The organism is Aeromonas sp. 601039, from assembly GCF_049174415.1.
Lineage (GTDB): Bacteria > Pseudomonadota > Gammaproteobacteria > Enterobacterales > Aeromonadaceae > Aeromonas > Aeromonas veronii_A.
On the sequence record NZ_JAAKTL010000004.1, the window covers coordinates 173014 to 229621 of the forward strand.

Sequence of the window (56608 nt, forward strand, 5' to 3'; positions counted from 1 at the left end):
CCGCGCCGAGCTGACCGACGAGATCTATCTGCGTGGCGGCTTCGCCATTCAGGATGCGGAGCAGGTCAAGGCGGATGCGGATCTGCAGGGCAAGCGCCCGATGAACGTCTCCCGCCAGAATGGCCAGTTCTATCTCGGCTACAAGAGTGGCGAGCAGGGCTGGTTCGGTGAAACCGGCGTGACGGCGGTGGGCGATCGCTTCGCCGACAACGCCAACACCACCACACTGCCCGGTTACGCCCGCTTCGATGCGCGCGCCGGTTATCGCTGGCAGCAGTGGGAAGCCGAGCTGAGCGCCGAAAACCTGACCGACCACGAGTACTTCGTCAGCGCCACCAGTGCCACCCAGATCATGCCGGGTACGCCCCGTCAGCTGAGCCTGACCGGAACCTACCGCTTCTGATCTCTGTGACAACCACCCCGACTGGCCAGCCCTTGCTGGCCAGTTTTTTATGAAGCAACCACGATGAAACGCAGAAGAGTTCCCCTTCACAACAACAAATGGGTACGCCGCCTCCATGCCTGGGCCGGTTTTTTTACCCTCGCCCTGATGCTGATGTACGGCATCACCGGTCTCTGGCTGCAACACCGTACCGTGTTGCCCATCCCCGGCCCCCACACCGATAAATCGAGTGAAGAGATAGTGCTGGAGACGCCGCTCGCCAGCCCGGAGCAGCTGAAAAGCCTGCTGCAACAGCGCTATCCCGATACCTTTGCCGACGGGCGAACCATGATCACCCCGGCCCAGACCCTGCCCACCCCGAACGGCCCGCTCACCCTGCCCGCCAAGTGGGAGATGCGCGGCGTCACCCTCAGCCAGAGCGTGGCCGCCAGCTATGTTGAGGGTACCCTGCTGGTACGTACCGACCTGCAGCAAGCCAACTTTGCCGCCAGCCTCAACCGGCTGCACCGCGGCATGGGTACCGGCCTCGGCTGGCAGCTGTTTGGCGATATCGCCGCCCTGGCCCTGCTACTGCTCGCCCTCACCAGCCTGTTTATGTGGACCAAGCTGCACGGCACTCCCAGAGCCATCATCGTGCTGACACTCGCTGGCAGCCTCGGTACCCTGCTGTTTGCCCTGCTGGGATAACGCAGCAACCATGACCTGATGCAGCAAGGTTTGGAAAGAAAACCGCGATAGAAACAAGCCGCTGGCGGTGATGTCGGCGGCCACATCAAGAAAAGGAAATAACGGAGAGCAGGAAAAGAGAAGGGATACCAAGAGGTAACGGGAAGTACTGCCAGCTCAACAGTAACGCCCCAAAAGCGTAGAAACGCAAAAAAACAAAAGGCCATCATTGCTGATGGCCTTTTGTCATGAATTTGATGGTGCCCGGGGTCGGACTCGAACCGACACGGTTATTCACCGGCGGATTTTGAATCCGCTGCGTCTACCGATTTCGCCACCCGGGCAACTGCGAGGGATTATACGAATGGCGCGATGCCATGCAAGGTGTTTTTCGATTGAACACTCCCGTTTGTTCATTTATTCAACGCCTTGCCGATGCGGGGCCAGTTACATAGAATGCCGCCATCATCTTAATGGAATAAAAACGATGGCCAAGCCTAAAAAAGTCCAACAAAAATCCCCCTCTACCGCCACTCAGCCATACCCGTCAGCGGGTCTGCTGCGTCGCCTCGGCGCCCTGATCTATGATGCGCTGGTGGTGACTTCGCTGCTGATCATCGCCGGCTTTATCGGCATGGGTGTCGCCAAGCTGCTGCTGGTTACCGGCATGGCCAGCGTACCGGCGGGTGAAGATACCGTCTGGTTGCTTACCCGCCACCACCTGAGCCTGATCTACACCCTGTGGCTCGCCTTCGTCATCTGTGGTTTCTACACCTGGTTCTGGACCCGTGCTGGCCAGACCGTCGGCATGCGCGCCTGGCGGCTGCGCATTCAGAACGAGGATGGCAGCCACATCCGCGTTACCCAGGCGCTGATCCGTCTCGCCACCGCCGCCTTTGGTCTGGGCAACCTGATGTGCCTGTTCAACCGCCAACGTCCGCGGGCGTTTCAGGATATCTGGGCCGAGTGCGAAGTGATTGTGCTGAGCAAGCAGGAAAATCTGGAATTGCTGAACAAGTAATACCGGGTCAATGCAGCAACGAAAGAGGGCACCAACAGGTGCCCTCTTTGCATTTCCTCATAACCTCGTGCGGATTACTGCTTGCGGCTGAGGATGTAGAAGGAGATGCCGCCAAACAGCAAGCTGGGCGCGATAGCCGCCAGAATCGGCGGTACCGCATAGACCAGACTGATGGGGCCGAACACCCGATCACTCACATAGACGGCGAAGCCGGTCATGATCCCCATCAGCATCCGCGCCCCCATGCTCACCGAACGCAACGGGCCGAAGATGAAAGAAGAGGCCAGCAGGATCATCGCCACCACCGAGAGCGGTGACAGCAGTTTGCGCCACATCTCCAGCTTGTAGCGACCGGCATCCTGCTTGTTGGCGTCTAGGTAACCGATGTAGTCGAGCAGACCGGAGACCGAGAGATTCTCGGGGTCGATACTCACCACCCCCAGCTGCTTGGGCGTCAGCTCCGAGCTCCACTCCATCTTGTCGTGCTCTTCACTGCGGATCTGAGCCGGGTCGTCGAAGCGGGTAACCTGCGTCTGCTTGAGCAGCCAGTGATGCCTTTCAAATACCCCCTCCCGTGCCTGCACCACGTCGATCAGCTTGCGCTCGGGGGTGAAACGATAGAGGGTGATGCCGGTCAGGGCACCATCGTTGCGCACCCCGTTGATATTAACGAAGTTGTTGCCATCCCGTGCCCACACCCCGTAGGCCGAGACGGTAAGCCGCCCTTCCGACATGGCACCGGCACGGATATCATCCGCCATCCGTTTGGCGACAGGGGCCACATACTCCCCCATCAGTCCTACCAGGATCATCAGCGGGATCGCCGTCTTGAGCGCCGCCATCACGATACTGATCTTGGAGCGGCCCGCCGCCTGCATCACCACCAGCTCGGAGCTGGTCGCCAGCTGGCCCAGACCGATCAGACCGCCCAGCAGTGCCGCCAGCGGGAAGAAGAGCACCGCCTCCTTGGGCATGGAGAGCAACACATAGTAGAGAGCATTGAGCATGTCGTAGTTGCCCTCTCCGACAGACTTGAGCTGTTCCACATACTTGATGAGCGCAGCAAGACCAACGAGCGTGAGCTCACACAGCAGGATCGACATAAAAATGACCCTGCCGATATATCTATCGAGAATGCCAAACATCAGCGGTAGTTCCTATGTGGCTTCATCATTTTGATTTGTTTATGAAATATTTGCTCTTTACCCCGTTCCACCAGCTGGTGCCCTGCAAATTGAGGGGCAGGCCAATAAACAGCAGATAACCGAGCGGAACCAGGAACATCCCCGGCCAGTAGGGCAACCGGCCACTGTCGATAGCCGAGCGGGCAGCACTGAGCAGCAGGAAGTAGGAGAGATAGAGCATGATGGCCGGCAACAGCTTGGCGTAGCGCCCCTGACGGGGGTTGACCCGCGCCAGCGGAACTACCAGCAGGGTGAGCACCGGAATGGAGAGGGGCAGCGAGATACGCCATTGCAATTCACCCATCATGTCGTTTTCCTGGGTACCCAGCAGCTCCATGGTGGGTTTGGCCGCCGCCTTGCGGTTGGAGCGCTCCATCTCCTGCTGACGGATCACCAGACCATACTCGCGAAAATCGGAGATCTGGAACTGCTTGCCGGAGAAGTTGCCTTCATAGCGGGAACCATCCTTCAGAGTCAGCCACTGCAGACCATTCTCATCGATCGTCACCACCCCTTCGCTGGCCACCACCACCGAAGGGGGGTTGCTGCCTTCGGCCCGCTGCAAGATGAAGATCTTCTGCAGCTTCGAGCCGTTGTCGTTCAAATCCTGGATATAGGCAACCAGACGCCCCTTGTCGAGCTCCATAAAGCGGCCCGCCTGAAGGAAGGAGATACCCGGATCCGACTTGAACTCGTCGATCACCTGATACTCGCGCTCCTTGGCTTGCGGGGCGATCCAGCCGGTGTTGAACGCCGCGACCACCGCCGTCAGCAAGGCCAGCAACATGGCACTGCGCATCACGAAACGGTGGCTGAAGCCGACCGCATGCATCACCGTCATCTCGCTTTCGGCGTAGAGGCGACCATGGGCAAACAAAATGGCTAAAAAGAGACTGATAGGCAGCATCAACAACGCCATATTGGGCAAGTTGAGCAGCAGCAGGGTGGAGACCAGACGTGTCGGCACCTCGCCATCGGCGGCATCACCGATGATCTTGATAAATTGTTGGCTGACAAAGATAAGCAGCAATACGAATAACACTGCCAGCTGGGTTTTCAGGGTTTCCCTGAACAAATATCGGAAAACGATCACAGTCATTCCCAAGTAAACTTGTGTTTTTAGTCGAATGCCTGAAAAATAGGGCCGTATATTGGATTTTTACCAGTTTGAACTGCGGAGCCTGTGGCTGTTCGCTCCGCCTCTGATACCCCAACAAGCACCGCATTATTCAATAAAAGGTGCCTTTTGTCTTTAGGATGTAGGAGATTCCATGGAGTTCAGTGTAAAGAGTGGCAGTCCAGAGAAGCAACGTAGCGCCTGCGTCGTAGTCGGCGTATTTGAGCCTCGTCGCCTCTCTCCGGTTGCCGAACAACTGGACAAGATCAGCGATGGCTATATCAGTTCGCTGCTGCGCCGTGGCGACCTGGAAGGGAAACCAGGCCAGATGCTGCTGCTGCATCAAGTACCGGGCGTGCTCAGCGAGCGCGTACTGCTGGTCGGATGCGGCAAGGAGCGGGAACTCGACGAACGCCAGTACAAGCAGATCATCAACAAGACCATCACCACCCTCAACGAAACCGGCTCCATGGAAGCGGTCTGCTTCCTCACCGAGCTGCACGTCAAGGGTCGGGATACCTATTGGAAGGTGCGCCAGGCGGTAGAAACCACCAAGGCGGGCCTCTACAGCTTTGATCAGTTCAAGACCAACAAGGCCGAGCCACGTCGCCCGCTGCGCAAGCTGGTATTCAACGTGCCGACGCGTCGGGAACTGACCATTGGTGAAAAAGCCATCGCTCACGGTCTAGCCGTGGCCAAGGGTGTGCGGGTCTGCCGCGACGTGGCGAACATGCCGCCCAACGTCTGCAACCCGGCCTATCTGGCCTCCCAGGCCCGTCGTCTGGCCGATGCCTACGACAACATCACCACCAAGGTGGTGGGCGAGCAGGAGATGGCCGAGCTCGGCATGAACTCCTACCTGGCGGTGGCCCGCGGCTCCGATAACGAAGCCATGATGGCCATCATCGAATACAAGGGTCATCCGGATGCCAAGCCCATCGTGCTGGTCGGCAAGGGTCTGACCTTTGACTCCGGCGGCATCTCCATCAAGCCGGCCGACGGCATGGACGAGATGAAGTACGACATGGGTGGCGCCGCCTCCGTGCTCGGTACCATGCATGCGCTGGCCCAGCTGCAACTGCCGATCAACGTCATCGGCGTGCTGGCAGGCTGCGAAAACATGCCGGGTGGCAACGCCTATCGCCCAGGTGACATCCTCACCTCCATGTCCGGCCAGACCATCGAAGTGCTCAACACCGATGCGGAAGGTCGTCTGGTACTGTGTGATGCGCTGACCTATGTGGACCGCTTCGATCCGGAAACCGTGATCGACGTGGCGACCCTGACCGGTGCCTGCGTCATCGCGCTGGGCCACCACACCTCGGGTCTGCTGGCCAACCACAACCCGCTGGCCCACGAGCTGCTCAACGCCTCCGAGCAGGCGGGTGATCGCGCCTGGCGTCTGCCGCTGTTCGACGAGTATCAGGAGCAGATCGACAGCCCGTTCGCCGACATGGCCAACATCGGCGGTCGTCCTGCCGGTACCATCACCGCGGCGGCCTTCCTGTCACGCTTCACCAAGAAGTACAACTGGGCCCACCTGGATATCGCCGGGACCGCCTGGAAGAGTGGCAAGGATAAAGGCTCCACCGGTCGTCCGGTGCCCCTGCTGACCCAGTTCCTGCTGAACCGGGCTGGCGTGGATATCGAAGAGAAAGAGTAACTCTCCCACCCTGTCTGATGCGTGCATCAACGGGGTTGGCGTTACCCTGAATCACAAGGAAGAGGCCCGCCTCTTCCTTGTTTCATTCTTGAATCAGTGAGTTGCGAGCGGAGAAACACCCCGCGAGCCTCATGAGGCGGTCAATAGTCCGTCACTGCAACACGGGATCAACCTGATGAGCCAAGTGACCTTTTACCTGATGAGCAAACAGGATGACACGCAGGCGTCGGCCATCGAACGGCTCGCCTGCCAGCTCGTTGCCGATAGCTGGGGTGCGGGCCATATCTACCTGTTCTGCGACGATGAGGCTCAGGCTCTGCGCCTCGACGAACTGCTGTGGCAACTGCCACCGGAGCGCTTCGTGCCGCACCAGCTGCAAGGCGAAAGCGGTCAGGCACCGGTGGAGATCGGCCACCAGCCGCCACGCCGACGCTACGCCCGCCTCATCAATCTGGCCAAACAGACACCTTTGTTTGCAGGACACTTCGCTCAAGTGGTAGATTTTGTCCCCACTGACGAAACACAAAAGCAGCAAGCTCGCGAGCGCTACAAGCACTATCGCCAGGCAGGCCATGCCCTCGAAATGAGGGATCAGCCCGTCCTTGCCGCACCGGATCCGGCGCAGCCCTGACTGCAACCAATTGATCCATAAAGAATCAACACCAGACTCCATCCATCCAGATTACGGCGAGACCATGGAAAAGACTTTTAATCACAACGCCATCGAACAGGCGCTCTATCAGCATTGGGAAGCACAGGGTTACTTCAAGCCCCACGGCGACACCAGAAAAGACTCCTTCTGCATCATGATCCCGCCGCCGAACGTCACCGGCAGCCTGCACATGGGTCACGCCTTCCAGCAAACCCTGATGGATACCCTGATCCGCTACAACCGCATGCAGGGCAAAAACACCCTGTGGCAGGCAGGTACCGACCATGCCGGTATCGCCACCCAGATGGTGGTTGAGCGCAAGATCGCGGCAGAAGAGGGCAAGACTCGCCACGATTACGGCCGTGATGCCTTCATCGACAAGATTTGGCAGTGGAAAGAAGAGTCCGGTGGCACCATCACCCGCCAGATGCGCCGTCTGGGCGACTCCGTGGATTGGGAGCGCGAGCGCTTCACCATGGATGAGGGGCTCTCCGCCGCCGTGCAGGAAGTGTTCGTTCGTCTCTACGAAGATGGCCTGATGTACCGCGGCAAGCGTCTGGTGAACTGGGATCCGAAACTCAACACCGCCATCTCCGATCTGGAAGTGGAGAACCGCGAGATCAAGGGCCACATGTGGCACCTGCGCTATCCGCTGGCCAACGGCGCCAAGACTGCCGAAGGCAAGGATTACCTGATTGTCGCCACCACCCGTCCGGAGACCATGCTGGGCGATACCGCCGTGGCCGTGAACCCGGAAGACCCGCGCTACAAGGCGCTGATCGGCCAGCACATCCTGCTGCCGCTGGTGAACCGTCTGATCCCCATCGTCGCCGACGAACACGCCGACATGGAGAAGGGCACCGGTTGCGTGAAGATCACCCCGGCCCACGACTTCAACGATAACGAAGTGGGCAAGCGCCACAGCCTGCCGATGATCAACATCTTCACCCTGGACGCTCACGTGCGTGCCGAGGCCGAAGTGGTCGATACCAACGGCAACCCGAGCACCGCCTACGATGCCGCCCTGCCGGCCGAGTTCGCCGGTCTGGAGCGCTTCGCCGCCCGTAAAGCGATTCTGGCCAAGCTGGAAGAGCTGGGTCTGCTGGACGAGATCAAGGATCACGTGCTGCAACAGCCTTACGGCGATCGCGGTGGCGTGCCCATCGAGCCGATGCTGACCGACCAGTGGTACGTACGCGTGGCACCGATGGCCAAGACCGCCATCGAGGCGGTGGAAGATGGCCGCATCCAGTTCGTGCCAAAGCAGTACGAAAACATGTACTTCTCCTGGATGCGCGACATTCAGGACTGGTGCGTCTCCCGTCAGCTGTGGTGGGGTCACCGCATCCCTGCATGGTATGACGACGCCGGCAACGTCTACGTGGGCCGCAGCGAAGATGAAGTGCGCGCAAAGCACAGCATCCCGTCCGTGACTACCCTGCGTCAGGACGAAGATGTGCTCGACACCTGGTTCAGCTCCGCCCTGTGGACCTTCTCCACCCTGGGCTGGCCGAACAACACAGAGGCGCTCAAGACCTTCCACCCGACCGACGTGCTGATGAGCGGCTTCGACATCATCTTCTTCTGGATTGCCCGGATGATCATGATGACCATGCACTTCATCAAGGACGAAAACGGCCAGCCACAAGTCCCGTTCAAGACCGTCTACATCACCGGCCTAATCCGTGACGAAGAGGGCCAGAAGATGTCCAAGTCCAAGGGCAACGTGCTGGACCCCCTCGACATGATCGATGGCATCTCGCTGGAAGATCTGCTGGAGAAGCGCACCGGCAACATGATGCAGCCGCAGATGGCCGAGAAGATCGCCAAGCGTACCGCCAAGCAATTCCCGGAAGGGATCGATGCCCACGGTACCGACGCCCTGCGCTTCACGCTGGCAGCGCTGGCCTCTACCGGTCGTGACATCAACTGGGACATGAAGCGCCTGGATGGCTACAACAACTTCTGCAACAAGCTGTGGAACGCCTCCCGCTATGTGCTGATGAACACCGAAGATCAGGACTGCGGTTTTGCCGGTGGCGAAATGCAGTTCAGTCTGGCGGATCGCTGGATCCAGTCTCAGCTGCAAGTGGCCATCCGTGACTTCCGTACCGCCCTCGATACCTACCGCTTCGACATCGCGGCTGGCGTGCTGTACGAATTTATCTGGAACCAGTTCTGTGACTGGTATCTGGAGCTGACCAAGCCGGTACTGACCAAGGGTTCCGAGGCCGAGCAGCGCGCTGCCCGCCACACCCTCGTGACCGTGCTGGAAACCCTGCTGCGTCTGGCACACCCGATCATTCCGTTCATCACCGAGACCATCTGGAAATCGGTCGCCCCGCTGGCTGGCGTACACGCCGACACCATCATGATTCAGGCCTTCCCGGAATTCGACGCCGCCAAGGTGGACGAAGCCGCGATGGCGGATCAGGAGTGGGTGAAGGAGTTCATCGTCAGCATCCGCAACATCCGCGCCGAGATGAACGTGGCACCGAGCGTGCCCCTCAACGTGCTGCTCCAGTGCGATGCAAAGGATGCCCAGCGCGCCGCTGACAACGAGGCCTTCCTCAAGTCGCTGGCCCGTCTGGAGTCCATCCGCGTACTGGCGGACGGTGAAACCGCCCCGCTGTCAGTGAAGAAGCTGATCGGTGCGACCGAACTGATGATCCCGATGGCCGGTCTCATCGACAAGGACGCCGAACTGGCCCGTCTGGCCAAAGAGGTTGCCCGTCTGGTTGGCGAGTGCGGCCGTATCGAAGGCAAGCTCGGCAACGAAGCCTTCGTCGCCAAGGCGCCGGAAGCGGTCATCGCCAAAGAGCGCGAGAAGCTGGAAGATTACCGTCTCCAGCTGAGCAAGCTGGAAGCCCAGCAGGCCGAGATCGCCGCGCTGTAAGCACCGCCCCAACCGATACAACAAAGCCCCCTGCCAAGGGGGCTTTTTCATATCCGCGCTTCCCGCTTCAGCTCACCAGCAACCAGCCGCAGAAGCCGAGATAAAGCAAGCCCACCAGTGCCAACCGCCCGGCGGTCATCACCCCCTTTCTGAAGCCCCACCAGAGCAACCCGACCGCCAGCAGCGTCACCAGCGAGGAGGCCATCATTGCGCTATCCAGCAGCCAGGGGGTGAATAGCAGACAGAACGCCTTGGGGATAGTGCCCTGGATCATCATGGCCCCGGAGATATTGGCCAGCGCCAGCCGGTTCTTGCCCTGCCGCACCCAGATCAGCACGTTCATCAGCTCCGGCATCTCGGTCGCCACCGGGCTCAGCAGCAGGGCCGCTAGCACCGGCGAGAGGCCAAACAGCTCGCCCATGCTCTCCAGCTGATGGACAAACAGCTGGGCCGCCAGCGCTACCACCACCAGTGCAGCCAGCGTCTGCAGCAGCACCTTGCCAAGAGGCGGGATCCCGGCATTTGGAGCCAGCTTGAGAGGCTCAGGCAACTCGACCTCATGGCTGTCGCTCTGCTTCAGCTCGCGCCTTACATAGACGAGGTAGACCAGCAGGAAGAGCGGGGCCAGCCAGCTCTTGCCGGTAAAGGCGACCAGACCCAGTACAGTGGCCACCAGAAAGATTCCCATAAACCAGCGCTGATCCCGGCCAATCTCGCGCTGTACCTCGCCATCGATGGCCCGTTCGGTACGCCCCATGCAAAGCAGCAGGGTGAGGCCGACCGCCGCGTAGCCGATGGTAGCCAGCACCAGCGGCCCGCCGAGGGCGGCACCGATGCCAATCTCTTGCTGGGCGGTCGTGTTACCCATCAGCAGGACGGTGAGGGTGACAATGCATTCGGGCAGCGCCGTACCCAGTGCAGCCAGCAGCGAACCAGTGGCACTTTGCGAGAGTTTGAAGTGGTGTCCGGTCCATTCGATGCCGTTAACGAAGTATTCGCAGGCAAGGTAGATGGTGACCGCAGAGACGAGAAATAACAGCAGGGTAATCAACATAATAGATACCGCCAGGCGAGCAGAATAACCGATGGACCCGACATGGCTCGCCCGGCTGGCGTGCATATCGAGGCCAAAGGTCTTGCAGAGCGATAGTGCCTATCGCCGCCCATGCCATGGATGCGAGGATCCAAGAGTGTTGACATGGGCCCGGCCCGGAATACGGGCGGGTTGCTACTCCCCAATGACTGAGGGGACGTTTTACCAACTCGAGCGTCACCTCACAAGGCAAATTACTGATAACTCATTCAATAAGTTGTAAGGAAATGTATCGCCAGCCTCCCCTCCCCGGCGCCATTACGCTGTTGGCACACCGATTGCTGTAGGTAGTTCACTATCCACAACAGTTTGGGAAGGATGAACAATGAAACGGTGGATCCAACATTTCTATCAACTCAGCCGCCTCAATTGGCTAATGGTCTGGTTGTTGCTCTGTTGCAGCATCATTTTGCTGTTTCCGGCCGGGCTGATGAAAGGGGCCGTCAGCCAGTGGGCTGCGGATCATGCGGCCTGGCTGGGGGTCGGCATGCTGATCGCCATCTCCTACTTCTGCAGTCAGGGCTTCCTGATCGCCTGGGAGTGGGCTTGCGAAGAGTGGCAGGCGCGCCGTCAGCAGGACCAGCTGGCCCAGATGATCGGCTTCCTCGACTTCAACGAAAAGGCGGTGCTGCGCGAGTTCGTGCTACAGCGTAAAAGCGTCATAAACTTGCCGATCACCGAGCCCGCCGTCAAAAACCTGATGGATGCCGGCGTCCTCACCTATGCCTACGGCAAGCCGACCCGAGATAAGGATGACGAGAACCAGATCCGCGCCCTGATGATCGCCCTGCCCGCCCGACCGCTGCTCACCTACAAGGTGCTGGGGCTGTCGCGTGGCAAGATGAGCGACGAACAGGTGGAGCAGATCATGAACGCCCGCCCCAAGTTCGCCCAGAAGGGGTTCCAGCGCTAACCGCCGCCCAACCGCCAGATGCAAAAGAGCCGGACACTGTCCGGCTCTCTAATTTCTGCGCGATGCTCTGTACCATCCCTTACGTCTTGTTGTGCCCTAACCCTTTAGGCTGGAGCAAAAGCTCACATCCGCAACCTTGGTCACCGGATCGAAGCTGTGATAGAGCTCGAAACAGGGTCGATCATCAAATTCGAAACCGGCCGCTACCACCTCACCGATATGTTGCTGCCAGAGTGCGGGGTACTGGGCCGGGTCGATCACGGTAAAACGTGACTGGCCATAGCGGCCGCCCGCCAGCTGCTGGATCTCCACATTGCCGCGGCCTTTGGTCCCCGCCGGCACGGTGACGCAAATATCGGTGCGGCACTGCTGGGGAGCCGTCACTTCGGGGTTGTCGTGGTAGATGAAGATCCACTCCCCTTCGGCCAAGCCCAACCCGACAGCCCATTGATAGAGCTGGTCACACACCGGCTCATAGCCTATGCCGTAAGGGCCGGTGACCCGGATATAGGCCAGAGTGCGCGCAGCCATCTGTTCGGTTTTCATCTGTAGCCTCCTTTCACTGGAACGGCCTTCAACATAATCAGAGACCCGGGCAGCCGCGTGTCCATTCTTGCTCAGTTGCAAGAGTGACGGCTGGCGGCGCAACATCCCCGGTGCCATGGCAAACTGCTTGCGAAACGCCTTGGCAAAGGCCTGTGAGCTGGCAAAACCGGCCGAGAAGGCAATCTCGGTGATCGGGTCGCGACTGTAGCAGAGAGAGCGAGCAGCCCGCTCCAACCGCAGGCGGCGCTGCATCTCGGCCGGGGTTTCACCGGTGACGGCGGTAAAGACCCGATGAAAGTGATAGCTGGAGAGTGAGGCGAGGCTGGCCGCCTCGCTGAGACAGAGCTCGGGATTCTGCTCCAGCGCCCGGATCACCGGGCGCAATCTGGCCTGATAATCGACCATGCCGTTAGCGACTGACGCCCCCCGCAACTCTGGCCATATAGAACACATCCACATAGCGCCCTTGCCGGAAGGCATAGTCACGAGCCAGCCCCTCCTGCGTGAAACCGAACTTGCGATAGAGCGCCTGTGCGGCCTCATTGTCGGTATAGACGGTCAGCTCAATCCGGTGCAGGTTGAGCCAGTTATCGGCCAGATCCAGCGCCGCAGCCATCAGGGCAGAGCCCACCCCCTTGCCTGCCCAGTCATCCCGTACCCCCATACCGATACAGGCCACATGCTTGCGTCTCGGATTGGGCTCAACCAGCAGCGAGAGCTGGCCTACCAGCAAGCCGTCAACATCGGCGACCAGTGCCACCACGCTGTCACTCTCCAACCGCTTCTGCCACTGGCTAAGGGGAGACATAGGCAAGTGCAAAGTGCCCGCCTGGGCATTGGGCATGGCATAGAGATCCCGCAAGGCGGGGGCATCGGCGGATTCGGCATGACGGATGGTAATCTGCATATGAGGCTCCTTCTCGAAACGTCCATCATGCATCATCCATCGCATCAGTCCATACAACCGGCACGGTCAGAGTGATTTATTGTCGGCAGACAGGGCTGCACACTGAGCCATTCAGCCAGTTTCATAGGTGAAAAAAAACGGAGCAAACGCTCCGTTTTTCAATGCTTTATCAATCCCGGACGGAACGCGCTTCGCGCTCTTGCCGCTCCCTTGCCAACAGGCGTTTGTACCACCAGCTACTGCGACGACGTTGTGCATTGGAAGAGCGACGAGCCATTTCTTAGGTTCCAGCCAAGAGTAGAAAGGAGCTGCATTATGCGACAGGGATCACGTCCATGTCTTTAGCTGGATCAAGAAAAGCCTCACTGGCCCCCTGAAATCCTCTTCTGGTTTTGCTGCCATGTGGCCACTGGCAGCACCATCGCAGGGGAACGCCAGACTCTCAGGCCCACTCCAGCAATCAACCCGGCCCCGAGTTTACTTGACGGATAATCATACAGCCTGCTGGCATTGTGGAACCAATATGGTAGCCTGCCAGCGCCTGCAGGCAGTCTCTCGCTGCCACGCGCAAACTCCCGGTGAATTTGTCACGTCCTGACAAAATATAACCTTATTTATCAAATCGTTATTTGGATCTTATCCCAATGCGTATCATGCCGTTGCTCAAGGCTGCCTGCCTGAGCCTGATGTTGTCCGCCTGCGTTGCCCCATTGCTAATGATGAGCCCCACCAGCCAGCTGATGTGGGCCCTGCTCAAGCCGCTGGTCGGCTTTGACCCGAACGAGGTCAATCTGTTCGAACAACCCCTGATCAAGGATCGGATGACCGCCATCCTTGGCCCCAATTACGACAGCACCATGCAGTTGCTCAAGACTGCCGACAAGTTACAGCAGGAGGGGCCGCTTTTCTATGTGGTCTCCGAGTATGCGCCCGTGCCGGATATCGCCAAGCAGGCGGGGATGGTGTGGAACTCGCAAACCAACCAGATGTCTGTATTGCTGCAAAAAGGGGATGGCACCACCCTGACCTTCGGCGAAAATCTGGCGGGCACGGCACCGACATGGCCAACCGCCATGCAGGGCTGGCAGACCCCCACCAGCCAGCTCACCCCGGCGGCCAATGCCCTGACCGGTACGGCAACCAGTCAGAGTGGCGCCTCCCCCTTCTCCCTTGGCAGCGCGCTGGGCACAGTGACTCGCGGCGTCACCGGCTCGCTGACCAACAGCGCCAGCCAGGCCATCAGCGGCGCAGCCGCCAACGCCACAGGGCAGGCCACCCAAGCGGTAAGCCAAAGCGCGACCGATCTGACCCGTAGTGCAACCACCGCAGTCACTGCACCCGCCAAACAGGCGGTGAGCAGCACCGCTGCGACCGCAACGCAAGAAGCCACCAAGGCAGTTGCCGCTCCTGCCAAGCAGGCCGTCAGCAGCGCAGCTGCGACCGCGACGCAGGAAGCCACCAAGGCCGTTGCCGTTCCTGCCAAACAAGCCGTCAGCAGCGCAGCTGCGACCGCGACGCAAGAAGCCACCAAGGCCGTTGCCGCTCCTGCCAAGCAAGCCGTCAGCAGCGCCGCTGCGACCGCGACGCAAGAGGCCACCAAGGCTGTTGTCGTTCCTGCCAAACAGGCAGTCAGCATCGCCGCAGCTACTGTGACACAGGAAGCCACCAAGGCTGTTGCCGCGCCAGCCAAACAGGCCGTCAGTGCCGCCCCCCATACGGCCGGAGAGAGCGCCACCGATGCCGCCATAGCAGCAGAAGCCGAGGCTCGCGCCAAGGCAGAGGCGGAGATGGAGGCCCTGCTAAAATAAACCGACAGGTCACCGCAAGGTGGCCTGTCGCGGTATCCGCGACCCGACTATGAACTTCCGGCCAAGGACACATAGACTGATAGGTAATTCCCTGCACAAGGAGTGCGCCATGCGATCCCTGCTCGCGGCCCTTATCGCCCTGCTCCTGCTGACCAGCTTCCCCGCACGGTCCGCCTTTATCTATTACTCGGAGCAGAACATGCCCCTCAACGGGCTGGACAAGGAGGGCAAGCCCATCGGGCTGGCAGTTGAGCTGCTGCGGCTGATGTGGCGCGAGCTGGGGGAGCCGGAGCAACCGATCCAATTTCTGCCATGGGCCCGCGGTTGGTATCTGCTGACCCAGCAACCGGAGGCCGTTCTTTTTACCACCGCCAGAACCAAAGAGCGTGATCCCCATTTCCTATGGGTTTGCCCCATCAGCCACTCGCGAGTGACGCTGGTCGGACGAAAACAGGATGCCCCCAGAGTGACCGGCAAGGGGGATCTGGCCAAACTGCAGGTAGGGGTAATGCAGGCTGACGTGGGGGAGCAGTTACTGCTCAACCGCGGCATCAGCCCGGGCAACATGATGGCGGTGGAGCGCATGGAGCAGGTGGTACGCCAGCTCATCATGGCCCGTACAGATCTGGTAGCAGGCAACGAGGTGATGTTATTCCATCAACTGAAAGCTCTGGGATTTGCCGCGGAAGATTTCATCTCTGTCGCAGTGCTGGAGGAACAGGACAACTGCTTTGCTTTCAACCCGCGGGCGGATCGGCAGCAGGTCGCCCGGTTGCAACAAGCCCTCGATCAGGTTCGTCTCGGTAGCGAATACCGGCAGTTGATGGAACGCTACCAGCGACTCAGTAACCTTCCCCAAAGCGATAAGCCGCTACCGAAGATCGAGTAACCCCGGTTCATCCTCTTCCCTCTGTGGTGATCAGATGGTTGAGGAAGAGATGAAACAGCTCGGCCCGCGAGCCGAGCCGCAGCTTGCCATAGAGATGCTTGCGGTGATTCTTCACCGTGCCACTGCCAATCCCGAGCTCCGCGGCAATCGCCTCGGTATCCAGCCCCTGCAGCAGCAACTCCGCCACCTGCCGCTCGCGCCGGGTAAGCCTATCGCCCCCGACACTCGCCATCGCCAGCTCCACCGCACTCCGGAGGCTGGCGCTGTCTGGCAGCGCAGTGCTCTGGGCCAGCAGCGGCTGGCTCCGCCGCCACTGCTGACGACAGAGCGAATGCACCAGCGGGAACAGCTGCTCCAGCCTCGCCAGCTCGTCACGACTGAGGGTACTGCGCTTGTCGAGTCGCCCCAGAAACAGCATCAGCGTCAGTCCGTCCCGCACCGGCAGGATCAGCCCCACCTCCTCCTGCCAGCCGGTGGCCTGATAGAAGTGGTGGCGATATTCGGGATCGAGCCGCCCTTGGGAGACCTGCGCCAGGGTCCAGACGCCGGCAGGCAAGCCCTGCTCCAGCGCCTGCATAAAGGGATCCTGACTGAAGTGGCTGGTGAGGTAGCGATCAAACAGCAGAGCCCGCTGATGATTGAGGTTGTCGTAGAGGTAGACGGGCCGCTGCCCCACCCCGAGCAGCAGGGCGCAATCAAACGCCACCTGTTGCTGGATCAGCCGCACCAGCGCCGCCGGAAAGGCGCTGCTGTGCAGGGCATCGACCACCCCGGTCATGCTGCGGGTCAAGGCATCTGTGGTGAATGGCTGGGTCATGGTGGCACGTTTCCGGTGACGGGGAGCGATTCTCCGCTATGGCTGAATGCTAGCACGAGAGTGGCAAAACTGTCCCTCAGGGGACATATCCGCCACCGGCTAGAACGGCGAGGATGACGACTTTTCCCCCTGCTGTTGGAGAACCCATGATCAACCCCCACCTGCTCGATGAACTGAGCCAGCGCGGCCTTGTGGCCCAGAATTCCGACCCGGCGGCCCTGGCCGATCATCTCTCCACCCCGCGCACCGTCTATTGCGGGTTCGATCCCACCGCCGGCAGCCTGCATATCGGTCATCTGGTGCCGCTCTTGATGCTGCGCCGCTTCCAGCTGGCGGGCCACACCCCGGTGGCACTGGTGGGCGGGGCAACCGGCCTTATCGGCGATCCCAGCTTCAAGGCGACCGAGCGCAGCCTCAACAGTGCCGATACCGTGCAGGGTTGGGTCGCCAGCCTGTCGGCCCAAATCAGGGCGCTGCTGCCCGCCGATGATGGCCTGTCGGCCCCGCAACTGGTCAACAATGGCGACTGGATGAGGCAGATGTCCGCCCTCGATTTTCTGCGGGATATCGGCAAGTACTTCTCGGTCAACGCCATGCTGGCGCGGGAATCGGTGCGCCAGCGACTGGCCCGCCCGGATCAGGGCATCTCGTTCACCGAGTTCTCCTACGCCCTGCTGCAATCCTACGACTTTGCGGTGCTGCACCAGCGGCTCGGTTGCACCCTGCAGATTGGCGGCAACGACCAGTGGGGCAATATCACCAGCGGCATGGATCTCACCCGCCGCCTCAATCAGGCCCAGGTCTATGGCATGACCCTGCCCCTTATCACCAAGGCAGACGGCACCAAGTTCGGCAAGACCGAAGGGGGCGCGGTCTGGCTCGATCCGGCGCTCACCTCCCCTTACGCCTTCTACCAGTTCTGGCTCGGCACCGCGGATGAGGATGTCTACCGCTTCCTGCGCTACTACAGCTTTATGTCGCTGAGCGAGATTGATGCACTGGAGGCGGAAGACGCGAAGCGGCGGGGGCGAAAGCAGGCCCAGCAGGTGTTGGCGAACGAGCTGACCGAGCTGGTACACGGCAAAGCGGCACTGGCGGCAGTGCAGCGCATCAGCGAACTGCTGTTTAGCGGCGACGTGACCCGCCTCGGCGAGAGCGATCTGGCCCAGCTGGCGCAGGATGGCATGCCGAGCAGCACCGTCAGCGGCGAGACGGATCTGGTCAGCCTGCTGGTCAGCTGCGGTCTGGCTAACTCTAGGCGCATCGCCCGCGAACTGCTGGCGGCGGGCGCTATCAGCCTCAATGGTGTGCTCAAGCAGGATGATCAGCTAAGCGCCACTGATCGGCTGTTTGGCCGCTACCTGCTGCTGCGCCGGGGCAAGAAGCAGTATCACCTGGTGGAGTGGCAATAAGCCGCAGAGCGGGGAGTTCAGCCTCCCCGCCCGCCCCCTGAATCCCTTTTGAATCCCGAGTTGCGATCCCCCTCACAGCCTCTCCCGTCAGCAGCCACCATACTGGCACCGGCGAACATGGAGTACGCCACACAATCTGTTCCTCACGATTCAACAAGGATGCTGATGATGAAGAGATGGCTTCTGGTGCTGCTCTGCACCCTGCCCATGCTGGCACACGCCAGCGGATACACCCAGACCCGCTACCCCATAGTGCTGGTGCACGGCCTGTTCGGCTTCGACAAGCTGCTCGGGGTCGATTACTTCTACGGCATTCCCCAGGCCCTGAGCCGGGATGGTGCCAAAGTCTACGTGGCGCAGGTGTCAGCCACCGCCAGTTCAGAACAACGGGGGGAGCAGCTGCTCGCCCAGGTCGAGCTGCTGCTGGCAGCTACCGGCGCCGAGAAGGTCAACCTGATCGGCCACTCCCACGGCGGTCCCACCATCCGCTATGTCGCCTCGGTCGCCCCCGAGCTGGTCGCCTCCGCCACCAGCGTCGGCGGGGTCAACTATGGCTCCGAGATTGCCGATCTGGTGCGGGCCAATGCCGCGCCCGGCTCGGCCACCGAGAAGCTGGCGGCCGCCGCGGCCCACGCCCTCTCTGGCATGATTTCACTGCTCTCGGGCGGGAGCCAGCTGCCGCAAGATCCGGTCGCCGCCCTCGATGCCCTCACCAGCAAGGGAGCCAACCAGTTCAACCTGCGCTATCCGGAAGGGCTGCCCAGCCAGTATTGCGGCGAGGGCCCGATGCGGGCGACCAACGGCGTCTACTACTTCTCCTGGAGCGGACGCGGCAACCTGACCAATCTGCTGGATCCGGTGGATCCGGCGCTGGCGCTGACCGGCGCCTTCTTCAAGGAGCCCAATGACGGACTGGTCGGGGTCTGCAGCAGCCACCTCGGCAAGGTGATCGGCACCGACTACCGGATGAACCATCTGGACGAAGTGAACCAGTCCTTCGGCATCCACCATCTGTTCGAGACCGATCCGGTCACCCTCTATCGCCAGCATGCCAACCGTCTCAAGGAGCTGGGACTATGAAGATAGCCACCCTGCTCGTCGTGCCCTGTGCCATCACCCTGCTACTTGGCGGGGTGTTGCTCTGGCCCACAGCACCGACGGCAGACTCATCACAGGCTCAAACCAATCAGCATGCACAGAGCCACCCGCACGATCCCGAGCAGGAGGCCGCCGATGCCCTGCAGGCGCGCTATCGCACCTTTGTCTCCGCCCAGAGCAGCCTGACGGTGCCCACCGAGATCTCCCTCGCCAGCCTGCAGATCCTGTTTGACGAGCGGGAGCAGCTGCGCCAGCAGAGCTTTACCCCGGCCGAGCAGGCCCAGCTGTTTGCCGAGGATCGACTGATGGAGCAGCTGACCCTGCGCCGCAGGGCGCTGGCGGAGGCAAGAGACAGCGACAAGTCGCAGCTGGCCAGCGAGCTGGATCTCTGGCTGGCGGAGCAACCGGACTGGTTTCGCGAGGCGGAGGCCAACAGTCGCCTGCTTGAGGAGTTGCAAGAGCTGGCGCAGATGGACCCGGCCAAACGGGAGGCTCTGCTGCTGGAGACGGGGGGGCCGGAAGCGGTGGATCGGATGCGCCAGCTGGAGCAGAACCGGCAAGGGTTCGAGGAGCAGCTCAGCGGCTTTCTGGCCGAACTCAGGCAACTGCCGAACGAGGCCCGGGCCGAACAGCAACAGGAGCTGCTGGCCCGCTGGTTCGAACCCGGACAGTGGCGCCGGGTCGAGGCGCTCACCCGGCTCAAGCTGGGGGAACAATGAGCCAATGACAAGGGGCCCACGATGGGCCCCTTGCTGTGGTGCACTTATTGCGGCTTGTTGGTTGCCGGTAAAGATTGCCAGGTGAGGCGGGTCACCTGAGTGCCCTGCACCTCGCACTTGAGGCTCAACTCCTGCCACCCCTTATCCTGACGCAGGGAGACCTCCCCCTCGATCCCCTGCTCGCCAATCTTCAGCTTATCCTGCTCGAAGATCACCTTGTCGCCATGGGCGAGATCCATCAGTTTGCCGTTGCAGAGCCAGTGAGCGAGATCCGCCCCCTTCAGCTTGACGCCACCCTTGGCCGCCTTCTGCTCGGCCGCGCTCACCACAAACAGCTTGCTCAGCTCGGCAGCCCGCTTGGTGAGCCACTCCTGACGCTGCTGCATGCTCATTTTGCTGACGAACTCGGCGGGCTGGCCCTTCTCATCCAGCCACTGGGTCAGCTTGCCGCTGTCGTCAAATGCGAACTGGGCGGCGGGCTCTTTGACCCCGAACAGCTTGCCGCCCTTGAAGTAGTAGCGGCTCTCCCCTTCCAGCTTGCCCAGCTCGTTCATGATGGGCACGGCGATGATGACGGGGGCGCCATCGATCCAGGCCTTGATATCGACGCCGTCATGGCTGAATTGACGGGTATCGAGGGCGCTCTCGGCCCCCTTCTCCATCAGGGTAAACTGCTCGGCGAGAGAAGCGGCCAGAGAAGGGAGGGAGCAGAATCCCAGGGTCAGCGCGATCGCTGTGTTGCGCATTGAGTTGTACATAGCACTCCTGTGATGGGCCATCCGGCCCGTGGTTAACTCTCTGTCAGCCAGGCCCGCAGCCCTTCCCGGTGAGCATCACTCAGGGGCAGGGATTGGCGGGCCCGGTAGTCAAAATGGATCAGGGTCGTTTCGGCGGTGACGGCCAGTTCGCCGCCCTGCCAGGCCTCCTGCCAGACCGTAAATGAGCTGGTGCCGATGCGGCGCACGCCGGTCTTGATGGTGACCGGCTGGCCGTAGAACAGCTCCCGTTTGAACTGCACCGTGTAGCCCGCGATGATCAGATGCCAGTTATGCACATCCAGATCGGGGGAGAAGATCCGGAACAGGGGATCCCGCGCCGATTCGAACCAGACCGCCGGCACCGTATTGTTGATATGGCCGAGGGCATCCGTCTCCTGAAAGCGGGGTTGGATCTGCATTTCCAGCATGGGTTGACTCCTTGTCATTGAACCGCGCTCAGGCTAACGCGCCCCGCATCAGGACTCAAGCCTCCCCGTCTTATCCCAAGCGCTGACAGCCAGTTCCGGCCGCAACCAGGCGCTGCGAAAATCGAACCAGCCGAGCGCCGTCATCCGCACCCCGTGCACGCCGACCCGGCTCTCCAGCTCCAGCCAGTGGTGAAACAGCGGCACAAACCAGCTCTGCTGCTGCACCCTTGCCAGCAGGGCGCGGGGACCAGGCTCGGCACCGCTGGCCCGCCACTGCATCAAGCCTTGCCACAACCCATGCTGACTGCCCCACACCTTGCGCAGCAACGGGGTGCCCTGCAGCCAGGCGTAGGGGGCAAAGGGGCCGGCATGTTCGAGGTTGAGGGTGCCGAGCCAGAGATCCACGTCTTCATCCTCGCCACTCACCCAGCGACCGTAATCCAGGGTGCGCACCTCCAGCCTGATCCCCTGTTCGGCCAGCAGGCTGCTCATGGCGTTGGCACACTCGTTGAACTCCAGATGCTGGTTGAAACAAGCGAGCACTAGAGTCGTCGGTAACTGCGCCGGTGTGGGCAAGGGCGCGGGCAGTGCTTCGCGCCAGTGGGGCAGCAGGCCGAGGGCGCTGGTCCAGCCCCGTTGCAACTCGGGGGCGACCCGCCCCATCAGGGCTACCGGATTGAGCAGCTGGCCGAGCCACTGGCGCAGCGAGGGATCCTGCAAGGATCCGGAACGATCGTCCTGCAGCAGGAAGTAGCAGCCCGACTCCAGCTCCGATTCGCCGCGCATGGTACCGAGCTCGGGGCTGTCGCGCCCCAGCTGCAGGTGGCTCTCCAGCCGCTCCGCCAGCTCAGGCAGCATCCAGATATCGATCTCGTCGAGCAGGGCGCGCAGGCCGAAGTAGTCGTCAAACGCCGCAAGGCAAAGATGCAGGGGATCGTTGGCGGCCACCCGGTATGGGCCTGTGCCCACCGGTTGCAGGGCAAAGCCCGCCTCCCCCTTGAGCTCCCGTGGCAAAATGGTCGCCACCGGCTCCGCCAGCAGGTGGGGCAGCCAGGGATCCGGGCTGTCGAGATAGAGATCCAGCGTGCGCGGCCAAGGGCTCTCCAGCCGATCCAGATGGGCGAACAGCGGGCGATCCCGCAGGGCCCGCAGACTCTCCATCACATCCTCCACCACCAGCTCGCGGCCGTGGTGAAAGCGCACCGCCGGGCGCAGATAGAAGCGCCAGTGACAGGGGCCCAGACACTCCCAGTGGTGGGCCAGATCCCCTTCGATTTCCCCATTTTCCTCATTTCGCCGGGTGAGGCCGTTGAAGATCTGGCGGCTCAGGTGAATTTCGGAGCGGCGCATCGGGCCGGTGGGCAGCAACTGCGGCAGCGGCCGGTAGTAGGGCACCCGCAGGATCTGGCGCCCCTCACGGGTGGCCTGACCGAGCTGTTCGATCAGCAGCGGAGTGAGCAGATCGAGGCGATCCTCGGCCAGCCGCACCGCCTGTGCCAGCTGGCCCTGACTGAGCAGATCTCGCAAGCGGCGCCGGGTCAGGCTCTCCTGACTATCGAGCAGGGTGAGCCGGGAGCGCCGCCCCCGCCCCGCTTCCGCCGACCAGCTGAGCCAGCCCTGATCCTGCATCCGCCGCAGCAGCAGGCGGGCGTTGCGCGGGGTGCAGCAGAGCAGATCCGCCACCTCGGCGAGGCTGATCTCCCGCTCGTCGCTGCCAAGCAGCTGGGCGAGTCGTTGAAATTGCTGGTAAAGGCGACCGGTCGGCATAAAAGAGGAAATCCTGTTGCTATAAGTCATCAGTTTTTACTTCCGCATTTTAGCTCAATACTGCTGATGAACGTGAGAACCACAGTAGAGGAGCACCATCATGAGCCACGCCAACCCCCTCAAACCGAACCGGGTCCAGCAGACCTTGCGCCGTTACTTCAAGCGGATCCTGCCGCGCCCGCTGGCGCTCATCGAGGATCCCATGCAGCAGCTCAACCGCCTGATGCAGTGGGATATGAACCAGATCGATGACAAGGAGTATCGCCGTCGTCTCTGAGTGCGGGCCATGCCAGCCACTCGGGACGCGCATCCCCTGCGGGCGACATTGCTTTGCCGGATCTTGCTGTTTACATCGGCCACGGGCCTGATAGATTGGACGTCTATCCATCTATAAATGCCATAAGCAACATCCAACAAGGAGTGTGTGATGAAAGATGCGACCCTGGCCCTGCACCACGGCTTTTCCAACGACCCCACCACCAAGGCGGTCGCCGTGCCCATCTACCAGACGGTGGCCTACGAGTTCGAGAGCGCCCAGCACGGGGCGGATCTGTTCAATCTGGCGGTGCCGGGCAATATCTACACCCGCATCATGAACCCCACCAATGATGTGCTGGAGCAGCGGATGGCCGCGCTGGAAGGGGGGATCGCCGCACTGGTGGTCTCGGCAGGTTCCGCCGCCATCACCTACGCCATTCAGGCGCTGACCGCAGCCGGTGACAACATCGTCTCCACGCCCCAGCTCTATGGCGGCACCTACACCTTGTTCGCCCACATGCTGCCGAGTTTCGGGGTCGAGGTGCGCTTTGCCAAGGATGACAGCGCCGAAGCCATCGCCGCCCTTATCGACGACAAGACCAAGGCGGTCTACTGCGAGAGCATCGGCAACCCGGCGGGCAACATCGTCGATCTGGCCGCGCTGGCCAAGGCAGCCCACGCCCGTGGCGTGCCGCTTATCGTCGACAACACGGTCGCCACCCCGGTGCTGTGCAAGCCCATCGAACATGGCGCTGACATCGTGGTCCACAGCCTGACCAAATATGTCGGCGGCCACGGCAATTCGCTGGGTGGCGTCATCGTCGACTCGGGCAAGTTCCCCTGGGCGGATCACGCCGAGCGCTTCCCCCAGCTGACCAAACCCGAACCCTCCTACCACGGGGTGGTCTATACCGAGGCCTTTGGCCCGGCCGCCTTTATTGGGCGGGTACGCACAGTGCCGCTGCGCAATACCGGCGCGGCGCTGGCGCCGATGAACGCCTTCCTGCTGCTGCAAGGGCTGGAGACCCTGAGCCTGCGCATGGAGCGCCACGTCGACAACGCCCTGCGGGTCGCCCACCACCTCAAGCATCATCCCAAAGTGGCCTGGGTCAGCTACGCCGGTCTGCCGGGTCACCCGCACTATCTGCTGGCAGAGAAGTACATGGCTGGTCGCCCCTCGGCCATCCTCTCGTTCGGTCTGAAGGATGGCTACGAGGCGGGCGTGCGCTTCTACGATGCACTCAAAATCTTCAAGCGGCTGGTCAATATCGGCGACGCCAAGTCGCTGGCCTGCCACCCGGCCTCCACCACACATCGCCAGTTGAGCGAGGAGGAGCAGGCCAAAGCCGGGGTGAAACCCGAGATGATCCGGCTGTCGGTGGGGATCGAGGCGATCGAGGACATTCTGGCGGATCTGGATCAGGCGCTGGAGGCCTGAGTCAGTCAACGAGGGAGCGGGCATCAAGCCCGCTCTTTTTTTCACTGCCGGTGAACTGCCCCCCTCGCCCGTTCGTATACCCCACCCTGCCACCGAATCGAGGTCGTTATGATAGTCCTGCACCACCTGAACAAATCCCGCTCCCAACGCATCATCTGGCTGCTCGAAGAGCTGGGCCAGCCCTATGAGATCAAGGCGTATCAGCGCGATGCCACCACCTTTCTGGCACCGCCCGAGCTGAAAGCCATCCATCCCCTCGGCAAGTCGCCGGTCATCGAGTTCGACGGCCGGGTACTGGCAGAATCGGGCGCCATCACCGAGTACCTGGTCGCCCGCTACGCCGCCGATCGGCTGGCTCCGGCACCAGATAGCCCGGAGTATCCCGAATACCTGCAGTGGCTCCACTTTGCCGAGAGCTCGGGGATTCTGCCGCTGCTGCTCGACATGTTTGTGCGCAAGGATGGCAGCCCGATGCGCTTCCTGCCGGACTACGCCAGGGCGGAGTGTGCCAAAGTGCTGGGCTACCTCAATGAGGTACTGGCGAATCGCCACTATCTGGTGGGGGATCGCCTCTCCGGCGCCGACATCATGAACTCCTTCCTGGTGGATCTGCTGGCGCAAAGCGGCCAGCTGGCCCACTTCCCGCATCTGCAAGCCTATTGGGAACGCCTCAATACCCATCCGGCCCGTCAGAAGGCGGTAGAGCTGGAGCTGGAGCACGAGCTGGATCAGCGCCCCTGACCCAACAGCCGCCATGCAAAACGCCCCGATAGTCGGGGCGTTTTTGTTATGCAGCGAGCGCGGTTTACTTGGTCGCAGGCACCTTGTCCCGGCGCGACTTCCACCACCAGCGCAGCCGGATCTGGGAGATCAGCATCCCCGCCAGCATCAGGGCGCAACCGGCAATGGCACGCTCGTCCAGCGTTTCATCCAGCAGCAATACGCCCCCCACGGCGGCAAAGACGGTCTCCAGACTGAGGATGATGGCGGCGTGGGCCGGATGGGCGCCCCGCTGCCCCAGCACCTGCAGGGTATAACCCACCCCGACCGACACCAGCCCGGCATAGAGCAGCGCCTGCCAGCCAGCTACTGCGCCAGCCACGGTCGGAGTTTCGATGACAAAGGCGGTGGCGAGACTGAGCAGGCCGCACACCACAAACTGCACACAAGCCAGCTTGATGGGGGCCACCCGGTTGGAGTAGTGATCCACCAGCAGCAGATGGATCGCCCAGAACAGGGCGCCAATCACCTGCAGCAGATCGCCAAAACCGATGGTGAACTCGTCGGTCACGCTCAACACGTAGAGCCCGCTCAGGGCAATGAGGGCTCCAATCCAGGTATTGGTACCCGTCTTGTGCCGCAGCAGCAGCCCCAGTACCGGCACCAGAATGATGTAGAGCCCGGTGATGAAACCGGCCTTGGCGGCAGTGGTATAGAGCAGCCCCACCTGCTGCAGGGATGCGGCACAGAACAGCACCAGTCCGGCCAGCACACCACCGGTCAGCAATTGGCGATGGTCGCCAGTGGCGACCACTGGTTGACGGGATTTGAGCCACCAGAGCAGCGGCAGCAGGGAGAAGGCACCGAGCAGAAAGCGCAGGCCATTGAAGGTATAGGGCCCCATATGATCCATCCCGAGGCGCTGGGCGACAAAGCCCATACCCCAGATGGTGGCAGCCATCAGCAACATCAGATTGGAGCGCATGGCGATTCTTCCTTAAATCGGCGCGTGACGGGTTATCCAATCCAAGATACCTGCCTCCCTACCCTCTTGTCTTTAGAGCGATAGCTGTTTTGTCAGCACGGCCAGCAGGGCGACCATTACCAGATTGCCCCGCAGGATCCAGACCACCCGGAAGTACTGCTGGATCGAGATCATCGGCGCCTTGCCCAGACGCAGGGCACGACGCCAGCGATAGAAGAGGCGACTGGGATAGTCGAGGGAGCCGACAATCAGCAGAAACAACGCCACTTTGAGACCGTGGGCAGGATGAGCAAAGAGCTGCGCCACCGAGCTGGCGTGTTCGAGGGCCAGCAGGCAACCGCTGGCAAAGATGGAGAAGAGCGCCAGCGCCGCCACCCCATCTGCCAGTAGCAGACGGTGTACCCGCAACATATTCAGGCCGCGACGAAAGATCAGATACTCGACACAGAGCGCCAGGACCAACAGCATGATGCCGCCGTAGTGAGCCATCAGGAGCAACGTGGGGTTCAGCATTGAACGGATCTCATTTTCTGCCTTTAGACGGGCGGGACGGCATCATATATGCTGGTGACACCCGAGCTGAAAAGGATCTGTGCATGTCCCCCGCCAAGCCCAAGCACACTTGGTCTTTAATCACCCGCATGCGGCTAGGCCTCCTCCTGCTCTTTATTCCCGTAGTGTTGCTCGGCAGCATCTACTACCTGCATATGGAACGTACCCTGCGCCTCGAGCAGCAACAAAACCTGATTGCCCGCAACACCCAATATCTCCATACCCTGCTCGAACCCTATCTGGAGACCCTCAAACGCCAGTTTACGCTTATTTATCAGCAGGTAAATTATCAGGATTTCAGCGGCCCAGCGATCAGTAACGGCGAGCGCTACCTGCAACAGTGGCAGGCCTATCACGAGGTGATGGAGCTCGACTACGTCTATGTAGGAACCGAGCATCGCCAGATGCTGATCCACCCCACCTGGCAGGCGGACGAGAAGTTCGATCCCAGAACTCGCCCCTGGTATCTGCTGGCAGCCAGCCACCCGAATCGGATCGTCTGGACCGATCCCTATTACGACTACACCCTGGGTACCCTCACCATGGCGCTGGCCCGGGTAATTCAAGACCCTGACGGCAAGCGAGTGGGGGTGCTCTCCCTCGATACCCAGCTCACCCCGCTCGCCAACTGGCTCAACAACCGGCATGAACAGAGCCATCATCTGGGCAAGGGCTATCAGATCCTGATCAACCATGACGGGCTGGTGCTGGCTCACCCGGATCGCGAACAAGTATTCAAACCGCTCACCCACCCTGAATGGCTGGCACACATGCAACAGCCGCAAGGTTTCTTCCTCGACGATGCCAGCGGCATGATGGTCTCCTACTACCGTGTCCCCGAGCAGCGCTGGTTCCTGCTCAGTGTCGAGCCCACCGCCAGCATGCAGCAGGTGATCGACAGCGTCTCCATCAACGTGCAGCTGATGATTGCCGTTGCCTGCTTTTTCTATCTGCTGCTAGCCCTGCTCTGGGCCCGCTACTTCCGCCGCATGCTGGGGGAGATCACCCTGCTGATCCGCACCAGCCGCTCCGGCGGGATAGCCTATAATGGCAGCCGCATGCTGGAGCTGGCCAAGGTCTATGAAGAGATGGATGCCGCCAGTCAGGACTTTGCCCAGATCCGCCAGCAAGCCAACCAGGACAAACTCACCGGTCTCTACAACCGCCGCTTCTTCGACGAGTGCCTGCAGAGACAGCTCAGCAGCGGTGCCCCCTTCCTGGTAGTGATGTTCGATCTCGATAACTTCAAACAGGTCAACGACACCTTTGGCCACCAAACAGGGGATATAGTGCTCAAACGGGTGAGCAAGCTGGGCATGAAAATGTTTGACCAGTGGGGCTGGCTCTGTCGTTACGGTGGCGAGGAGCTGGTGCTGATCTTGCGCCTGGAGATGCAAATGAGTGAGGCCACCTCGCTGCTGGAGAGCTTCAGACTTGCGGTCACTCAACTGGAATGGCGAGAGCCGGAACTGACCATTACCCTCAGCGGCGGGGTGGCCTTGAGCCACTCCGGGCTCTCGACCAAGGAGCTGATAGAACTGGCCGACAGCGGGGTTTATCAGGCCAAGCGGGAGGGGAAAAATCGCATCTGCTTCCCCCAGCGTCGCACCTGCGACGTGACGGAAGAGGATCCTTCCCCTAACCTTGATTCTACCCGGCGGCCCCCCCGGCAGGAGGGGGGGTGAGCACAACAGGGGGAAGGAGACAAGGGAGAGGCAACTGCCTCTCTCTGTTGTTTATGTCGCTATTCTTGCCGCACGTTAAGCCAGTGTGGCGCGCGACTCAGCGCTGCCACTCCCACACCGGCCAGCCCAGCTCCTCGGCCTGCTGACGCAGCGCGGGGGCCGGATTGACCGCATGGGGATGGCTCACCGCCCGCAGCATGGGCAGATCGTTGTGGGAGTCGCTGTAGCCAAAGCTCCCCTGCCAGAGATGTTCCCTGCCTGCAAACAGCTGGTTGATACGGGCCACCTTGCCTTCGCGAAAGCTGAGGGTGCCGCGGGTCTGGCCGGTCAGCATCCCCTCCTCCTCATCGAGCAAAATGGCGACGCAGTGATCCATCCCCAGCATCTTCGCCATGGGGGCGACCAGATGCTCGCCGGAGGCGGAGATAAGCACCAGATCGTCGCCCCGCTCCCGATGCCATTCGATGCGCGCCAACCCCTCGGGGTAGAGGCGCTCGCGCAGCACCTGCTCGGCAAAGCGGGTAGAGAGCGAGTCGAGCCACTGTCGCGTCTTGCCCGCCAGCGGTTGCAGGGTGAAGGCCATGTACTGGTGCATATCCATCTTGCCCTGATGATAGAGGGACATCATCGCCTGTTCCTCGGCGATCAGGCTGGCGGGGGCCAGCTCCTCGGCCACCATGTACTCCAGCCAGAGGCTGGCGGAATCCCCCGCAATCAGGGTCTCGTCCAGATCAAACAGTGCCAGTGCCATGAGGGCTCCTTGCGGTAACAACGAAAATGAAACGAGGCGTCATGCTACCTCACAGAGTTGATCCCGGGCCACCGCCAGGGTTACAGCACTGCCGGTGGCCAGCAGATCGCCAGCCGAACGGTTGAGGCAATCCACCGTCAACAGCCCCGCCTCGCACTCCACCTGATAGCGGATCACGTTGCCGAGCAGCTGTTGCTGGCGAACGATGCCGGGCAGGCTGGGTTCGCTGCTGCTCGCCCCTGCGGGCAGCAGGGTAATGGACTCCGGCCGCAGCGCCAGCTTGCCCTGAAAACGGGGGCCAAACAGCGACTTGCCCTGCTCGGCGCCAAGCAGGTTGTAGTTGCCGATAAAGCCCGCCACAAACTCACTGGCAGGGCGGGTGTAAATCTCCTCCGGCGTGCCGCTCTGGACGATGGATCCCTTGTTCATCAGGAAGATCCGATCCGACATGGTCAGTGCCTCCTCCTGATCGTGAGTCACGAAGATGGTGGTGAGCTCAAGGCGCTGCTGGATCTCGCGGATCTGCTGGCGCAGGCTGCGGCGGATGCGGGCGTCCAGCGCCGAGAGCGGCTCGTCCAGCAAGAGGATCCGCGGCTGCACCACCAGCGCCCGGGCCAGCGCCACTCGCTGGCACTGGCCGCCGGAGAGCTCGGCCGGATAGCGGCGCTCGAAACTGGTCAGCTCCACCAGCGCCAGCGCCTCCTGCACGCTGGCGGCGAGATCCCGTCCCGGCTGGGGTTTCACCTTGAGGCCGAAGGCAACGTTGTCCCACACCGTCATGTTGGGGAACAGCGCATAGCTCTGGAACACCATGCCGATGCCGCGCTTCTGGGGCGCCTGCCAGGTGATATCTTCACCGGCCACCCGCACCTGACCGCCATCCACCGGGGTGAGCCCGGCCAGCGCCCGCAGCAGGGTGGACTTGCCACAGCCGGAGGGGCCGAGCAGGGTAACCAGCTCCCCCTTGCGAATGCCGAATTCGATCCCCTCGAACACCCGGGTGTCGCCGTAGGATTTGTGCAGTTGATTCACTTCTAGATGGAACATGTTGATTCACCGATGAAATCTGTTGGCCGCCCAGGTGAGCAGCAGGGTCAGCAGGAAGTAGCTCATCACCAGCGCACTGGTGAAGTGGCCCGAAGTGGCGCGCATGTTGTAGAGGTAGACCTGCAGGGTCTCGTAGCGGGTGCCCACCAACATGTTGGCAAACACGAACTCGCCGAGCAGGAAGGAGAGCGAGAGAAACAGCGCCGCCAGCAGGCCCTTGCGCAGGCAGGGGATCACCACCAACAGAAAGGCGCGCCGACTACTGGCCCCCAGCAGATGAGCGGCATCCATCAAATCCCTGAGCGGCACCCCTTGCAGGCTGTTGGCCAGTGCCCGGTACATGAAGGGGAGCACCACGGTGAACCAGGTGCCGATCAGGATCCACGGCGTGCCGATAATGGGCAGAACACCATCGGCGTAGATCTGCAGCAGCCCCACCGACGAGACCACAGGTGGCACCGCGAAGGGGAGCAGGATCAGCAGGTTCATCCAGGGATCCAGCTTTGGGAAGTAGTAGGCCACCACCAGCACGGTCGGTACCAGCACCAGGGTCCCCAGCATCAGGGTGGCGACACAGACCAGGAGACTTCGGCCAAAAGCCGCCAGAAAGCGCGGATCGCCCCACAGCTTGAGATACCAGTCGAGGGTGAAGCCATCCGGCAGCAGGGTCGCCCCCCAGCGGGTAGAGATGGAGTAGAGAAACGTGGCCAGCAGCGGCAGCAGCAGGGTGGCGACCAGCCCACCCAGCACCCACTTTGGCCAGCGCGGCGTCAAATCATGCATGGGATTGCCCCTTGTTCACATAGCTCTTTTTCAGCAACCACTGGTTGGCGGCCGTCACTACCCCCAGCAGCACCATCAGGATCACCGCCAGCGCCGCCGCCATATTGGGCTCGAGAAAGATGTCGCCGGAGACCAGACTCGCCACCCGGATGGTCACCAGATTGAAGTTTCCAGTAGTGAGGGCGTAGGCAGAGGCATAGGCCCCCACCGCGTTGGCAAACAGGATGATCAGGGTGCCAAGCAGCGCAGGCGTCAGCACCGGCAGCGCCACGTGCCACACATATTGCCCCTTACTCGCGCCGAGCAGCGCGGCCGCTTGCGGCCACTCATCCTGCAGCGCATCGAAGGCCGGGTAGAGCAGCAGCAGGGCGAGCGGGATCTGGAAATAGGTGTAGATGAGAATAAGGCCCGACCCCGAGTAGAGGTTGAAGCCGTCGATCAATCCCCAGGATTTCAGCAGCAGGGTCACCGCACCATTGATGCCGAGAATGATGATAAAGGCGAATGCCAGCGGCACCCCGCTGAAGTTGCCGGTCATGGTGACAAAGGCCAGCAGCAGCCGTTTTACCCGCTCGCCACTGTGGCGCAGCGCCGCTGCCCCGAGGGTGCCGATGGCAAGCCCCGCCAGACTGGCGATACCGGCGATGCGCAGCGAGTTGCCGAACGATTGCAGGTAGAAGGGGGAGCTCAAAATCTCCCGGTAGTAGTCGAGGCCCCAGCCATCGGGGGCCTGAAAGCTGCCCACCAGCACCCACACCATGGGAGCGAGCTGGAACAGTATCATCAAGAGGATAAACGGCAGCAATACCAGTGCGGGCAGCCAGTGGCGGCGCACCCGGAGCTTGGTGGCCACGGGTTGATCCACGAGGATCTCGGTGGTGGCAGGCATCATCAGTGCACCTCGCGCATAAAGGCCGCCTTGAGCAGCGGTGGCGCTGCCGGCTTGTCGTGGGGGATGCCCAGCAGATCCGCCATCAGGGCGCAGAGCTGGGTCTGGGCGATCACCACCCCATCCGGCCAGCGCTCGATAAAGGCATCGCCAAACAGCCAGAGTGGCACGGTGCGCTCTTCCGGCAGGGTGCCGCCGTGGCTCAGATCGTTGTTCATGCCGTGATCCGAGGTGATCACCACCTGATACCCCTCCGCCAGCCACTGGGGCAGCAGATCGGCCAGCAGGCTGTCCATGCGGCGCGCCTGATTGCGGTACTGGCGGGAATCGAGGCCAAACTTGTGGCCCGCATCGTCCACCCCCATCGGGTGGATCAGCAGAAAATCGGGATCGTACTGGCTGCGCAGCCATTCCCCATCCATCAGCAGATGGCTGTCGGGATAGTTGTCATCCCAGTAGAAGCAGCCGTGCTGGATCGGCAACTGCTCGTCATGAGTAAAGCGATCACGGGCAGCCAGCCAGGGGCTGCGGTTGTAGAGTTCGCTCACCCAATGGTAGGCCGCCGCTGCGGTGCGTTTACCCGCGGCGCGGGCCAGATGGAAGATGGAGTCATGCAGACTGAGGCGACTCACCCCGTTGTGGGTGATGCCGCTCACCACCGGCGGCACGCCGGTCAGGATGCACTCGTAGAGGGGTCGGGAGAGAGACGGCAGGGCAGCATTCAGGGTCGTATGCAGGCCCCGCCCCGCCTCCACCATGCCACCGAGGTAGCCCATGGTGTGGGCTACCTCGGCTGCCAGACCATCCACAAGTACCACTATCACCTTGTGTTGCACTGGATTCCCTTACTGCATGTTGATCATGACGGTTTCTTGCCACTGGCGCGGCAGGGCTTTGGAGCTCTGCTCCCAGGCGGCGTGATCCTGCACCGGCTTGGCATTGGCGTACTGCTCGGCCGGCAGCAGCTTGGCCTTCACATCATCCGGCAGGGTCACGTTGCTGCGGATCGGGCGGGCGTAGCCGCGGGCCAGATTGATTTGACCGGCATCGGAGAGGATGTATTCACGGGCCAGCTTGGCGGCGTTGGGGTTCTTGGCCCACTTGTTGATGATGGTGGTGTAACCGGCGATGACGGAGCCGTCGCTCGGGATCACCACCTCAAACTTCTTGGGGTCGATCTGGTCGCGGTAGTTGAGGGCGTTGAAGTCCCACAGCACACCCACTTCCACCTCACCCTTCTCGATGTTGGCGATGGTGGGATCGTTCAGGGAGAGACGACCCTGCTTGGCCAGCTGACCGAACAGCTCCAGTGCAGGTTTCAGATTCTTCTCGCTGCCGCCGGTGGCATAGGCCGCCGCCAGCACGCCGTTGTTGGCCTGGGAGGCAACGCCCACATCACCCAGGGTCACCTTGTAGTCGCCACCCAGCAGGGATTGCCAGCTGGTGGGGGCGGCCTTGACCAGATCCTTGTTGATCAGGAAGGCGATGGTGCCGGTATAGGCCAGCATCCAGTGACCGTCGGCGTCCTTGGCCCAGTTGGGAATATCGGCCCAGGTGGAGGGTTTGTAGGGTTGGGTAACACCCTGCTTGACCGCAACCGGACCGAAGGCGCCGCCCACGTCACCGATATCGGCGGTGGCATTGGCCTTCTCGGCGGCGAACTTGGCGATCTCCTGCGCCGAGCTCATGTCGGTATCCTGATGCTTGATGCCGTAGATGCTGCCCAGCTGCTGCCAGGTATCCTTCCAGTTGGCCCAGCTGTCGGGCATGCCGATGCTGTGGAGCTGGCCTTCGCCACGGGCGGCCTTTTCGAGATCCGCGATATTTTCGGCTGCATAGCTATTTGTAGCAAACAACGGTTGGCTGATGGCCACCATGGCCAGTGCACTTGCGATCACGCTTTTCATCATCCCATCCCTCTGGACTAGGTCAGTTAAGGTTCGAGAGGGATGCTAGAGGGGAATTGTGACGGTGGCGGGGCGCTTTAATGGCAGTTTGATGACAATCACCCTGTCATGGCGCTGTCATCCACAGCGGTTACAACTCTGAACCCGAGTGAGGCTGGACTACTCCAGTAAGGGATTGGCCAGCCACCCGCCTTCTGAATAAGCAACAGGGACAAGAGTGTGACCGAGCCGAGATTGAGCGAGCAGAGAGTGAACGAACAGAGCATGGCCGATGGCCGCTCCTCCTCCAAGTGCGAACAGATTTGCCAGACCCTGCGCCGCTATATCGGCAGCGGCCAATTGGGGGCCGGGCAGCAGCTGCCCGCCGAACGGGCCCTGAGCGAGCGTTTCGCCACCACCCGCATCACCATCAAGGAGGCGCTCTCCAGCCTCGAAGCAGACGGCCTTATCTACCGTGCCGAGCGGCGCGGCTGGTTTGTGGCGCCACCCCGCCTCACCTACGATCCCGCCATCCACACCCACTTTCACCAGTGGATCGGCGAACAACAACGCACCGCCGAAACCCGGGTGCTGGCCCACGGCAGCGAACTTGCAAGCAGCGAACTGTGTCGCAGGATGGGGCTGGAACCCTTCACTCCACTTTATGAGATCCGCCGCCAGCGGCTGATCGACGGTCGCCCTGTGCTGCATGTCAGCCACCACCTGCTGGCGAGCCGCTTTCCCGATATCGCCAGCGCACCGCTGGCCAGCTCCCTCACCGAGCTCTATCAGCAGCGCTATGGCATAGGCCAGGGCGGGGCGAGTCTCGAGATCACCCCCTCGGCGGCACGCGGCGCCATCGCCCGCGCCCTCAATCTGGCGGAGGGGAGCGCGGTGCTGCGGCTGGTGCGGGTCAACTACGACGAGCGGGGTGCTCTGGTGGATTGTGATATCGAGCACTGGCGGCCGGATGCCATCCGTATCTGTCTCGATACCCGGGCGCTGCAACCGATCGCAGGCAAGCTGCAACAAACCCGGGTCGCCGATTAGACTCCAGCCAACAGAGCGGATCCCGCAGGATCCGCCGGGATCAGTTGTCGATATTGGGGATCATGTCGTCGAAGCTCTGGTAGCCGCAGTCGGCCAGTTGCAGCGACATGGTGTAGGTCTTGGCGTGCTCCTGCTGGCCGATGGCGGGGCGGTTGAGCTTGATCTCCTGATGCCAGTACTCCTTCATCCGGTCGATCAGCGCCATCGCCTCCCCCTCGTTGAGGTGCAACTGGCAGAGCGCCATATAGTTGTTCGACTTGTGCATGTTCTCCACCAGATACTCCCCCAGCACCGACATCGCCTGCCGTGCCTGCTGGCGGGCGAAACGGCTGTGCTGCTCGAAGCTGATCCGCTCACTGATCAGGAAGTGGTAACTGTTGTCGATACCAAGCTGCAAAATGCCGAGCTTCTCCAGCTTGCGCAGATAGAGGTAGCAGGAGGCATCGGTCAGGCCGTACTCCCGCTTGAGATCGATCAGCGTCTTGTCGCGCCAGAAGATATTGGCGAGAAAGGCGTAGAGCCCCGGCTCGTTGTGAAACGCCTCATCCTGCTCCTGAGTGAAGACGGCGCGGCGGCTCTGGGCGTCCTGAGTGCGATCCAGCAACTCCTCGAACGAGAGCCCCACCAAATGGCAGATCTCCAGCAGAGTATCGAACGGCAGCGAGGGCTTGTTCATCATCCGTTTCACGGTCGCGATGGAGACACCCATGGCTTCTGCCAGGGTCTGATAGCGGATCCCCTTGTCGGTCAGGGTCTTCTTCAGGGTGTCGAGAATATTGTTGGCCAGGGTCTGGCTGTAGGTCATGCCACTCTTCCTTGTTATCGCACTTTCATTGCATGGTTATGCCGAGTCAGCTTCTGACCTGTTTTTACCTTCAAGGCTCAGATATTGACACCGAAAAAACAGCCTAGAGAAAAAATCGCCTATAACACCCATCAGGACAGACCAGTTGAACGATGAGGTAGCAAAATCTGACACCAGACAGTGCATATCTTTCAACCCGCAAACATTTTGCTAGTGCTGCATAGAACATCGCGCATAATCGAAACGTATCGAATTCAAGACCCTTCCTGGTTGAGAAATCGATTGTTTGCTTCCAAATTTTTATCTTTTAAACCGTAAGGTTTTTTCTCTTTCCTGGCATTGGGCGGCGCTGATAGCACCGCCCTTTTCTTTTCCCTGAATTCGCAGGTCAGGTCAAGGGCCCCGGCAAGGGGAAGTGTCACAGGCCACCCGCCGCCCACTGATGCGCCAGCCACTACGACCTCTCTGGCAAGGTATCCTAAACGATCCTTAATACCGTCTCATTGCCATTAAATATATTTAAATGGCTTACTTGGAAAGCTTCACTCAATATAAAAACAAATATAATCAAGTAATTTAAAACATCAAAAACTTATCTTTTAAATGGCTTGCATATATAAGCAAACAAAATTAATCTGGCCGCACGCCCCATATCTGCTTATCACACCCCATGCCACCCCAACAACTGCTACCGGGTGAAGAGAAAAGCCACCCACAAGCGCCCATTCGCGTATCTGGTGGGTAGCATAGCCCACGCAAAAACAGCCTCAAAAGACCACCAAAAGTCACGATGGGAACAATCCCAAACCTCAAAAAGAGCAAAAAACAGGCAATAAGATAGATTTTTTTCTCATGGTTTCACCTTGTGATGCGTTCAAAAAATCATCGAAAAGAACCTGATGCCAATCAGTGACATCTGAGATGCCAATTTTTAGACAGCTCATCATGGCCACGCTCGAATGAAAATTCAATGCTGATAAAAATCAATCACATAGAATCAAAATAGAACTCGCATCCGGTCATTTGCCTCACCAGTTAATTATTTAAATCTCAATAAAGCTAAAACTCTAATAACACCATTTATTAAACAAAATTCCCCTGCTTGCAGCCAGTCATATTTAGAAGAATGGGGGGATCACTCTCTTGTTATTCAGAAATACGCTGACTATACTGCGGCCCCTCTGTGAAAGCAGAGCAATGACGGAAATATAAAAAGCTTCATGGATTGAGCAATATAAATCACACGCAGTTCACGCAACACAAGGTTATTTATCCATGAACAAGTTTAATAAAATTGCCGCTTTCTCCCTGCTTGCTCTGGCCATGAATGGCGGCGCCCATGCTGAAGGCTGGTATGCAGGTCTGGATCTGACTACCTCCAAGATGGATCTCGATGGTGCAGCCAAAGACGCCTATGACGCCAAAGTGATCGACGACCAGCTCGACGGCGGCAGCCTGATCGTCGGTTACAGCTTCAAACCCTGGCTGGCCATTGAAGGTGGCTTGCACGCCCAGCAGATGGATCAGCTGACTTGGGTGACCTCCCCGATTGCAACCGGCTTTGCCGACACCACCATCGACACCCGCAGCATCAGCCTGGCCGCCAAGCTGAGCCATCCGCTGGCCTGGGGCTTCAGCGCCTATGCCAAACCGGGTATCGCTTACACTCGCACCGAAGTGGAAGTTGTCGGCAATGCCACCATCCTCGGTATGAGCGGTCAGGTAAGTGGCAGCGAAACCAAGAGCAAGGTACACCCCAATCTGGAAGTGGGTCTGGACTACGCCTTCAACGACAGCTTCTCTGTCGGTATCGGTTACGAGCGCCAGTTCAACGCCCTGAGCCTGGGTGATGAGCACTACTCTCTGGATACCCTCAAGCTGGGTCTGCGCTACCACTTCTAAGTCGCGCCGCGTCAGTAACAATGCAAAAGGGCCACAGGTTTCACGCCTGCGGCCCTTCTATTGGCTGATGTGCCATCAGCAGATCTGATTCTTGCCCTGCTGCTTGGCCTGATAGAGCGCCCGATCGGCACGCACCATCAGACTCTCCTTCTGCTCACCCTGCTGATACTCCGCCACTCCGAAGCTCATGGTGGTGACACCGCGGGGACAGATGGGGTTCGTCACCATCAACGCCTGAAACTTGTTCGCCACCACCAACGCATCTTCACGGCCGGTATTGGGCAGCAGCACCATAAACTCGTCGCCACCCCAACGAGCCAGCAGATCAATCTCGCGGATATGGTCGCGCACCAGCGCCACTATGTTGATCAGGGTCTGATCCCCGATATTGTGGCCATAGCTGTCATTGATCTGCTTGAAGTTGTCCACATCCATGGCAATCACGGTAAAAGGCAAGTGAAAGCGGCGCGCCCGTTCGCACTCCAGCTGCAACGCCCGCTCCAGCCGATAGCGGCTGGCGGCACCGGTCAGGGCATCAGTCTCCGCCAGCTGACGATTCTCCTCCACCCTCTGTTGCAGTGCCTCGTTGACTCGCACCAGCTCGGCGGTGCGCTCCGCCACCAGTTGCTCCAGCGACTGATTGCGCAGCTCCAGCTGCTCCAGCAGCAACTTGCTGGCGTGGATATTGCGATGGGCGCCGATCATCCGCGCCACAGACCCATCGGGATTGCGCTCTATGATGCGGCCGCAATCCTCGATCCAGATATAGTCTCCGCCGCGACTGCGGCAGCGATACTCGACACGGTAGTCGGGGGCGGCGCCGCTCAGATAGGCATCGAAGCTCGCCATCACCCGATCCATGTCGTCGGGGTGGATCACACTCTCCCAGGTGAAGACATTGTTGCCTAGAGTATGGGGCTCGTAGCCCAGCATCCGGTACCAGCCCGGGTTGCGATAGACGAAACCGGTGTTGGCATTCCAGTCCCAGATGCCATCGCTGATCACCTCGAGAATGCCATGTACCACGGCTTCGCTGACATCCGAGATCCTGATCGTGTCGCTGTCCTGCAGCATGGGAGACCATCCTTGTATTGCCGCCCCGCTGGGGCGCGGGGCATTCCAGCCTGATGTTGAGAAATGATAGCGGCAGACGGCTGCACAGTCCGCTATCCGTTGATCGATGAAAACCGCCACTACTTGTTCCGGTTATCGGCCGCCATCGGGTTCGTCTGAATAACATTAGCAACCAGTGTGGCTCAATATTTCACCCTTGTCCGGTTTTAAAGGCAGGATGATGCAGGTTGCGATAGTGGCTGGGCGCCAGGCCATGCTGGCGTTTGAAGGCGGTGGAGAAATGGTACTCGTTCTTGAAGCCGCACTGCTCGGCCAGCAGCTTCACCGGGTCGGCCCGGCTGGCCAGCAAGAGCGCCGCCCGCTGCAGCCGCAGCCGTTGCAGCAGCGCCATGGGCGCCAGCGCGAAGTGCTGCTGGCAGAGCCGGTAGAGCTGGCGCTCGGAGAGATGCAGGGCGCCAGCCATGCGCGCTATGTCCCACGGCTCGGTCAGCGCCTCTTTGAGCAGCAATTCGAGGCGCAGCGCCAGCCGCTCGCCACGCCGCTGCCCCTCCCCCTTTTGCAACAGACGGCGCAGGTAAAAGCCGAGCTGCTCAACCAGCAGGGCGCTGAGCAGCGGGTCCTGATGGCGCTCCTGCTCCGCATAGAGGTTCTCGATCGTGCGCAGTACGGTGGCCTGCTGGGAGGTACAACCGAGCCGGGGGTGGCTGGCGAAGGCATCCCAGGGGGAATCCTTGTGCAGCAGCAGCCACACCAGCTCCCACTCACTCCCCTTATTCACCTGCTGGTTCAACGGCTCACTCAACTGATAGCAGAGTGGCTCCCCGGCCGGGATCAGCGCCCACTCGCCGACCTGCAACCGCTCGCGGCGATCGCCCACCTGCACCTCCCCCTCACCGCCCAGGGTCAGCAGAAAACAGTGCATATCGGCAAAGCGGCGCGCGATGCGGTAGCGGGTCTTGAGACGGGAATAGCCCGCCAGCCACACCTGCTCCTGTGCGAGGGCCGGCAACAGGCTGTCACAGCAGATCTGCTCGCGGCAGTCGGGGGAGACATCGATAATCTCGGTGTTGGCAGTTTCAGACATCATCAGGACGGGCTCAGCCATGTCGAAGGGACAGGCCCCAGCATAGCATCAAGGGCATCGAGTCACAGGAGACCAGCCATGCATATCCATCACGTCGCCATCTGGGCGCAGGATCTGGAGGCACTCAAGGCATTCTACTGCACCCTGTTTGGCGGGCAGGCCAATGAGCGCTATCACAACCCGAGCAAACAGTTCAGCTCTTACTTCGTGCGTTTCGAAGGGGGCGCCAGCCTGGAGCTGATGCACACCCCCATACTGTTTCCGGCAGATCTCACTCTGCCACACCCGTTGCAGGGGCTGGCCCATCTCGCCTTCTCCCTTGGCAGCGTGGAGGAGGTGGACAAGATGAGCGCCCGCCTCAAGCTGCTCAAGGGCGCCGAGGTGAAACACCTGGACGGCCCCCGCTGGACCGGCGACGGCTATTACGAGAGCACCTTCCTCGATCCTGAAGGCAACCGGCTGGAGCTGACAATCTAATACCTGAATGCTCCCCTCACCCTGGCCCTCTCGTAAGTTCGATTAGCGAAGCGTAATCGGACTGCGGTAACGGCATTGCTCCCTTCTCCCATTGATTAAAAAAGGAGGAGAAGGGCTGGGGATAAGGGGAAAGAAAAAGAGATTTCACGGTAAACGTTGGGCTTCGCTACGCTCAGCCACAACCTACACAATCGGTAGATTGGTGCTGAGCCTGCGAAGCCCAACATACGAGATATACGCACCAACAAACTACGAGATCATATTTGACGACCTAAACAATCAATAATTTCATCAAACTCTTGTTTAAACTGTGAACAAACAAAATTACTGATGATGTTTAATACACTCGACTCATCCAAACCAATTTTCTCTGCAACTACATACAGCTCATTATGCTTCTCAGCATTTCTAGCGCCTCTGATTATATCTGTAAGATCACCGACCTCAATATTAAAATGAAGTGCGGCCAAATCAACTTTTTCTAAAGTTTTATCTATAAGCCATCGCTCCGGCCATGTATCTCCAGGCAAATATAACATCCTGGTCTTTAGCCACTCTTTAACCTGTTCTTTATCATCGCTAGATTCCGTCATTTCATAGGCATGATTGACATTATGTTTTTCTTTTACTCTCTGGTCCGCATCAAAAAGCACCAGAATATTTTCTTTTTTGTCTCGGTTAAAATTAGCCGATAACTGTCTCGAAAGTGCTGATGCCGAGCCAATTACTTCTATATTCATTCGAGTTCTTAATGGCTTTGGAATTACCATCTGAATTATATTTTTTGCGACATCATCCTCAACCAATAGAGACAATTCATTGGATGACTCTGCACTCAATTTCGAAAATGCAAACTCTGGAGATATACCTTTCAATATATTTGAGCAACCATTAACCTGATCGATGAACACCCTAGCATCATCAGGCAATGATCCAAAAACTTCTTTAGAATGAGTGGTAAAGATAATTTGTATTCTTCGCTCCTTACAAATTTTCTTTAGTAAAAGAATGAATTTCTTTTGAGCTTCAGCATGCAAACCAAGCTCTATTTCATCAATAACAACCAAAGCTCCCTCTGAGACTGAAAACATAACAGAAAATGTCTCAAACAAAGCATTTTCACCAGCCCCCATATTGAAACCAGAATACTTTTTCCCATTGCATGTAACTATAGGTAGCCGATACTTTGAATATGATACGAACTTAAAATCCTCATATTCCTTACCCAAAACCTCGCCAACCGCTTGCTTTACTTTACCTTCCCAGCCCTGAATACCCGCGTCAGAAAAGGCCCTTGAGTAACTTTTAGATTGGCTCTTTTCATTGTGTGGGACTATTCTATCAATACCCAAAAAAACTACATTCCTCTTAACCCGATCACCATAATCATTCCATTTACCTCCTCTCTTTTTCTTTCTTACTTGATAACCAATACCTTTACCTTCAGGGAAGGTTTCTGTTACTCGCCAGCGGTCATTAGCTATAAAATATCTGATGCTAATACCTTCTGGTGGTATGTCTTCAGAGTGTTGAATAAAAAAGTCTGCGAATGTGTAATATGGCATTCTACGGTTTGGAAGCTTAAAATCTCCCTTTTTGCCATGATATGCGCAACTAGCCAAAGCCAAAATAGTCGATTTCCCAACCCCATTTTTACCTGCAATGGCTGTGATAGGAAATTCAAAATCAAGTTTAAATCGACTGAGTCCTCTTAAACACCCCTCAGAAAGATTAATCGCTCTCAGTAATTGATGAGAGTAATCATTTTGAAACCATCCCCTTAAATGCCTATCTAAATTACTTTCGTTATATTTCATTTTCTAGTCTCTATAAAAACAATAAAATTTATCTAAACAATTAAATAGAAAATAACAAGATTTACCCCAACCTCTCCGCCAATCCGGAATAACGCTCGGTCTTTTTCCGCACCGCTTGTGCCAGCAGGGCGCGATCGCCGTAGAGATCGAGGCGCGCCTTGGCGCGGGTGATGCCGGTATAGACCAGCTCGCGGGTCAGCAGCGGGCTGGGGCTGTCGGGCAGCACCAGCACGGTATGGGCAAACTCCGAGCCCTGGGATTTATGGATGGTCATGGCGTAAACCGTCTCGTGGGGCGGCAGCCGGCTGGGCAGCAGGGCCCGCAGGGTGCCGTCAGGCTGCTCAAACCATACCTTGAGCCGCCCGCTTTCATCGGGCAGGCAGAGCCCCATATCGCCGTTGTAGAGGCCGACCCCGTGGTCGTTGCGCACCACCATCACCGGGCGACCGGCATACCAGTCGCCGTCGCGGGCAATCAGGCCAGCCCGTGACAGGGCCAGTTCCAGCCGTTCATTAAGCCCCAGCACCCCGAACGGGCCATCGCGCAGGGCGCAGAGGATCTGGAAGCTGTTGAATGCCTTGAACACGGTGGCGGGCGCCTCCCCCGCGCGGGCCGCCTTCAGATAGCCGCCGTAACCGGCCACCCCCTGGGCAATCAGGGCGTCATAGGCCTCCCCGGCCCAGGGGTGCAGGCTGATATCGGCAAATCCTGCGCCCCAGACTGATTCCACCGCCGAGGCATCGCCGCTGTTGCAGGCGCGCGCCAGCTGGCCGATGCCAGAGTGCTGATCAAAGCGCCAGCTCTTGGCCAGCAAGCAGAGGCTGTCACGCACCGGGGCCCCCGCGGGCGTGCCTTGCAGGCGGTAGCCGGTCTGGCGGGAGAGCCAGTCCGCCTGCGCCGGGCTGATCCCCTGTTCGATAAAGCTGCAGATATCGCCGAGTACGGCCCCCGCCTCCACGGAGGCGAGCTGATCCTTGTCACCGAGCAGGATCAGGCGGGCGTGGCTCGGCAGCGCATCGAGCAGCCGTGCCATCATCGGCAAATCGACCATGGAGGCCTCATCCACCACCAGCAGGTCGAGGTGGAGCGGGTTGCCCGCGTGGTGGCGGAACTGACTGCGCCCCGGAATGACCCCGAGCAGCCGGTGCAAGGTGCCCGCTTCGGTGGGGATCGCTTCCACCCATTCGGGGGGCAGATCGAGGGCCTGCAGGGCAGAGCCGATACTCTCGGTCAGGCGCGCAGCCGCCTTGCCGGTGGGGGCCACCAGCCGGATCGCCGGCGCCTTGCCCGCTTGCAGGCCGGTCTCCACCAGAATGGCGAGCAGTTTGGCCACAGTCGTGGTCTTGCCGGTGCCGGGGCCGCCGGAGATCACCGCAAAGGGGCGCGCCGCCGCGGTGGCCGCCGCCAGCTTCTGGCCGTTGCAGCAGAGCGCCTCGGGCACCAGCGCATCCAGTTTGCTCAAGTCGCTCGCCGCCTGGGCGCTGGCCAGCAGTGCCTCGATGGCGGGCCAATCCACCTCGCTCGGGAACACCAGATCCAGATACTTTTCGATAAAGTGGCGGGTAGAGAAGTCGGGGGCGAGGCGGGCCTTGAGCAGCGCCGCGAACACCAGCCCGTAGTCGCGTGCAAACAGCCGCGACAGGGCCGGGGCTATCTCCGGCCATTCGGCGCGCTCACTCAGGGCGCGCAGATGGCGGGCCACCCCCAGTTCAAAATCGTGGTAGCGGGTGAGATAGAGCCGCCCGTGCCACAACCGCAGCGGCCAGCGCGGGGCGAGCCCGTCATCCTGCTCACAGCCAACCAGCGGGCTTGCCGCAAACAGGGCGGGCCAGCGGGCAGGATCCGCCAGATCAGCCAACAGATCCCGGCTCTGCTGGGGATCCAGCCCGAACGGGCGCAGGGATCCGGCAGTCAACATTTCAAGCGGCAAACAGACATGGCCGCGCCCCAGCTCGAAGCAGGCGAGCGCCGCCCCCAGCACCAGCTCGGGGCTGCCGCCAAGATCGGCCACCAGCCGGGCAAATTGCAGATCCAGCTGGCGGATGCGGCCCGCCAGCGCCAGGGCCTTGAGCCGTTCAACCATCATTGCGCTGGCTGCGGTGCTGATCATGGTGCCGCTCATGCCTCTACCTCGTTTAATTCTGCTGATGAAACACTGCCAGAGCGATCACCGTTTCTAAACAACTCATCCAGCCCCAGCACCAGTTCACGGCTCGGGCGGGTATGGAAAATGCCCCCCTGCGGCATGCCGCGCAGGAACAGATAGAAAACGCCGCCAAAGTGCTGCTCGAAGTCGTATCCCGGCAGGCGCAGGGTGAGCAGCCGGTGCAGCGCCAGCGAGTAGAGCTGGTATTGCAGGTCGTAGCGGTGCTCGGCCATCGCCCGCTCCAGCGCCGAACGGCTGTAATCGGCCGGGCTCATGCCGAGGTGGTTCGATTTGTAGTCGAGCAGATACCAGCGCCCCTGCCACTCGAACACCAGATCGATAAAGCCCTTGAGCATCCCCTGCACGGTGGCAAAGCTGAGCGGCTTGTTGCCCCGCGACAGCGGGTCGTGCTGTTGGCAGATGGCGGTCAGCGCCGGTGCCGTCACCCGCCCCATGGGCAGGAAGAACTCCAGCTCCACCTGCTTGCGCTCGGGGGCCAGATCCCGCAGCCGCACCGGTTCACCAAAGCCTGTTTCCAGCGGGGTATCCAGCACCGCTTCGACCTGCTGTTGCAGCACCGGGGCCCAACTCTCGTCGAAACCGTCTTGCGCCAGCAGGGTGGCGATATGCTCTGCCAGCGGCTCGCCGCCGGCACTTTGAAAGTCGATGGTCTCGAACAGGCTGTGCAGCAGGGTGCCGGGGCGCGCGCCCTTAGGGAAGGTGAAGATGGAGGGCTGGGGCGCCTCTTCCGGTTGCTCGGAAGCCAATACAGCCGCCTCGGTCACCACCTCGTCATCGAAGCCGGGATTGGCGAGTACGCCCTTGCTGTGGCCGTGGCCCTGCGCCGCCAGCCCGGAGTAGGAGCTGATCCACCAGTCCCGCTCAAGGGTACCGGTAAAGTGGCGCACCTGCGGCTCGCCCAGTTGCTCCTCCTCTGGCGGCAGCGGGGCCGGACGGGTGAGCGAGGGCTCACCGACAGCCACCCCGGGCAGCGCCTGTGCCAGCTCGGTGAGGGCGGTCGCCAGCGTCTGCGCATCCCCCTCCTCGCCCTTTTGCAGCAGGTAACCGATGGCGGTGTGGTGCAGGTCGGTCTTCTCCGACTTGCCTGCTCCCGCCCGCACCGGCGCCAGCCCCAGCCAGGTGGCGTAGACGCCCCGGGTCAGCGCCACATAGAGCAGCCGCAAATCTTCGGCAAGGCGCTCGCGGTCGGCCTCCGCCAGGGAGCCCTCGGCACCGGTCAGATCGAGAATGGTGCGATTGCCCGCCTCGTCCGCCTCGTGATAGAGCGGGGTCTCGGCGGTTCTGTGGCTGCAGATAAAGGGCAGAAACACCAGCGGGTACTCCAGCCCCTTGGATTTGTGGATGGTGACTATCTGCACCAGCTTGCGCTCGGATTCGAGCCGCAGTACCTGCTCCGCATCCTGCCCGTTGGGGCGGCTCACCGCCTCCCCCAGCCAGCGCAGCAGGGCATATTCCCCGTCCAGCTCGCTGCTCACCTGTTGCAGCAGTTCGCCAAGATGGAGGAAGTTGGTCAGCCGCCGCTCGCCATAGGGGCTCGCCAAAAGCGAAGAGGCGAGATTGCGCCGGTGCAGCAGGGCCCGCAGCATGGCCAGCACGCCGCGGCGGTGCCAGATCTTGCGGTACTCCATAAACTCCTGTACCGCGCTCTCCCACGCCCGCTCGTCGCTGGCCAGCCCATCGAGCGCCTTGGCATCGAGATCAAACAGGCCGGTCGCCAGCGCCGCCCGCAGGCTGCGCTCTTCGCTCGGGTTCTGGCAGGCGTGCAGAATCAGCAGGATCTCCCGCGCCTCCGTCTGCTCCAGCACGCTCTCGCGGTTCGACAGATAGACGGAGGCGATGGCGAGCCGCGCCAGCTCCTGCTGTACCAGCTTGCCCTCGGCGCCAGTGCGCACCAGCACGGCGATATCCCCGGCCTTCACCGCCTTGTCACCGATCAGCGCCTTGCCCTCGCGGGCCAGGGTCAGCAGGCGGTGGATCTCGGCGGCGGTGGCGCGGGCCATCTTGCTCTGGTAATCCCCCCGATTGAAGGTGGGTTGGCCGGTCAGCTGCCAGCAGTGGAGCACGGGTGCGGTGGCGCCATCGAGCAGCAGCGCCTTGCTCTTGCCCTGCGCCTCCACCGGCAGGAAGGGGATATCCGCCTCGTAGATAAAGGGATCTTTCGCCCGCTCGAACAGGCCGTTGACCGCCCCCACCAGCGCACTGCTGGAGCGCCAGTTGCGCCCGAGGGTGTAGTGGGCGCTCACATTTCGCCGCGCCTGAATGTAGGTAAAGATGTCGGCGCCGCGAAAGCCGTAGATGGCCTGCTTGGGGTCACCGATCATCAACAGCGCCGTGTCTGTGTGGCCGCCGTAGAGGCGATGGAAGATGCGGTACTGCTGGGGGTCGGTATCCTGAAATTCGTCGATCATCGCCACCCGATAGGTGGCGCGAATGCGCTCACAGAGCCGCTCGCCAAGGCTGGAGCCGAGCGCCCCATCGAGGTCTTTGAGCAGGTCATCGAACGAGAGCTGATGAGCCTGACGCTTGCTCGCCTGCATCCGGCTGCGCACCACCTTGGCCGCCCGTTGCAGGATGAGATCCCGAATACCGGGGCGGCTCGCCAGCAGTTCATCGATTTGGCCGAACAGCGGCAGGGTCGGCACTGCGCCCCCCTTCTTGAGGTTCTCCTCCAGCACCGTCTGGCCGAAGCGCTCCAGCTCCTTGGGAATGGCGTAACCACTGGCTTCGTCCTGTGCCCAGTCGGCTATCTTGGCAAGCCACCCTTCGTAGTTCTTGCCGGTGTAGCGGCTGATCTGGCCGTCGGTCTGGCGGCGGATCTCGTCCATCTGCGCCAGCCATTCACTCTTCACCGCCGCGATGCGGCTCATGGCCGCCTGATGGCGGGCGGCGAGGGTCTCGTCCCCCAGCGCGGGATGGATCTCCAGCTCGCTGTTGTCGAGCCAGCTGCCTATCTCCCGCAGCAGGGCGGCGGGGCTCGGCCAGAGCGCGCGCACCGCGCTGGCGAGGGCTTTATCCACCGGATAGAACTCGGCACGCCAGTAGTCGCTCACCGCCTGCAGCCTGAGCTGGCTGTCGTCGGTGAGAAATTCGGTTTCAAAGAGGGCGCCCGACTCGAAGGCATTCTGCTTGAGCATCCGCTGGCAGAAGCCGTGGATGGTAAAGACCGCCGCCTCGTCCATCTGCCGCTCGGCGGCCAGCAGGCGGCGGGCCGCCAGCTCGTGATCGTCCACCTCGGCCAGCAGCATGTTCAACAGAGCGTCATTGCTATGGCCGCGCATAAAGGCGAGGCGCGCCTCGTGGATGCGGCCGCGGATCCGCCCGCGCAGCTCGGCGGTGGCCGCTTCGGTAAAGGTCACCACCAGAATTTCGGTCACTGACAACGGCCGCTCGTGGGCGCTGGGCTGACCGGCATCGGCGCCCTCACCGATCATGGGGCCGTGGCCCAGCAGCAGGCGCAGGTAGAGACCAGCGATGGTGTAGGTCTTGCCGGTACCGGCGGAGGCTTCGATCAGTCGTTCACCATGGAGGGGAAAACGCAGGGTATTGAGCGGGTCAGCCATTATTTCAGCTCCTCCAGGGTCTTGAGCAGCGGGGTCAGGTGTTCGCGGGCCAGCGCCTGCAACTGACCAAGCACCTCGTCATCGAGTTCGGGGAAGCAGCGGGCGACGTAAACGTCTTGCCCCTCCCCATTGATCATCCAGCCACCGTTGAAACGGGTGAGGGCCGCCTTGTCGGCCGCCTCCGGCTTGTCGGGATCCTTCTCGATCGCCTTGAGCCAATCCCATGCGGTGTTGGGGAAAAACGGCAGCGGCCGCTTCATCCCCTGTGCCCAGCACGCCACCAGAGCCGCCAGCTTGGGGCGCGCCTCGTCGGCAGCGAGCGCAGGCAGTCGCAGACTCTGTTTGGCATCGAACAGCAGGGTGTCGCCGGGGGCGCCGCTCAATGAGAGGCAGAGGTGCTGGATCCAGCCCAGCAGCAGATCCTTGCCGTTGAAGCTGCCGGGTTTGACCACCAGCAAGCGCCCCTTCTGGGTGTCGATCCACCCTTGCAGCTGGCCCTGAGTGAGGGAGATATCGATCTCCACCGCCTGCTTTTCTGACTCATTGGCAGCAACCCATGGCCGCAGCCGATCCGCCAGCTTGCCCATCTCGGCATCCAGATCGTCCAGCAGCAGGCTACCGAACCAGCCTTGCGGCAGCAGGCCGGTGAGCTGCAACCGCTCGCGACGCTCGGTACTTTCACCTTCCGCCAGATGGGCATCGAGCAGCAGATCTTTCAGCTGGTAATGTTGCAGGCCATCCAGCTCGAACGGCTCGCTGTCCTCGATGTTGGCCTCGTTCAGCTCAAACCACACCTTGAGACGGCGGTTGAGGAAATATTTGGTGGGCTGGCGATAGAAGCGCAGCAGCTCCGCCAGCTCCAGCCCCTGCTCCTTGCCCCATTCGGGGGGGAGAGGCAGCTCGCCGCTCTGGAAGTTGGCCGCGCCACGCACCGGATTGAGGGCGGGCAGCCAGTCGGAGGCATAGGTAAAGAGGCGCGAATCCGCCTCCGGGTAGAAGTAATTGCGGCTGTAGGGGGTGAGCGGGTGCGCCACCATCAGGTGGTTGAGCAGCCGCTTGCCAGAGGTTTCATCGTCCAGATCCTCATCCCCCGCCAGCACAAAGCCCTGCCGCACATAGTCGATCAGCTCCGCCAGCAGCACCGAGGGCACCTTGTCGCTGTTGTCCTGCGCGCTGAAGCCCTGATAGCTGATATAGAGCCCCTGCTGGGCACTCAACAGCGCCTCGAGGAAGAGGTAGCGGTCATCATCGCGACGGGAGCGATCCCCGCGCCGCGACGCCACCGCCATCAGATCGAACCCCATGGGGGCCAGGGTGCGCGGGTAGACGCCATCGTTCATGCCTAGCAGACAGACCTGCTTGAAGGGGATGGAGCGCATCGGCATCAGGGTGCAGAAGTTGACCTGACCGGCGAGGAATCGCTGGCTGGAGCGGGACTCTCCCAGCACGCTGCCGAGGTAGTCCTGCAACAGATCGGCGGTGATGGGCTGCTCGAAGCGGGCCTCGCCAAGCCGGGTCTGCCACTCGGCCAGTTGGCTGCGAATGAGCTGGAGCTGACGCTCTTCATCCTCGTCGGCCAGATAGAAGCGCTCCAGCAGCGCCAGCAGGCAGGCGTTCCAATCGGCCAGCGGCTGCGCCTGTTGCAGGCGGGGCAGGAATTCTGCCAGCGAATCGACAAACCAGGCGAGCTTGCCGAGTGCCAGCCCCTGCTGACCCTCGATGTCGGCGTAGGGCAAGATGCCCGCCACCGGCTCGCCATCCCCCATGGCGAAGCCGAGCAGCATGCGGCGCAGGCCGAACAGCCAGCTGTTGCCGGACATGGGCGGCAGATCGAAACGGACGGGGTAGCTGTCATCCAGCCCCCAGCGGATGCCGGTCTCCTGCACCCAGACCCGCAGCTGGTTGAACTCGTCGTCATCCAGCTCGAAGCGGCGCAGCACGGCGGGCACCTCGAGAATGGCGAGCAGCTCCCCCGCCCCGAAGCGGGCGTTGGGCAGCCTGAGCAGGGCGAGGAAGCTTTGCAGCAGCGGGCTCTCCTGACTCGCAGCCCGATCCGAGACCGCAAACGGGATCTGACCGCGCGCGCCAAACACCGCCTGAATATAGGGGCCGTAGCTGTTCACATCCGGCATCATCACCACCACGTCTTTCGGGGTGAGGGACGGGTCCTGCTCGAACAGCGCCAGCAGCCGGTCGTGCAGCACCTCCAGCTCCCGCATCGGGCCGTGGCAGGCGTGGATCTGCAAGGATCCATCCGCCGGATCGATCGGGCTCTTGTGGTGGCTGCTGTCGAGATCGAACTGACCGGCGCCCCGTTCGGCCAGCTCCAGCACATCCTTCTGGATGGCGCGCAGCAGGCTGACATTGCCTTTGCCATCCACCTCGTCGATATCGACGAAGGCCTCGATTTGCGGCACCTCCAGCTCCATCAGCTGGTGCAGGTAGTCGCGCCCCAGCTTGCCCATGGAGGCGAGCAGCGGGTTGGCGGGGCCCTGCAATGTCTCGATATCGGTGCCGGGTTTGAGCTTGTTTTCGAGGCGCGCCAAGGTCTTGCGATCCAGCAGATCTCCCCAGTAGTAGCGGCAGGGGTTGGTGACGAACAGATGTACCTCCACCTCCGGTCGGCTACCGAGGGCCAGCAGTGCCTCCACATAGCGCGGCGGCAGCGCCGAGATGCCAAACACGAAGACCCGCTGCGGCAGCTTGCCCGGCAGATCGGCGGTACGCGCCAGCTCGTGGATAAACTCCTCGTAGAGGTTGGCACGGTGGTAACCGCTCGGAGAGAGCGCCAGGGTGCGAGCCACCAGCTCGCGCCACAGCTCCGGCTGCCAGTCCTGACCGCTCACCCCGGCCAGCTCCTGACTCAATCCTTCCCCCTCTTCCCAGCGGGCGATCCAGTCCGGCCGGTAGACCAGATACTGGTCAAAGAGATCCGCCACCTTCTGGCAGAGCTGCCACAACCGCACCTGCTCGGGATCCTGGGCAGGATCCACCTCATCTCCCCCGCCCAGATAGGCGGCGAGCGGGGCAAAGGCGGGGCGCTCCAGCAAGGCGGGCAGAATGGTCATCAGCTGCCAGCTCATGGAACCCTTGTTGTAGGGACTCTGACGCGGCACATCCGCCAGCACCCGGGTGAACATCTCCCAGATAAAGCTGGCGGGCAGCGGAAAGTCGATATTGGCAGCGATGCCGAACGCTTTGGCCAGCTCCAGCTTGAGCCACTGGGCCATGCCCGGGCTCTGCACCAGGATCTGCTCCCGATCGAAGGGGTGAGAGAGAGGGGCCTGCCGGATGCGGCTCACCAGCAGTTCTTTGAGCAGATCCAGCTGATTGGAGTGGTAGAGGGTAAACATGAGCAATTCCCGCCTGTGGATGAGAGGGGGCGAGGGAAAAGGCGAGCCATTTCCGTCACTTCACAAGAGTGAGAATTGTCGGGGATCGAGGGGGAAGATGCAAAAGGCTCTTGTGGCCAGCAGGCGGGTAAACCGCCGAACCATGAGGGGCGCCGCAGATTTGACGCGCCGCCTCACCTATCCGGAAAACGCAGACAGAAAAAAGCCGGTGCAGTTGCACCGGCCAAAAAGCATTGGAAAACTTGACTCTTCAGGGCATTACCAGTTTTTGCCGAGACGGGCATCCAGACTGAAAGCCCCTGCTCCGGCCGCCGCCAGCGCCAGGAAACCACCGGCAACGGAGACGTTCTTCATAAACATCAGCATCTGCATCTGTTCTGCAGGCTGATAATGGAAAATAAAGGCAGCCATCAGGGTGAAACCGGCCAGCAGCACGGAGAGGCTGCGGGTAAAGAGACCCAGCACGACGGCAAGGCCACCACCCAGCTCAAGCAGGATCACCAGCGGCAACATAAAGCCCGGCACACCCATCGCTTCCATATAGCCCTGAGTACCGGCATAGCCGCCGATCTTGCTCCAGCCCGCCATTACGAACATCAGCGCCAGCAGTACACGACCCGCCAGCAGCGCTACATCTTTCATCTTGTCCATTTCATATTCCTCGTTTGTGTCACATCACCGCTGACTGCTTCAGGGTAGGTCAAATAACAGGGCTTGGCTGGCACTGGTCGCAACCAGCTCCCACCGGTATTCATCACGACTGAGTACCCCGTCGCCGGGTCGGGCAGCCAGACCGTTGGCGGCAAGCGTACCTGAAATCATCTGCAGGTAACCGTGTCGGCCAGCCAGTGCCCATTCGAGCGTCTCGCCCGGGGCCAGTTCCAGCCGCCATACGCGGGCCTGTTGGCGGATCCGCAGCGATCCCGCCTCGCCATCCGGTGACGCTACCAGCGTCATGCCCGGTCTGGACTCGATCTTCTTCTGCTGATACCCGGGTGGCGTGCCGAACTCGTTCGGCTCGATCCAGATCTGCAACAGGGAGAGGGGTTCCGTCTGCGAGGGGTTGTACTCGCTGTGGCGGATCCCGCTACCTGCACTCATCAGCTGGAAATCCCCTGCCGGGATCTGCTCGGCATGGCCGAGGCTGTCCTTGTGCTCTATGGTGCCTTGCAGCACGCAGGTGAGGATCTCCATATTGGCGTGAGGGTGGGTGGCGAATCCGCCACCCGGCGCAACCAGATCCTGATTGATCACCCGCAGTACCGAGTGTCCCATCCACTCCGGGTCATAGTAGTGACCGAAGGAGAAACTGTGGCGCGCGTCCAGCCAGCCAAAGTTGGCCTTGCCCCGCGCTTCTGCGGCTCTCAATTGCATCATGGTGTGTTCCTCATCTACCGGGACGGTTGATTAACGCTGTTTGCCGCTACCGATACCGAACGGAATACGGTATTCGCTGCTCTGGTCAGCCAGGCTGACGGTCAGGTTGCCCTGGGTACGGCTCGGGATCCGCACCTGCTGGGTGCCTGTCAGGTTGGCGTGGACTGATGCCAGCAGATCGCCAGACTCGTCACGCACTTCCAGCATAGGATTGGCTTTGCCATCCATTGCGGCAGTGGCGTTCCAGTTCACAAACAGCACGCCGGGCATGGCATTGAAGTCAGCCGGTACGGAAGCCTGGGCGAAACCAGTGGTCATCAGGCCTGCAACGGCCAGCATCTTGATTACGTTTTTCATGTTCATTCACTCTCTTGTTTTATATGTCATTGCCAAGGCCTTTTCGGCCAGAATCAATGCATCCATGCAAGAGGTCATTCAAATAGTGTGTTGTTCTTTCACCGACGTCAGACAGACCTATTTGGTGTGTCACAGTACGGAACTACCCGCATATTTGGCCGCTCGACGTTCCTGCCTAAGCGTTGATTGAATATTAAAGTGACATGACCTAACTTGTTAGCGAGATAAACTGGCAAACATATTCAAAAAAATTGAAGGTGAGGAATGGCCAAGGAATCGAACAAGGAGCGGGCGCTGACCCTGGAGGCAATCCGGGTGCTGGACGCCATCGACCGCCGCGGCAGCTTTGCGGCGGCGGCCGACGAGCTGGGCAAGGTGCCCTCGGCATTGAGCTATACGGTGCAGAAGCTGGAAGACGAACTGGATGCCATGCTGTTTGACCGCAGCGGCCACCGCACCAAGTTCACCCCGGCGGGGCGCATGCTGCTGGAGCGCGGCCGGGTGCTGCTGGAGGCAGCCGAACATCTGGTAGGCGAAACTCGGGCGCTGGCCCGTGGCTGGGAGACCGACATCACAGTCGCCGTCGATGCGCTGGTCCCGGTGCAGGCCCTCTACCCATTGGTGGAGAAACTGACCGAGCAGACCGATACCCGACTGCGGCTGCGGGCCGAGGTGCTGGCGGGTAGCTGGGAGTGTCTGGAAGATGGCCGCGCCGACCTGCTTATCTCCTCCATCAATCCGGACATCATGATGACCGGCATCAAGCATCAGGTGATCAAGGACGAGGTGATGCTCTACGTCGCCCATCCCGATCATCCGCTACATCAGGAGCCAGAACCCTTGGCCGACGAGACCCTGCGCCGCTACCGCGCCATCGCGGTCGCCGATACCGCGCTGCGCAAGCCGGTGCTCACCTACCGCCTGCTGGACAAGCAGCCGCGCCTCACCGTCAGCACCATGACGGAGAAACGGGATGCCCTGCTGGCAGGGATCGGGGTCGGCACCATGCCACAGAGCTGGATTGAGGAGGACATCCGGGCCGGACGACTCAAGGTGATCAGCCCCGAATATCGCCATCAGATCCAGGTCGTGCTGGCCTGGCGGCGAGACACCATGGGCAAGGCCAAAAGCTGGCTGGTGCGGGAGATACCAAAACTATTTGCAACTGGTGAGAAATGAGATCCAGTTAACAGAAATGTTAATTGCATGCCTCACTTGACGCCCAATATCTTTGCTGATTTCATAGCCGCCTCATTGAACCCATGGAAGCTGTAGAAAATGAAAAAGAGTTTGCTGGTTGCCCTCACCACCCTGCCCCTGTTTGCCAATGCCGGCCTGATGGATTCGCTGACCGACAGCGTCACCAGCAGCGTCAAGGATGCGGCCAGCACTGCCGTATCCGGTGCCATGGACAGCGCATCCAACGAAGCCATCAAAAAGGCGCTGGATATCAAAGAAGGCGGCTCCAACAAGCAGGCAGTCAAAGATAAGCTGGGCTCTCCTGCCACCACCAAGACTGAATCCGGTCTGGAAGTGTGGACCTATGATCTGGATGCCCTGAACAAGGCCTCTCCGCTGCTGGCAGAAACCACCAAAACCCTGCTGAAAGATACCGACGCCGCCAAGAAAAACGTGGTCATCAAGTTCGAAGGCGAAACCGTCAAGAAAGTAGACCTGACCGACAAGGCTCAGGGCTAAGTTCGCTCATCCGTGCACACTCGCACCGACACAGATAGCAAGAGGGGGGAGCATCAGGCTCCCCTCTTTTATTGACAATCACCAGCGTTCAACCAATCTGCTGCTCAACGCAGTAAGCGCAAAAAGGGTGGCCTCGGCCACCCTTGGGTTGATAACAGCTGGCGCTGTTACTGGTTCGCTTCGGCGAACTGCTTCATCGCTTCGGCGTGCTTGGTCATACCGGCAGCACGCTCGTTGAGCTTCTTGATGAACTCCGCCTTCTTGGCAGGATCCTCGATGCGATCATAACGTTGCTGCAGGTTGGCCTGGATCTGCTCCGGGGTCATGTTCTGCATGCGGGCCATCTTGTCGTGGCGGCCACCGTGGTGTTTGCCACCCATCATGCCGCCGTCCATCGGGCAATCCACCATGGCACCGGGCTGGCCGGTGGGGGCCGCTTCACTGGCCGCATAGGCGCCCAGCGGCAGGCCAAGGATCAGGGTGGCGGTCAGCAGGGTTTTGGTCAGCTTTTTCATGGTCTATCTCCTGTAGGGATGATTCTGGTTCGGCGCTCTTGCCTTGCCCTCAAGTAAACACCCTGTCGGTGTCTGAACTTTGCCAGCATCGCCCTTTTTTGTAGCAGAGTGTGGCATCGTGCGGATCTGGCACACTTTGACACAAACCGTGCAGCGTATTTTCGTATACTCGTGCCAACGCCAAGCAGGGGAGGTATTCATGAACCAGGGCAACACCCACATTCTGGTGGTCGACGACCACAGCGAGATCCGCGATCTGTTGAAACGCTTTCTCGAACAGCACGGCCTGCGAGTCAGCTGCGCCCGAGATGGCAAGGAGATGAAACGGCTGCTGGAGGAGCGGGAGTTCGACCTGCTGGTGCTGGATCTGATGATGCCGGGTGAAGATGGTCTGACCCTCTGCCGCGAGCTGCGGGTCAAATCGAACCTGCCCATCATCATGCTCACTGCCATGGGGGAAGAGACTGACCGTATCATAGGGCTGGAGATGGGGGCTGATGACTATCTGGCCAAGCCCTTCAACCCGCGCGAGCTGCTGGCGCGGATCAAGGCGGTGATGCGCCGCACCCAGGCCGAGACCCAGCCCGCCACCGAGACCCTGACCCGGGATCTGCGCTTCGATCGCTGGCTGCTCGACGTCAATCGCCGGGAGCTGGTCGATGAGGATGGGGTGGGCCTGAGCCTCTCCACCGCCGAATTCGATCTGCTCAAGGTGTTTCTCGAACGCCCGCAGCGGGTGCTGAGCCGGGATCAACTGCTGGATCTGGCCCGTGGCCGCGAGGCGGTGGCCTTCGATCGCGCCATCGATACCCTGGTGAGCCGCCTGCGTCGCAAGCTGGAGCGGGATCCCAAGAATCCGGAGCTGATCAAGACCATCTGGGGTGGCGGCTATATGTTCTCCGCCGACGTGACGCAGGTTTAAGCAGTGGGCACCTTGCGACGACTGTGGGCACGGATGTGGCCCAAGGGGCTGACCGGCCAGATCATTCTGGTGGCGCTGGCAGGGTTGATCCTGATCCAGCTGCTCAGTATCCAGATCTACCGCACGGATCGGGAGGAGGCGCTCGGCTTCGTCAACAGCCGCAACGCCATGCAGCGGATCATCTCAGTGGTCAGGCTGCTCTCCCTCTCCCCCCCGTCCCTCTATGACGAGATCCTCAAGGCGAGCCGCAGCGAAACCCTGCTGCTGCGCCTCTCCGACGAACCGCTGCAACCGGATAACCGCAGCCCCCGCTTCGAGCAGTTGGTGCGCTCGCGCCTCAACTATCCCCCCGGCCTCACTGTCGAGATCAGCGCCGAGCTGAAAGAGGATAATCAGCGCAGCAAAGCGTGGGAACATCATGCCCGCATGATGCGGGATCGCAAGGGGCCGCCCCCGCCACGAGATATGCGGCTCTATGGCTCCATCGAACTGCCCCAGGGGGGCTGGCTGCAGTTCAGCTCGCTGGTCGACAAGGAGGCGGGCAGCTGGTCGTGGCAGACCACCCTCAACCTGATGCTGGTCGCCAGTCTGGTGATCGGGCTGATGGTGCTGCTGTTTCGCCGTGCCACCCGCCCCCTCAAGCAGCTGGCAGGCAATGCGGAGCGGCTCGGGCGGGGCGAGGATATCGAACCCTTGAAA

At 60.7% G+C, this 56608-nt stretch carries 51 protein-coding genes, 1 tRNA gene and 1 riboswitch (2 of these 53 running past the window's edge); of the genes, 23 read left to right on the forward strand and 29 right to left on the reverse strand.

The window, feature by feature from the left end; all coding sequences use genetic code 11:
• On the forward strand, positions 1-403 hold the 3' portion of the coding sequence (locus tag G5195_RS05670) for a TonB-dependent receptor (protein ID WP_421235922.1). Its footprint begins 1640 nt before the window's first position; only the last 403 of its 2043 coding nucleotides appear in the window; its start codon lies off the left edge, out of view; the stop codon is at positions 401-403.
• A gap of 21 nt (positions 404-424) precedes the next feature.
• Complete coding sequence (locus tag G5195_RS05675) at positions 425-1090, forward strand: PepSY-associated TM helix domain-containing protein (RefSeq protein WP_421235940.1); 666 nt, start codon at positions 425-427, stop codon at positions 1088-1090.
• Positions 1091-1327: 237 nt separating this feature from the next.
• Here G5195_RS05675 and G5195_RS05680 read toward each other — a convergent pair.
• Positions 1328-1413: transfer RNA gene (locus G5195_RS05680), tRNA-Leu, on the reverse strand.
• 143 nt (positions 1414-1556) lie between these two features.
• On the opposite strand from G5195_RS05680, the gene G5195_RS05685 reads away from it, so the two are divergent.
• A complete protein-coding gene (locus tag G5195_RS05685; RefSeq protein WP_421235923.1) occupies positions 1557-2090 on the forward strand; it encodes an RDD family protein in 534 nt (177 codons plus the stop codon).
• A gap of 74 nt (positions 2091-2164) precedes the next feature.
• On the opposite strand, the gene lptG is transcribed toward G5195_RS05685, so the two are convergent.
• Entirely contained in the window at positions 2165-3235 is a 1071-nt protein-coding gene (gene lptG / locus G5195_RS05690) for an LPS export ABC transporter permease LptG (RefSeq protein WP_421223085.1), read from the reverse strand.
• 25 nt (positions 3236-3260) lie between these two features.
• Entirely contained in the window at positions 3261-4373 is a 1113-nt protein-coding gene (gene lptF, locus G5195_RS05695) for an LPS export ABC transporter permease LptF (protein WP_421172974.1), read from the reverse strand.
• 172 nt (positions 4374-4545) lie between these two features.
• On the opposite strand from lptF, the gene pepA reads away from it, so the two are divergent.
• From pepA to G5195_RS05710, 3 genes are all read left to right on the forward strand, one after another.
• On the forward strand, positions 4546-6054 hold the full coding sequence (pepA, locus tag G5195_RS05700) for a leucyl aminopeptidase (protein WP_005336423.1): 1509 nt from the start codon (positions 4546-4548) through the stop codon (positions 6052-6054).
• A 175-nt stretch (positions 6055-6229) separates the two neighbouring features.
• Positions 6230-6685 carry a DNA polymerase III subunit chi gene (locus tag G5195_RS05705; protein ID WP_421235924.1) on the forward strand — a complete coding sequence of 152 codons (456 nt, stop codon included), beginning with the start codon at positions 6230-6232 and terminating at the stop codon, positions 6683-6685.
• A gap of 64 nt (positions 6686-6749) precedes the next feature.
• The gene (locus tag G5195_RS05710) at positions 6750-9602 is read left to right on the forward strand and encodes a valine--tRNA ligase (protein WP_421235925.1); all 2853 of its coding nucleotides are present in this window, start codon (positions 6750-6752) and stop codon (positions 9600-9602) included.
• A gap of 67 nt (positions 9603-9669) precedes the next feature.
• Here G5195_RS05710 and G5195_RS05715 read toward each other — a convergent pair whose 3' ends face one another.
• On the reverse strand, positions 9670-10656 hold the full coding sequence (locus tag G5195_RS05715; protein ID WP_421235926.1) for a sodium:calcium antiporter: 987 nt from the start codon (positions 10654-10656) through the stop codon (positions 9670-9672).
• Positions 10657-10744: 88 nt separating this feature from the next.
• A riboswitch (yybP-ykoY riboswitch) is annotated at positions 10745-10851 on the reverse strand.
• Between the two features lie 169 nt (positions 10852-11020).
• Here G5195_RS05715 and G5195_RS05720 point away from each other — a divergent pair.
• Positions 11021-11608, forward strand: a complete 588-nt coding sequence (locus tag G5195_RS05720; protein ID WP_216952701.1) for a superinfection exclusion B family protein — start codon at positions 11021-11023, stop codon at positions 11606-11608.
• A 96-nt stretch (positions 11609-11704) separates the two neighbouring features.
• On the opposite strand, the gene G5195_RS05725 is transcribed toward G5195_RS05720, so the two are convergent.
• Positions 11705-12559 carry an AraC family transcriptional regulator gene (locus G5195_RS05725; protein ID WP_421235941.1) on the reverse strand — a complete coding sequence of 285 codons (855 nt, stop codon included), beginning with the start codon at positions 12557-12559 and terminating at the stop codon, positions 11705-11707.
• Between the two features lie 4 nt (positions 12560-12563).
• A complete protein-coding gene (locus tag G5195_RS05730) occupies positions 12564-13061 on the reverse strand; it encodes a GNAT family N-acetyltransferase (RefSeq protein ID WP_216952700.1) in 498 nt (165 codons plus the stop codon).
• A 644-nt stretch (positions 13062-13705) separates the two neighbouring features.
• Between G5195_RS05730 and G5195_RS05735 the strand changes: the two genes are divergently transcribed.
• Both G5195_RS05735 and G5195_RS05740 read left to right on the forward strand, forming a co-directional pair.
• Positions 13706-14869, forward strand: coding sequence for a hypothetical protein (locus G5195_RS05735; RefSeq protein WP_421223598.1), 1164 nt, complete (start codon positions 13706-13708; stop codon positions 14867-14869).
• A gap of 109 nt (positions 14870-14978) precedes the next feature.
• Positions 14979-15758: a substrate-binding periplasmic protein gene (locus G5195_RS05740; RefSeq protein WP_216952698.1), complete on the forward strand. Its 780-nt coding sequence runs from the start codon at positions 14979-14981 to the stop codon at positions 15756-15758.
• Between the two features lie 7 nt (positions 15759-15765).
• On the opposite strand, the gene G5195_RS05745 is transcribed toward G5195_RS05740, so the two are convergent.
• Positions 15766-16575, reverse strand: a complete 810-nt coding sequence (locus tag G5195_RS05745) for a helix-turn-helix transcriptional regulator (RefSeq protein ID WP_421235927.1) — start codon at positions 16573-16575, stop codon at positions 15766-15768.
• A gap of 146 nt (positions 16576-16721) precedes the next feature.
• Between G5195_RS05745 and tyrS the strand changes: the two genes are divergently transcribed.
• The 3 genes from tyrS (at position 16722) to G5195_RS05760 (ending at position 19804) form a co-directional block, all read left to right on the forward strand.
• On the forward strand, positions 16722-17987 hold the full coding sequence (gene tyrS, locus G5195_RS05750; protein ID WP_421235928.1) for a tyrosine--tRNA ligase: 1266 nt from the start codon (positions 16722-16724) through the stop codon (positions 17985-17987).
• Positions 17988-18155: 168 nt separating this feature from the next.
• Positions 18156-19067 carry a lipase family alpha/beta hydrolase gene (locus tag G5195_RS05755; RefSeq protein ID WP_421223637.1) on the forward strand — a complete coding sequence of 304 codons (912 nt, stop codon included), beginning with the start codon at positions 18156-18158 and terminating at the stop codon, positions 19065-19067.
• A complete protein-coding gene (locus G5195_RS05760) occupies positions 19064-19804 on the forward strand; it encodes a lipase secretion chaperone (RefSeq protein WP_421223604.1) in 741 nt (246 codons plus the stop codon). The genes G5195_RS05755 and G5195_RS05760 overlap by 4 nt, the downstream gene beginning before the upstream one ends.
• Positions 19805-19848: 44 nt before the next feature.
• Here the strand turns inward: G5195_RS05760 and G5195_RS05765 are convergent, their stop codons facing one another.
• Genes G5195_RS05765 through sgrR form a run of 3 tightly spaced genes read right to left on the reverse strand, consistent with a single transcriptional unit; the run spans position 19849 to position 22757 of the window.
• Positions 19849-20550, reverse strand: a complete 702-nt coding sequence (locus G5195_RS05765) for a hypothetical protein (RefSeq protein ID WP_270656807.1) — start codon at positions 20548-20550, stop codon at positions 19849-19851.
• A 44-nt stretch (positions 20551-20594) separates the two neighbouring features.
• Positions 20595-20990, reverse strand: a complete 396-nt coding sequence (locus tag G5195_RS05770) for an acyl-CoA thioesterase (RefSeq protein ID WP_005336457.1) — start codon at positions 20988-20990, stop codon at positions 20595-20597.
• A 48-nt stretch (positions 20991-21038) separates the two neighbouring features.
• Positions 21039-22757: an HTH-type transcriptional regulator SgrR gene (gene sgrR / locus G5195_RS05775; RefSeq protein WP_421235929.1), complete on the reverse strand. Its 1719-nt coding sequence runs from the start codon at positions 22755-22757 to the stop codon at positions 21039-21041.
• A gap of 100 nt (positions 22758-22857) precedes the next feature.
• Between sgrR and G5195_RS05780 the strand changes: the two genes are divergently transcribed.
• The 3 genes from G5195_RS05780 (at position 22858) to G5195_RS05790 (ending at position 25194) form a co-directional block, all read left to right on the forward strand.
• The gene (locus G5195_RS05780) at positions 22858-23034 is read left to right on the forward strand and encodes a hypothetical protein (RefSeq protein WP_216952692.1); all 177 of its coding nucleotides are present in this window, start codon (positions 22858-22860) and stop codon (positions 23032-23034) included.
• Between the two features lie 150 nt (positions 23035-23184).
• The gene (locus G5195_RS05785) at positions 23185-24453 is read left to right on the forward strand and encodes an O-acetylhomoserine aminocarboxypropyltransferase/cysteine synthase family protein (protein WP_064339193.1); all 1269 of its coding nucleotides are present in this window, start codon (positions 23185-23187) and stop codon (positions 24451-24453) included.
• Between the two features lie 108 nt (positions 24454-24561).
• Entirely contained in the window at positions 24562-25194 is a 633-nt protein-coding gene (locus tag G5195_RS05790) for a glutathione S-transferase family protein (RefSeq protein WP_421235930.1), read from the forward strand.
• A gap of 64 nt (positions 25195-25258) precedes the next feature.
• On the opposite strand, the gene G5195_RS05795 is transcribed toward G5195_RS05790, so the two are convergent.
• Complete coding sequence (locus tag G5195_RS05795; protein WP_216952690.1) at positions 25259-26158, reverse strand: DMT family transporter; 900 nt, start codon at positions 26156-26158, stop codon at positions 25259-25261.
• A 72-nt stretch (positions 26159-26230) separates the two neighbouring features.
• Positions 26231-26671 carry a DUF2214 family protein gene (locus G5195_RS05800; protein ID WP_421223612.1) on the reverse strand — a complete coding sequence of 147 codons (441 nt, stop codon included), beginning with the start codon at positions 26669-26671 and terminating at the stop codon, positions 26231-26233.
• Between the two features lie 83 nt (positions 26672-26754).
• Here G5195_RS05800 and G5195_RS05805 point away from each other — a divergent pair, with 83 nt between their 5' ends.
• Positions 26755-28395 carry a diguanylate cyclase gene (locus G5195_RS05805; protein ID WP_319920358.1) on the forward strand — a complete coding sequence of 547 codons (1641 nt, stop codon included), beginning with the start codon at positions 26755-26757 and terminating at the stop codon, positions 28393-28395.
• A 97-nt stretch (positions 28396-28492) separates the two neighbouring features.
• Here the strand turns inward: G5195_RS05805 and G5195_RS05810 are convergent, their stop codons facing one another.
• From G5195_RS05810 to G5195_RS05835, 6 genes are read right to left on the reverse strand one after another with little or no spacing between them, the layout of a single operon-like run.
• A complete protein-coding gene (locus G5195_RS05810; RefSeq protein WP_421223615.1) occupies positions 28493-29146 on the reverse strand; it encodes an HAD family hydrolase in 654 nt (217 codons plus the stop codon).
• A gap of 39 nt (positions 29147-29185) precedes the next feature.
• Positions 29186-30193, reverse strand: a complete 1008-nt coding sequence (locus tag G5195_RS05815; RefSeq protein ID WP_421223617.1) for an ABC transporter ATP-binding protein — start codon at positions 30191-30193, stop codon at positions 29186-29188.
• 6 nt (positions 30194-30199) lie between these two features.
• Positions 30200-30976, reverse strand: a complete 777-nt coding sequence (locus G5195_RS05820; protein WP_204380513.1) for an ABC transporter permease — start codon at positions 30974-30976, stop codon at positions 30200-30202.
• Positions 30969-31868 (reverse strand): ABC transporter permease, encoded by a 900-nt coding sequence (locus tag G5195_RS05825; RefSeq protein ID WP_421230861.1) that lies wholly within the window; start codon positions 31866-31868, stop codon positions 30969-30971. The genes G5195_RS05820 and G5195_RS05825 overlap by 8 nt, the downstream gene beginning before the upstream one ends.
• Positions 31868-32701, reverse strand: coding sequence for an alkaline phosphatase family protein (locus tag G5195_RS05830; protein WP_115522169.1), 834 nt, complete (start codon positions 32699-32701; stop codon positions 31868-31870). Before G5195_RS05830 ends, G5195_RS05825 begins: the two co-directional genes overlap by 1 nt.
• Before the next feature lie 9 nt (positions 32702-32710).
• A complete protein-coding gene (locus G5195_RS05835) occupies positions 32711-33772 on the reverse strand; it encodes an ABC transporter substrate-binding protein (protein ID WP_031227932.1) in 1062 nt (353 codons plus the stop codon).
• Between the two features lie 264 nt (positions 33773-34036).
• On the opposite strand from G5195_RS05835, the gene G5195_RS05840 reads away from it, so the two are divergent.
• Complete coding sequence (locus tag G5195_RS05840) at positions 34037-34801, forward strand: UTRA domain-containing protein (RefSeq protein ID WP_421235942.1); 765 nt, start codon at positions 34037-34039, stop codon at positions 34799-34801.
• 40 nt (positions 34802-34841) lie between these two features.
• Here the strand turns inward: G5195_RS05840 and G5195_RS05845 are convergent, their stop codons facing one another.
• Positions 34842-35606, reverse strand: a complete 765-nt coding sequence (locus tag G5195_RS05845) for a helix-turn-helix domain-containing protein (RefSeq protein ID WP_005336490.1) — start codon at positions 35604-35606, stop codon at positions 34842-34844.
• A gap of 1275 nt (positions 35607-36881) precedes the next feature.
• Here G5195_RS05845 and G5195_RS05850 point away from each other — a divergent pair.
• The gene (locus G5195_RS05850; protein WP_421235931.1) at positions 36882-37508 is read left to right on the forward strand and encodes a porin family protein; all 627 of its coding nucleotides are present in this window, start codon (positions 36882-36884) and stop codon (positions 37506-37508) included.
• Between the two features lie 75 nt (positions 37509-37583).
• Here the strand turns inward: G5195_RS05850 and G5195_RS05855 are convergent, their stop codons facing one another.
• Positions 37584-38582: a sensor domain-containing diguanylate cyclase gene (locus G5195_RS05855; protein ID WP_216952682.1), complete on the reverse strand. Its 999-nt coding sequence runs from the start codon at positions 38580-38582 to the stop codon at positions 37584-37586.
• Between the two features lie 190 nt (positions 38583-38772).
• Positions 38773-39669, reverse strand: coding sequence for an AraC family transcriptional regulator (locus tag G5195_RS05860; RefSeq protein WP_421235932.1), 897 nt, complete (start codon positions 39667-39669; stop codon positions 38773-38775).
• A gap of 75 nt (positions 39670-39744) precedes the next feature.
• Here G5195_RS05860 and G5195_RS05865 point away from each other — a divergent pair, with 75 nt between their 5' ends.
• The gene (locus G5195_RS05865) at positions 39745-40143 is read left to right on the forward strand and encodes a VOC family protein (RefSeq protein ID WP_421235933.1); all 399 of its coding nucleotides are present in this window, start codon (positions 39745-39747) and stop codon (positions 40141-40143) included.
• 257 nt (positions 40144-40400) lie between these two features.
• Here the strand turns inward: G5195_RS05865 and G5195_RS05870 are convergent, their stop codons facing one another.
• The 7 genes from G5195_RS05870 to G5195_RS05900 form a co-directional block, all read right to left on the reverse strand.
• Positions 40401-41960, reverse strand: a complete 1560-nt coding sequence (locus G5195_RS05870) for an AAA family ATPase (protein ID WP_421235934.1) — start codon at positions 41958-41960, stop codon at positions 40401-40403.
• 61 nt (positions 41961-42021) lie between these two features.
• Positions 42022-44082: an exodeoxyribonuclease V subunit alpha gene (recD, locus tag G5195_RS05875; protein ID WP_421235935.1), complete on the reverse strand. Its 2061-nt coding sequence runs from the start codon at positions 44080-44082 to the stop codon at positions 42022-42024.
• Positions 44079-47687 carry an exodeoxyribonuclease V subunit beta gene (recB, locus tag G5195_RS05880; RefSeq protein WP_421235936.1) on the reverse strand — a complete coding sequence of 1203 codons (3609 nt, stop codon included), beginning with the start codon at positions 47685-47687 and terminating at the stop codon, positions 44079-44081. The genes recD and recB overlap by 4 nt, the downstream gene beginning before the upstream one ends.
• Positions 47687-51040, reverse strand: a complete 3354-nt coding sequence (gene recC, locus G5195_RS05885) for an exodeoxyribonuclease V subunit gamma (protein WP_421235937.1) — start codon at positions 51038-51040, stop codon at positions 47687-47689. Before recC ends, recB begins: the two co-directional genes overlap by 1 nt.
• 258 nt (positions 51041-51298) lie before the next feature.
• Positions 51299-51691: a DoxX family protein gene (locus tag G5195_RS05890; protein WP_005342720.1), complete on the reverse strand. Its 393-nt coding sequence runs from the start codon at positions 51689-51691 to the stop codon at positions 51299-51301.
• A gap of 39 nt (positions 51692-51730) precedes the next feature.
• Entirely contained in the window at positions 51731-52417 is a 687-nt protein-coding gene (locus G5195_RS05895; protein ID WP_216952676.1) for a pirin family protein, read from the reverse strand.
• Positions 52418-52447: 30 nt separating this feature from the next.
• A complete protein-coding gene (locus G5195_RS05900; RefSeq protein WP_013723379.1) occupies positions 52448-52780 on the reverse strand; it encodes a hypothetical protein in 333 nt (110 codons plus the stop codon).
• 258 nt (positions 52781-53038) lie between these two features.
• On the opposite strand from G5195_RS05900, the gene G5195_RS05905 reads away from it, so the two are divergent.
• Both G5195_RS05905 and G5195_RS05910 read left to right on the forward strand, forming a co-directional pair.
• Complete coding sequence (locus G5195_RS05905) at positions 53039-53953, forward strand: LysR family transcriptional regulator (protein ID WP_421235938.1); 915 nt, start codon at positions 53039-53041, stop codon at positions 53951-53953.
• Between the two features lie 99 nt (positions 53954-54052).
• On the forward strand, positions 54053-54472 hold the full coding sequence (locus G5195_RS05910; RefSeq protein WP_216952673.1) for a hypothetical protein: 420 nt from the start codon (positions 54053-54055) through the stop codon (positions 54470-54472).
• Positions 54473-54639: 167 nt separating this feature from the next.
• On the opposite strand, the gene G5195_RS05915 is transcribed toward G5195_RS05910, so the two are convergent.
• A complete protein-coding gene (locus G5195_RS05915; RefSeq protein ID WP_100652356.1) occupies positions 54640-54987 on the reverse strand; it encodes a hypothetical protein in 348 nt (115 codons plus the stop codon).
• A gap of 199 nt (positions 54988-55186) precedes the next feature.
• On the opposite strand from G5195_RS05915, the gene G5195_RS05920 reads away from it, so the two are divergent.
• Positions 55187-55909, forward strand: a complete 723-nt coding sequence (locus G5195_RS05920; protein WP_058053585.1) for a response regulator — start codon at positions 55187-55189, stop codon at positions 55907-55909.
• Positions 55910-55942: 33 nt separating this feature from the next.
• On the forward strand, positions 55943-56608 hold the start of the coding sequence (locus tag G5195_RS05925; protein WP_005356852.1) for an ATP-binding protein. It continues 696 nt past the right edge of the window; only the first 666 of its 1362 coding nucleotides appear in the window; its start codon is at positions 55943-55945; its stop codon lies off the right edge, out of view.

Bases quoted from the DNA above. Each gene is read 5' to 3' on its own strand.
- G5195_RS05685 (WP_421235923.1), top strand. From the start codon at position 1,557: ATGGCCAAGCCTAAAAAAGTCCAACAAAAATCCCCCTCTACCGCCACT.
- lptG (WP_421223085.1), bottom strand. From the start codon at position 3,235: ATGTTTGGCATTCTCGATAGATATATCGGCAGGGTCATTTTTATGTCG.
- lptF (WP_421172974.1), bottom strand. From the start codon at position 4,373: ATGACTGTGATCGTTTTCCGATATTTGTTCAGGGAAACCCTGAAAACC.
- pepA (WP_005336423.1), top strand. From the start codon at position 4,546: ATGGAGTTCAGTGTAAAGAGTGGCAGTCCAGAGAAGCAACGTAGCGCC.
- G5195_RS05705 (WP_421235924.1), top strand. From the start codon at position 6,230: ATGAGCCAAGTGACCTTTTACCTGATGAGCAAACAGGATGACACGCAG.
- G5195_RS05710 (WP_421235925.1), top strand. From the start codon at position 6,750: ATGGAAAAGACTTTTAATCACAACGCCATCGAACAGGCGCTCTATCAG.
- G5195_RS05715 (WP_421235926.1), bottom strand. From the start codon at position 10,656: ATGTTGATTACCCTGCTGTTATTTCTCGTCTCTGCGGTCACCATCTAC.
- G5195_RS05720 (WP_216952701.1), top strand. From the start codon at position 11,021: ATGAAACGGTGGATCCAACATTTCTATCAACTCAGCCGCCTCAATTGG.
- G5195_RS05725 (WP_421235941.1), bottom strand. From the start codon at position 12,559: ATGGTCGATTATCAGGCCAGATTGCGCCCGGTGATCCGGGCGCTGGAG.
- G5195_RS05730 (WP_216952700.1), bottom strand. From the start codon at position 13,061: ATGCAGATTACCATCCGTCATGCCGAATCCGCCGATGCCCCCGCCTTG.
- G5195_RS05735 (WP_421223598.1), top strand. From the start codon at position 13,706: ATGCGTATCATGCCGTTGCTCAAGGCTGCCTGCCTGAGCCTGATGTTG.
- G5195_RS05740 (WP_216952698.1), top strand. From the start codon at position 14,979: ATGCGATCCCTGCTCGCGGCCCTTATCGCCCTGCTCCTGCTGACCAGC.
- G5195_RS05745 (WP_421235927.1), bottom strand. From the start codon at position 16,575: ATGACCCAGCCATTCACCACAGATGCCTTGACCCGCAGCATGACCGGG.
- tyrS (WP_421235928.1), top strand. From the start codon at position 16,722: ATGATCAACCCCCACCTGCTCGATGAACTGAGCCAGCGCGGCCTTGTG.
- G5195_RS05755 (WP_421223637.1), top strand. From the start codon at position 18,156: ATGAAGAGATGGCTTCTGGTGCTGCTCTGCACCCTGCCCATGCTGGCA.
- G5195_RS05760 (WP_421223604.1), top strand. From the start codon at position 19,064: ATGAAGATAGCCACCCTGCTCGTCGTGCCCTGTGCCATCACCCTGCTA.
- G5195_RS05765 (WP_270656807.1), bottom strand. From the start codon at position 20,550: ATGCGCAACACAGCGATCGCGCTGACCCTGGGATTCTGCTCCCTCCCT.
- G5195_RS05770 (WP_005336457.1), bottom strand. From the start codon at position 20,990: ATGCTGGAAATGCAGATCCAACCCCGCTTTCAGGAGACGGATGCCCTC.
- sgrR (WP_421235929.1), bottom strand. From the start codon at position 22,757: ATGCCGACCGGTCGCCTTTACCAGCAATTTCAACGACTCGCCCAGCTG.
- G5195_RS05780 (WP_216952692.1), top strand. From the start codon at position 22,858: ATGAGCCACGCCAACCCCCTCAAACCGAACCGGGTCCAGCAGACCTTG.
- G5195_RS05785 (WP_064339193.1), top strand. From the start codon at position 23,185: ATGAAAGATGCGACCCTGGCCCTGCACCACGGCTTTTCCAACGACCCC.
- G5195_RS05790 (WP_421235930.1), top strand. From the start codon at position 24,562: ATGATAGTCCTGCACCACCTGAACAAATCCCGCTCCCAACGCATCATC.
- G5195_RS05795 (WP_216952690.1), bottom strand. From the start codon at position 26,158: ATGCGCTCCAATCTGATGTTGCTGATGGCTGCCACCATCTGGGGTATG.
- G5195_RS05800 (WP_421223612.1), bottom strand. From the start codon at position 26,671: ATGCTGAACCCCACGTTGCTCCTGATGGCTCACTACGGCGGCATCATG.
- G5195_RS05805 (WP_319920358.1), top strand. From the start codon at position 26,755: ATGTCCCCCGCCAAGCCCAAGCACACTTGGTCTTTAATCACCCGCATG.
- G5195_RS05810 (WP_421223615.1), bottom strand. From the start codon at position 29,146: ATGGCACTGGCACTGTTTGATCTGGACGAGACCCTGATTGCGGGGGAT.
- G5195_RS05815 (WP_421223617.1), bottom strand. From the start codon at position 30,193: ATGTTCCATCTAGAAGTGAATCAACTGCACAAATCCTACGGCGACACC.
- G5195_RS05820 (WP_204380513.1), bottom strand. From the start codon at position 30,976: ATGCATGATTTGACGCCGCGCTGGCCAAAGTGGGTGCTGGGTGGGCTG.
- G5195_RS05825 (WP_421230861.1), bottom strand. From the start codon at position 31,868: ATGATGCCTGCCACCACCGAGATCCTCGTGGATCAACCCGTGGCCACC.
- G5195_RS05835 (WP_031227932.1), bottom strand. From the start codon at position 33,772: ATGAAAAGCGTGATCGCAAGTGCACTGGCCATGGTGGCCATCAGCCAA.
- G5195_RS05840 (WP_421235942.1), top strand. From the start codon at position 34,037: ATGGCCGATGGCCGCTCCTCCTCCAAGTGCGAACAGATTTGCCAGACC.
- G5195_RS05845 (WP_005336490.1), bottom strand. From the start codon at position 35,606: ATGACCTACAGCCAGACCCTGGCCAACAATATTCTCGACACCCTGAAG.
- G5195_RS05850 (WP_421235931.1), top strand. From the start codon at position 36,882: ATGAACAAGTTTAATAAAATTGCCGCTTTCTCCCTGCTTGCTCTGGCC.
- G5195_RS05855 (WP_216952682.1), bottom strand. From the start codon at position 38,582: ATGCTGCAGGACAGCGACACGATCAGGATCTCGGATGTCAGCGAAGCC.
- G5195_RS05860 (WP_421235932.1), bottom strand. From the start codon at position 39,669: ATGATGTCTGAAACTGCCAACACCGAGATTATCGATGTCTCCCCCGAC.
- G5195_RS05865 (WP_421235933.1), top strand. From the start codon at position 39,745: ATGCATATCCATCACGTCGCCATCTGGGCGCAGGATCTGGAGGCACTC.
- G5195_RS05870 (WP_421235934.1), bottom strand. From the start codon at position 41,960: ATGAAATATAACGAAAGTAATTTAGATAGGCATTTAAGGGGATGGTTT.
- recD (WP_421235935.1), bottom strand. From the start codon at position 44,082: ATGAGCGGCACCATGATCAGCACCGCAGCCAGCGCAATGATGGTTGAA.
- recB (WP_421235936.1), bottom strand. From the start codon at position 47,687: ATGGCTGACCCGCTCAATACCCTGCGTTTTCCCCTCCATGGTGAACGA.
- recC (WP_421235937.1), bottom strand. From the start codon at position 51,040: ATGTTTACCCTCTACCACTCCAATCAGCTGGATCTGCTCAAAGAACTG.
- G5195_RS05890 (WP_005342720.1), bottom strand. From the start codon at position 51,691: ATGGACAAGATGAAAGATGTAGCGCTGCTGGCGGGTCGTGTACTGCTG.
- G5195_RS05895 (WP_216952676.1), bottom strand. From the start codon at position 52,417: ATGATGCAATTGAGAGCCGCAGAAGCGCGGGGCAAGGCCAACTTTGGC.
- G5195_RS05900 (WP_013723379.1), bottom strand. From the start codon at position 52,780: ATGAACATGAAAAACGTAATCAAGATGCTGGCCGTTGCAGGCCTGATG.
- G5195_RS05905 (WP_421235938.1), top strand. From the start codon at position 53,039: ATGGCCAAGGAATCGAACAAGGAGCGGGCGCTGACCCTGGAGGCAATC.
- G5195_RS05910 (WP_216952673.1), top strand. From the start codon at position 54,053: ATGAAAAAGAGTTTGCTGGTTGCCCTCACCACCCTGCCCCTGTTTGCC.
- G5195_RS05915 (WP_100652356.1), bottom strand. From the start codon at position 54,987: ATGAAAAAGCTGACCAAAACCCTGCTGACCGCCACCCTGATCCTTGGC.
- G5195_RS05920 (WP_058053585.1), top strand. From the start codon at position 55,187: ATGAACCAGGGCAACACCCACATTCTGGTGGTCGACGACCACAGCGAG.